The organism is Pseudocoprococcus catus (assembly GCF_019734885.1).
Lineage (GTDB): Bacteria > Bacillota > Clostridia > Lachnospirales > Lachnospiraceae > Coprococcus_A > Coprococcus_A catus.
Map to the genome: position 1 here is coordinate 1 of NZ_JAAXCM010000048.1, position 57,671 is coordinate 57,671.

Consider the following 57,671-nt stretch of genomic DNA (forward strand, 5'->3'; position numbering starts at 1 on the left):
CTGAGTCCTGTACAATACAGGATTCAATCCCTTGTAGCTTAGCTCTCAAATTTGTCTAACTTTTTGGGGTCAGATCATTGTCTACATAGGCGGCGTTGTTCTCGTCATTTTGAATTTTTAGAATAAATACTTCTTGCCGACTGCCAGCAAACCGTTGATATATCTGCGTTTTCTGAAATCCTATAATTACACTCCGACCACTTGCTTGCATGGCAGGCTGCTTCTACACAGGCTGCAAGAAACTGATGAAGGCACACAAGTATTTTGCCTGCAGAGCATTAGGCTACATGGGCATGGCAATCTACTCCGGTCACAAGATGATCGCGCCGAAGAAAAAGAAAGAAACCACGACCCCGGAAGAATAACACACACCCTCGCCGCAACAAGGGAGGGCTTTTTTTGAACTCCAGGAGTTCATTTTATTTCCGTCACAAACTATACGCTTCTATCATGAGCCGAATTCCGACTTTCAGACCTTCCTCGAACGCTGTCTTCTCCCAGACACAGCACACACTCCCCTGCCGGTCCATGATCTTTTCCCAGAGAGGTATCTGACCACCGTAGTCCTCGACCAATCGATTCATGCCATCCAGCCCTCTCAGCCACCTCTCCAGTTCTTTCTTTTTTTCCTTGGCTGCTCTGCCAGCCACTGTGGTCTTCGGTGCCGCCGGGTTGTTCTCCGTGTAATGCTCGTAGATCAGATCCAGCAGGTTCTCCACCGGCGGATAATACTCCGGCTCCGTTTTCTTCATGTACTCCTCCAGCATTTCTTTCAATTTTTCTATAATGCTACCATCCTTCCCAACTGAGATTCACTTCCCCAGTTACGGCACATCTTACCGTAGACTTTTGCACATAGCAACCTAATTTTTGCGGTTTATCGGACGACCCATCTTCTCCTTTACCTTGTCCGGCACATTGATCAGTCCGAACCGATAGAACATTCCGTAGATGTAAGTCACGCCCCGGATATCACCCAGAGCTTTGGGTCTTTCTACTACTTCACCTTTTATATTTCCCAGTGCCAGTAGCACAGAACTCCATGCCAGGCTTTTACTCTTCTCACGTCTGTCGATCCACAGCTCCTTCGTGTACTCGCCGTTCCTGCCCTTTTTAATTTCGTAAGAGAATGGTAAGCCAGAGTAGGTTTTGAATTTCACACCAGCATAGGCCAGAACCACTCCCCAGAAGCTCTCTTCTGTTGGCTCATCCCTCCACCGCTTCATTGCTCTATATCTCCGCTGCCGCTCTGCTCCGACACTGATCTTTTCTTTCTCTGTACTTGGAAAGTACACACCTTTTTTATAAGGCAGGTACGAGATAACGGAGGCTTTGGAGAGTTTCAGGGTATTTGCAGTTGAGAGTATGGAGGTTTTGTAGTCCTGTGTTTCTCGGTATTCTTCAAAAGTGTTTTTTACTTTTTCCGCCACTTCTGATTCATACACACCAGCCGTGATGAGCAGCTTTCTTACTTTTATTGGGTTTAATCCCAGCTCATCACCGATGGCCTGCAAGGACATCTCAGAATCATAAAGTGCAACAGCACTTTCCATCTGCTCTTTCAGATTCTTCCCGGCATCGTACTCCGGTTTCAGCTTCTTCCGGCCACCACCGGGCTTTCTGGTTTTCTTCATTTTACTCATGCAGCTCCAGCGGCAGTCCATCCGGGTCGTGGAAGAAAGTCATCTTCTTGCCGGTGTAATCATCCACGCGGATTGGCTCGCATTCAATGCCTACCTCCGCCATTTCATTCACCGTCTGCTCCACGCTATCAACGCAGAACGCAAGATGGCGTAGACCACAGGCCTCTGGACGGTTTACACGCTTCGGAGGATTTTCCTCAGCAAAAATCTCCAGCTCCGTGTATTCATTGACACGCAGATCCAGCTTCCAGTCCTTACGCTCTGGGCGGTAGTTTTCCCTGATGATAGAGAAGCCTAGCTTGTTCACATAGAAATCCTTAGCTGCTTCGTAGTCAGATACAATGATTGCGATGTGATGTATTTTAGATAAGTTCATTTTGTGTCACTCTCCATTTTTTATTTATGTCCTTATTTTATTTTCGTTACAAACTATATAGCGACTTTCAAAATATACCGTGTGAACTCCTGGAGTTCAGTTTGTCCACACGGCATTTCCTTTTTTCTTGGGTTCTTGTTTATTTCAGTTTTTCAAGAATCTCATCAGCACTCATGCCACTGGCTAATAATCTCTTAACCACACTCTCGGCTTCAGCCTTCTTTGCTTCTTCAGCGGCCTTGGCATCGGCCTTTTCCTTCTTCACTTCCAGGGATGCCACTTCTTTTTCGGCCTTCTTCAGAGCAGTCTTCTTCTCTTTCAGGTCAGCTTTCATAGTGTCAATGTTTGCAGTGATGGATGCAATCTCAGCAGTCAGGGAAACGATAGATTCTTGCTTCTCTGCGATCTGGGATGCGTAGTCGGTATGGGTAGTTTTGGGACAGTTTTTGCTGCCTTTCGTTCTGGGCATAGGTGATAACCTCTTTCCTTTTATAGTTGTTTAAGTATAGCAGTGTATTTGGATTAATGGCAGTATGTCTTAAGTCTGTGCAATTAAAATGAATTTCTATGAGTAGCCGCTTGAACTTTTTTCTCTGCAAATTCTTCCTCAGCTTTCTTTATTCCTTCCATTGCATTTTCAAGAAATGCGCGTGCCTCCTTCATCTCTGATTTACTTTTTAGTTCACCATCAACAAAAGATTCCATATGGTTTCTTGCTTCCACAAACTGATTCTTAATATTACTATAGCTATCTCCACTTGGCAAGGAAATATAGCACTTGTTAAGTTCGCTACAAACATTAACACAGCGTTCTCTTATCGCTTTTTGGTTAACTCCTTGTTTATCTACTGTAATCAATAAACTACTAACTTCTTTAAGCTGATTTTCAGTGGCTTCTAAAATATGTTTTAGTTTTTCATACTCTTTATCATCAAGTACTTCTCGTATGGCTTGTTCAGATTTCTTTACTGAATTCTTTAATGCAAATAATTGCCAAATCGTAATTGCAAATCCAACAATCGTGACAATACTTGCTACGTTTCCAACAGTGCTCCACATAATTTTACTCATCTTTTAACTTCAAATAAGAATACTTGGGCATTTCTCCATATAAATTTTCAAAAACTTCTTCCCATCTATTCTCATCTCTGAATCCTTTTACAAGTTCCTCACACATGTGATAATCGCCTCTGTGGTCTGGAACAATTTCGTACATTGCCTGTTCAAACCCACCACGACCACACTTTTCGCCTCGCTCAATGCGTTCTCTGTAATCTTGCATAAGATCCATGATTCTTTTGTACTGTTCTCTGGTTAAACCATACTCAAAAATACTACGGCTCACATCATCGTTATCAAAAAGCAATTGCTGACGGAACTCAATAAAATCCAGACGTTCCATAATCTTATTATACTCTTTAGCATCCATGGCTCTTGCTCCTTCATTATCTTAATATAGTTCATCACATCTCAGCCGATCATAAGATCGTTGCCTGCTGCTCACCACGGAGAGGTGTGCGATGTTTCGAGCAGCGTAGGGAGCTACCGCTCCCAGTATATCACAATTTCATCCAGTTTTACAGACGTTTTCTTGCCTTCATCACTGCACAATACATCAATCCGCCAATCATTCCACCAAGTGTATTATAGAAGATATCTGATAGCTGGAACGTTCCCAAGCGAAGCAACAACTGCAACATCTCAATGCTTATCGAGAAGATGAACGCTATCTTCCCGCTTTGCCACAGTATTTTCTTCCAGCCGTTTCCTATCTTCTCTCCGAATGTCCACAGCACTACTGCTGAGAACGGCATCATCATGATTACGTTCTCGATGCACTCGGTTGTCAGCTTCTGTTCGCCGTTCACTGTTTCCCAGATGCCCCAGCCACCCATGACATCGGATAAAGGATTCATCCACAGCTGACGGTTTAACAGGGTTCGGAACAGAATAAGTGAAGTCACAAAGGCCAGGAAAAATAGTTTCCGAAAGAACACACTCTCCTTGAATTTCTTATACCATGTCATCATGGCAATCTTCCAACCTTTACCAGCGTGTATTGGCTCATACGCATATAAGTAGAAAAACATGGCTAGGAAGGAAAGAAGGAGCGAGAATCCAAACGGCTCATACAGAGCAGTCAGGATGTTCGTGAGGATCTTTCCGAGTAATTCAATCGTTTCCTTCATCATCGTTTACAGATCACTGAGCAGGTCAGCCTTGTACACACCATTCTCCAGCATCTTCTTGAAGCTATCCTTTACAGTTGCGACATCTTCATGGTAGGTCATACCATACCATGTATCGTTGGTTTTCAGAACCTTCACTGACATCTTTCCCTGCTCTAACAATTCACCGATGAAGATTGGGATCAGATACTCTGCTTTCAGAGGATTATCCGGTACCTCCTTCTCGAAGAACTCTTTGAAGCCCTCTTCCAACACATCCAGAAAATCAGGGGTCAATCCCCACATATTCATAGAAACCAGAGAATCAACATCAATCGCTTTTCCGTCTGCCTCTGCTCCAGTTGCGGTCTTTACGATGTTCTTAGTTTCTACAACTTCAGTCAGGTTTCCATTCTCGTCCATCTTGCAGATACCGCGAGTCACACCGCCGTTATCAGACAGCGTGTTCTTCAGCACAAATCCCGTCATACAGGATTTCCCACCATTCACCAGATACTCATGGACAGCCTTGAAGCCTTCCTTGCCATAGTAATCGTCTGCATTGATCACAATGAACGGGGTATCAATCACATTTTTCGCTGCAAGCACGGCCTGACCGGTTCCCCACGGCTCTGTACGGCCTTCCGGCAGAGCTCCCGGGATGTCGTTGATATCCTGGAAAGCGTAGTCTACTGTTACGTTATGAGAAGAGCAAATGGAGGCAATGCGATCACCAATAACCTCTTTGAACTCCTTCTCGATATCCTTACGGATGATAAATATTACATGGTTGAAACCAGCTTCAATCGCATCATGGATTGAGTAGTCCATGATGATATGTCCAGCATCATCCACTGGCTCCAACTGCTTAATTCCTGTTCCGAAGCGGCTACCGATACCAGCAGCCATGATAAGTAACGTTGTTTTCATAACTCTCTCCTTACTGCGTTCTCTCACTTTACCTGGACACCCCTTAACACATACCGCACTTATGATTATTTGTTCCGATCTGCTATATTCTTAGATTCAAACTCAAATACCCACTGAAAAATCATACTATACTTTCTTTAGATAACTTTTAGGACATGTTCGTTCGAGCTATTTACATTTCATAGTTGTTCGGTTGTGCGCAATTTTCCCTAGTTGCACATTTTATCGGAAGGTAACATTTTTCTTAAAAAAATCATTCTTCATTTTTACTGCTTCATTACTCAAGAAAATAATGCCAATAAGATTCGGAATAATCATTAAACCATTAAACGTGTCTGCCAAATCCCATGCGAACCCCAGTGTACTTTGAGAGCCAATTAAAATGACAATAACCCAAAAAATCTTAATCACGGGTTTTACCTTTTTTCCGAAGATATACTCACCTGCTCTTTCAGCATAAGTGTAATAGCTAACCAAACAGGAAAAGCCAAAAAGAACAACTGATGCCAAGCAAATAAATCCACCAATACCGCCAGGAAGCAACTGATCAAATGCCCGCATTGTAAGTACTGCACCATCAAGACCGCTCTTCCACAGACCAGAAAGAACAATTGCTATACCTGTCACACTACAAATAAAAACCGTATCCAGAAATACTTCAACTGGCCCCCATACTGCTTGCTCAATCGGATCATTTACCTTTGCTCCACAATGCACCATTGCAGCCGTACCAAGTCCTGCTTCATTAGAATATATTCCTCTTGCAATACCATAGCGCATACAAACAAAAACAGAGCCTACAATACCACCCGTTGCTGCCTTCGGATTAAATGCTGCAGTAAATATTTCAGTAATAGCACCAGGAACCTGAGTAATATGAACCAGAATAATCAGTAATCCAGCAAGAATATATGCGCCACCCATAAATGGTGCCACTACCTCACAAACATGTCCAATACGGCCAATTCCCCCAAAAACAATAATTCCTACCACGACCGCCAAAACAATCCCTGTCGCTAGTGTTGGAACACTATAACGTTCATTTAAAGTTAAGGCAATCGTATTAGTGTCAACAATGCCCGAAATCACAAATGCAAATGGGATAACTAAGATTGAAAACAGCATTCCAAGCCATTTCTGATGCAGCCCCTCTGACAAATAGTACATTGCACCACCACTGACCGTTCCATCTTCATGAACTTTACGATACTTAACACCCAATGCAATCTCAGCAAATTTAGTGGCCATTCCAACAAATGCAGCCAGAATCATCCAGATAAGCGCGCCAGGTCCCCCCATAACAATTGCTGTTGCAGCGCCTGCAATATTACCAGAACCCACGATTGCAGAAACAGACGTCATTGCTGCTTGAAAACTAGTAAGTTCTCCCGGGACAGTAGGTCCTTCATCCTTTTTCTGAAACGCTTTCACAATAGTCTGCTTAACTAACCATACTGGGTGTCTAAACTGAATAAAACCAAACCTGATTGTATAATAGATACCCGTTCCTAGAATCAAAAGCATAATGGGAACACCCCACACGATGCCGTTGACAACCTCATTTATTTTAACAATTGTTTCCACAGTGCGCTCCTCCACTTCTTTTTTAATCACTTTGCAGTACTCAACCAGGTTTAATCCGCTTTGCCATTTTGAAATCAGGCGATCACGGTTTAAACGAATCAGAATCAGCACAATCTGTAAAAGGAAATCACCAAAGTAGATATTTTTTACCATACATAAATCAATTCTTATGAGTTAAAATTGCTTTAACAATTCTCTTACTACTTCATCTCAGGTTAAGAGACTTGACACACTTCTAACAAAAGGTGCCATTCTGATTTTCAGTAAAATCCAACTCTTTTGAGAAACGTCTCAATAAGAATCTGTTAAAGTGTGACTTCATACAGATTTTTTCAAAAGTCTCTGAATTCCAAAGTTCTTCTACGATATCCTTCTTCTGGCAACGAAACTTAAGTCCACCTTCAGTTGACCTCAATGACACCTGACCACAATATTCCCCAGGCTCATTATTAACATCTTTGCCAAGCTATTTCATTAGCAAAATCATTCAAAAGAAATTATTCTACTTTACTTGCCCAATCCAAGTTTTATCACTCAATCATTGTAACAAGTTTATCTACACTCAGTCGGTGCGAAACTGGCACTCTGTATTCATCCTTCAGAATTCCAATTCCAAGCATCAAAACAATTTGTTCATCACTCGGAATATTAAATTCTTTTTGCAGTTTCTTCCATTTTTTGCACAGCAAAATCGGCCTCTGAATAATACAAGCCCCTATTCCTTCCGTTTGTAATGTAATAGAAAGATAACCTGCAAAAATACTCGCACTTATTGCGTATTGAAACTGTTCATCATCTCTGTATTCACTGACTTTTCCGGTAATAATTATAAATTTATCTACCTTTTCAGCAAATCCACCAACACCTGCCACCCAATCGTTAAGAGCGTTCTTTTTTTCTCCCGATATCACATAAGTGCGAACGCCTTGTCGATTACAAGCGGTAGGACATCTGTAAGCCAATTCTATTGCTTTTTTTAGTGCCTCTAATGACACTTCACCGGCTTTAAAGTCTCTAATACTATGTCTATCATGAATAGCTTTCTCAATTGTTATATGTTTTGAAGTATCTTTTTTTACCAAAAGCGTACCACCATATTTTATACCATCATCATGGTCATGTTGTTGCTTTAAGTTTTCATATCTACGTTGGATTTCAAGAATACGATTATCACTGCTATCACTCTTATGAAATTCCAGATACTCCTTCACAGCATCTAATGCCATATATACCACTTCTTCTTCGTAAAAATCACATTTAACATAAGAATCAAGCAATTCAAACATGTCCATTATCTTCTTGTAGCCAAAAAATTTTCTTGGTTTTTCCAGCGACAATCCTTTTTCGATAGAATGAACATTTCTAATTATTTCTCCCATCATTTTTCCCGGTAATGCATTTTCTTTCTTTTCCTCAGAGAAATAGAAATTAATATGCCTTATGGCATTTCTATAAATATTCAATTTAGTAAATATGTCCATCATTTTACTCCTTTAAGGCTTTATTTAAAAACTCTTTCGATTCATTTCTATAATCATCCAAGATTTTTTCAACTTCAAAATAACGAATTTCCTCGTTAATCTTCTCATACATATTGGTATCTGTATTTCTTTGTTCCAGTTTGAATTTTTTTAGCAATTCAAGTATTTTCTTTTTCCCGGTAGCAGCTACAATAAATTGCTTACGAAATATTATAGAAAAAATCGTTCCATGAAAGGTGTTTGTTATTACATAATTCGCCTTTGAATAATAAGAAACAAACAGAAAAGGATCAAACTCTAATTTTGTATCGGCACCACGTAAACTTTCGCCAAAAGAGACTATCTTTAAATTTTTACTCCTTGCGATTTCTTGTATTTGTCGCATAACTGAATTGGGAATTATTCCAAACCAATACACTAAAAGAAACTGTTGATGCACCTTTTGCGTAATAAAATTCTCATAAAAAAATTTATCCATTAGAAGAGTTGGATCACAAACTACATCAATTTCATTTTTTGTATATTTCTTCAGTGTTTCATATGAATAATCATCTCTAACACTGATTCCGCTAAATGTATCCAAACAATTTAAAAATTCTTTTTCTTCTTCAAATACATTTTCCATTGTATTTGCAATCGATGGAGCATATGAAATTTTTTTCACACCTTTAGGTGCCGTGTTTCCCCAGTAAATATTTCTCTTTCGATAGAAATAAGAATCGCTTAATTCCCATATAGTATCACTTCCGTAAATGACATAGTCCACATCCGATTCAATATCTTCTCGTACTGGAAAGTTTTGAATTGCCTTTTCAAATGATCTGTAAGTTCTTATATATCTCCTGACTCGACCAATTCTCCCTTTAACTATTGCTTTAACGCTAAATTCTATTGTTTTCCTTATATCATGTGATGTTCCGATACAGCTTCGCTTTAAATAAGTCACATTATGACCCATCATTTCAATATATTTTCCCAATGCATAGGCTTGCCAAAAACTCCCGCAGTTTTCGCTATTATATACGGTCACTATACAAACATTCAATTATTTCATCTCCTTTTTAAAGCATTTTTAACTTTTTGACTCAACAAAGAAATTTCACTTCTATAAAACAGAAATGAAGACGCACCAATAACAAACATTGTAATCATCCCAACTACAACCGCATAAATCAACCAACTCAAATAGCTAGTTACATTCCATACGGGCATACATTTAATTATAAAAATAACTATAACTGCTTCAATAATATTAATTAAAACATTCTTACCCGCAATCCATATTTTACGCCGCAAAATATGGGTTGATGAATATATTGCATATTGAGTCGTTCTATAAACTAGCGCGCAAAATGTTCCAATAGTAACACCAATCAACCCCCATTTTATAACAAGAATAACCGAAATAACAATATTTAAAACGCACTCAACAATTGCACCATTTCTCGTTTGCTTAAAATGGCCAGCAGCCTCAACTAACATTTGATACGGTAGTCTCACGCAAAACAGATATTGATTTAAACACATCAATACACCGAACCAAATTCTACTATACGATATGTCGTCTATTCCTTTTGTATATACCATTACAAAAGGTTCTATCAAAAGTGCTCCGCAAAGAAAAACAAAGCCTGCTGACGAAAACACTATAAATTCCATTAATTTAACATTTGTTCTAAGTAGATCTTCCTCTTTTTTTGCAATCATATTACCGAAAGCAGCATCAATTCCGTTTGTCAATGTCTCTTCTATTCTTCTTAAACCATTTGCAACCATATAATAAACAGTATAAACAGAAACTTCTCTAATGTTTGCGAACATCGTCAGAACTATGACATCGGTATTATTATTTACAAATGCAGCAACCTGCTGAGCAAAAGCATCCCATCTCTGTGAAATTGCTGTATTATTAACAGCTACATTTTTATTTATATTGTATTTTTTTCTCACATAAAGATTAAGAATGATTGGATTAATAATGAAAACAATCGCACTACCCAGCTTAACAACGTGAATTGTAGCCCCGCTTAAAATCAAAATGGCCGCAACAATAGTATTTAGTATTGTTGTCGCGATTGTTAAGATTGAATATATGTATTGTCGTTGATCTGCTTGAATTAACATTTGATATGTTATTCCAAAATAGTTTTGAGCAACTGTACTAATTCCTAAAATAATTACAAGTGAAAAAGAAAACCAATAGTCAAACTCATCCAAAACCATTAAAGGATAAACTATAGCAAACGCCAGCAATAGAATACTGAAAATTGCGGATACTTTTTTCATGAATTGTTGAGTTGCATTAACAATTCCACTAATTTGATTATTATCTCCGTCAGCAAGTGGTTTATACAATGCTGCTCTCGTCACACCTCCAACTCCAGCACGTAGTAAAATCACGCAGTTCAAGAATTGGGTAATAGATGACGTTATTCCATTATAACTAGAGCCAAATTGACTCAATATTAATCGTGGCAAAACAAAGCCACATATAATTGTAACTAATTGACTTAGCAATGATGATATTGAATTAATTAGTGCTTTTTTACTTCTCACATTGGATACCTCACTTTTTTCAATTACACTTGACGCTCTTTAAACAGAGATTTTTATCCAACTTCCCACCAATTCATTCCACTCATCTGGTTCAAAATCATCAAATCCAGACGCATCAAAAAAAGTAATCTCACCAAAATAAAGCTGCCCTTCAACATAATACCAATCTACTCGGACTTGATGTAATCCTGCTGCTAAAATTCTAGACATCTCCAACATCTCTTGTAAACAAGCCGGTCTTTCGACCTGTATATCTGACAAAGGTACTCCTTGTGTTATTGCAAGGTGCTCCCATTCTGTAGTATAAAAATCCTGCGTATGACTTGCGAAACGCCCACTGTGAACTTGGATCAATTTTGGTTCGCCTTCAAAGCACATTACTTTATAATCTTTTAATTCAAATCCTGATTCATCAACCATATACTTTTCTGCCAAAATACGCGGTTTCACATTTTTATACGGCCATTCACGTCCTTGAAGATAGTAATTATTTTGCAACGATTTGTTAATCTTGGTTTTTGCGGCTTTCATATCTAATTTATTTTTGTCTTTACATATAACAAGTCCACCGCTGTCATGTGTGCACTTCAAAACGAACTTATCCGGAAGCTCTCCAAAGTCAATATCTTCAAATTTGTCCCACACCCCTAATGTTGGAATAACATACGCAGACCCAATTTTACTCGTCACAAAGTTCTTTACTTCATACTTATCAACCATTACAGAATATTCTGGCTTTCTATCATGCAGTTTCAACCATTGTAACTTCTCGTTAAAGCGTTTTGGATTTTTTAAATTTAATTTCTTCCCCATCTTCTGCCAATATATTAGCTTCAGATACAACTCATCACTTAAAAAATCAAAACCACCTCTATGATTAATAAAAGATATTGCTTTTCTAAAAACATCCATTTAAGTATTACCTCTCTTCTTATCCAAAAAATCAAATCTTATGAGTAAAACAATTATGAATAATAAATACATTGAAAGATGTGTATCCCATGGAAATCTACTATAGTCCGAAATGACAATGGATACAAAAATCGCATAAATGCACCCCTCAATATAACCACTTGATTTAGTCTGCCATCCCCAGTAGAAAATTCTCACTATTGGGATATACCATAACAGCAGTCCGACAATTCCAAAATCTGCAGCCAACTCTGAATAATTGCAATGAGAATAAACCGGCTTCATATACACACCCATAATTGTAGGATGGTCTCGTAAAAAGCAAACAAATCCATCCACACCATATCCAATCCATGGTTTTTGTTTGAACATGATAAAAGCTATTGCTTTATAGAAATCTCTTCCCATTGCACTAGTATCAGATGAATCTTTACCAAGTACTGTATTAATTGCGTTTTCAATTCTAAGCCAAATCATATCATACAGATACGGAATTGATTGTACCAAAACTACAACTACTATCATACCAAGGACTGCAAGTGCAATCTTTTTTATCGCCACTTTTGCATCTTTCTCTAGCAGTATACAAATTGCATAAATCACTATAATCTGCAGAATGGATGTGCGAGATCCTGTGCAGACAGTTAAAAACAAGAAATATACACACAATAAATTTCCATATTTCATGTTCCAGTATTTTTTTAAATATGCACATAAGACGGATAGTGGGGCCGCCACAGCGCCTATCTGATTTCTGTGTTGCCCAATTGCAACACCAAAAGAAGTTGTTCCAATCGTTCCACCCGAAAGAATAGTCGTAAAAAGTGCCATTACGCCCATTACACTACAAGCAATAATAAAGCTCTGCATTATCGAGATTACTCGCTCTTTAGAATTTGCATATATAAAAATCACAAATCCCATAATGCATATTCTAAACACTGTAATCAGCGTTTTCGAACCACTATATACGCTATATGCCCAACCTCTTGACAAAAACATTAATACGGTAAAAGCTCCGTACCACCCTATATAAAAAGGAAGATTACTAATTTCACTTTTTCTTACATAGCCACGTTTCAACAGAGGCATCAAGACATATGCTATTAACATTACTTGGGCAATCAACTGAACATATGTGTTTGTATACAGGCAAAACATTAGAGTAAAATATAGGGTAAACACTGTATTTGGTGTTATAATCTTATCGCCATCTACATATAGCCTCATTATTTTTTTCCTCCAAAGCTATTTTCGATTAGCAAATGCCATTTCTCAATTATTCTATTCATTTCCAGCTCATCTCTAATCGTCATAGATTTTTTGGAAAACGCACATCTCAAATCTTCATCTTTAGCTAATCTAGTCCAAGCTTCCACTATCTCCTTTTTACCTCCAATAGGAACCAAAAAACCATTCTCTGCATTTGTAATGTATTCTGCTGCTCCTCCCGGAGGACAATCAGTACATACAGTTGGTATTCCTATAGCTAATGCTTCAAGCATTGAATTTGAAAGTCCCTCATAATCGCTTGTCAGAGTAAAAATCATTGCGTTAGACATAATTTCATGAATATCAGTACTATGCCCCGGAAAGTCAACGAACTCCATTAGCTGTAACGATTTTACCATACCTAGAAGTCTATTAAGTTCGGGACCCTTACCATATATTTTTAATTTGAATTCCGGATGCGTTTTATGGAATTCAGAAAATGCCTCTAGCATCAATGGGATATTTTTTTGTTCTGTCAACCTACAGGCAGTAATTATTTCTCTTTTACAATTAGTACCATTCCAGTATGGCAAATCACTCGTTAATGGGTTGCCTATAACAACCCCCTTTTTTTGAATTTTCTCTTCAAAACTATTTTTTGCATCCCTCGTCTGAAAAACTATTGCATTCGCACGTCTATACAAAAACAAACACATTTTTCCTTTTATACGTTGTTTTAAAACTTTTGCAGGGTCTATTCTCAAGGAATAAATAATTGGTGCTACGTTACTTAAATTACAGTATAACAGTTCGTTAATCACAAATGAGATAATTACATCTGCCCCAAATTCTTTTATAACCTTCTTAATTCTCTTATTTCGTTTTTCCAAACGTTCAATCCCATTCTTAGCAGAAACATCAATATATGTATACTGAACATGATCATTTAGGACATATTCTTTATCCGATGAATAAGCCGCTACAAATAATACTGTATAGTATTTTGACAATCCATTTGCTAATATTGAAGCAACTCTTTCAGCGCCGCCATCGCCTAGCCCTTGAGCAACAATCGCTACTTTTTTCATATTATACCTTTTACACGCTTTCCCTCTATAAATATCGCAATTTTCATATTTATCTAGACACAAAGTTATCATTTTTCCATCTGCTGTGCGATATCAGCGTCCACGATTTCCTCGCCAGTCTTATGCTTCAGCTGCTCCTTAGAAGCTTCACTCAAACCGTTATTGATCACGCAGTTCATGTCGCAGGTGCTACACTTATCCAGATCCTCTTTGGTAACTTTGCCATCACGATAATCACGGCAAATCTTCAGTTCGTACATGCTGTACGGATGCTTGGTAAACAGTGCCTTGAACTTGTGTACCAGAACCCAGGTAGCAGGCTTCCAAATGTACTTATGCATCGCCGGAGAAACACTACCGATCATCCAGCAATCACGGTCGCAGCAACGAACCTTTGCACGAACCTTCTCTGCTTCCGGACTATTCCACAGCTCGTCCCAAGTCTGGTTGTTCAGGTTGCCCATAACCTCTTTATCCTTGGTACCATTGCAAGGCATAACATCGCCATACGGATCGATGAAGAAGGTATCAAAACTCATGTCGCAAGGCAGCAGACGCTTCTGACCGTAGATATAATTGATCAGACCGTGGTTAAAGTAAGCACGGAACCACTTCTTCGGGCTGCTGCTGCGGAGCAGTTCGTTGACCAGATTCTCAAAGTTCTTAGCAACCATCGGACGATCATGGATAATGTTCTTTGCCTCAACAAAGTAGAAGCTGTTATGCAGAGAGGCGGTAGCAAACTCCATACCCATCTCATTGGAAATCTTGTACAGAGGAACCAGGTCAGAAGCGTTCTTGTCCTGAACAGTCATGCCGAAGCCGACGTCCTTCATACCCATTTCACGCAGCTTCTTCAGTGTGCCGTAACCACGCTGGTAGCCATTCTGCAGACCACGGATCTCGTTATTGGTCTGCTCCAGACCTTCGATAGAGATACGAATACCGATCTGCGGGAACTCCTTGCACAGGTCTACGATACGATCGGTAAAGAAACCGTTCGTGGAAATAACGATACGGTCGGACTTCTTGTACAGTTCACGCACGATATCCTTCAGGTCGGTGCGAATAAACGGCTCGCCGCCAGTGATGTTTGTGAAGTACATTTTCGGCAGCTTCTTAATGGTTTCGATGCTGATTTCCTCTTCCGGCTTGGAAGGCGCTTTATAGCGATTGCACATAGAGCAACGCGCATTGCAACGATAAGTGACGATGACCGTACCATTTAACTTCTTTTCTTCAGACATGATTAACTCTCCTAACTCTCTCTTTTAAGAATGTTTCGATTTTATTTAAGAACCACTTTGCACATACTGAGAACACGATTGAATCACAGATGACTGAGACTATCGTAAAAATGTATAGAATCAAACCATTATCAAACAGATGAGCAAAGAGCATTATTTCAAGTGCACAGTAAAATTAACACGCAAAACAAGTAAAGTTCGAACCTGATATCTTTAGTGTTTTTTCTGTATAGATTTCAAATCAAAATACTCTCCTAATTTGTAATCCCACTCATCTGGTTCAAATTTTGTAAATCCACCAAAATGATAAAATGTTAGTTCTCCAAAAAATACTTTATTCTCCTCTTCATAAAGATCTACTCTTACATGCGGAAATGGTTTTGAAAGTTTTCTTGCTATTTCAAGCATTTCATTGAAGTATTGGGGTTTGTTTAGAGTCATATTATGTTCATGTGCATTAGTAATGGGGAGCCTATTCCATTTCTTATCGAAAAAATCGAACTTAAGATGCTCTGTTCCTCTTTCACTTGCTACAAATAAGAATTCCGGTTCACCATTAAAACAGAAAAATTTATAGTCTTTTATCTGATTTTCATCTGAACTTTTTATTAATCTCTCTCCAATAATTCTGAAAGGCACATCATAATAAGCCCATTCTTTTGTCTTTGTTGCAAAACTACGCTTACTATATTTTGTCAGTGTTCTTTTAGCTTCCTCCCAATTAAAATGTGACTTGTTTTTACAAATAACAATATCTCCACTTCCATTTGTAGGTTTCAACACAAACTGATTAGGCAAAGCATTATAGTCGATTTCTTCTATACTGTTCCATACTCCAAAACATTCGTTTAAATACGCATCGCCTATAGATTCTCTTACATATTGACGAACTTCATATTTATCCACACATTTACGCATAAGTGGATCTCTATAATATAATTTATACCAATTAATTTTTTCTGTAAGTGCCTTTGGATCATCCAGGTTCAATTTACGTCCAAACGCCAATCTGTATGTGATTTTTATATATTCTTTTTCTGAAAGCCAGTCCAACAATCCTTTTCGTTCAAGGCCGTAAACTATTTTTTCAGGATGGTTAACTACTTTTTTTAAAACACTATCCATTTCATTTTCTCCTTACAGAATCAAAAATACGCATCAAGGTATTATAATGAGTCTGCGGTGCAAACCGATCTTCTAATCTAGCCCGGCTTGCAGCTCCCATTTTCTCTACCACAGCATTGTCGTCCAGCAAGGCAACCTTTTCGCACAGTTCCCGAGCATCGGCAGGCTTAAACAGATAACCATTAACGCCATCCAAAACAAGTTCTGGTAAGCTTCCGATATTGCTCGCAATAACCGGTTTTGAATACTGAAAAGACTCCAATGCAGTATTTGGAAGGTTATCATACCAAATAGACGGAATCAGTGTGAATCGTGCGCCCTTGATGATCTCTTCCAATTCCTCTCCGGCTTTGAAGCCCAAGAACTCAACATTCTTAATGTTCTTTTCTTTGATATATGCCTTTAATCTTTTCGCCTCGTCTGTTGTATCATCGCCCATTATTTTTACATGGCGATTTGGCATCATCTCATATGCTTTGACAACAGTATCAACACCTTTTTCCTCTGTCACACGTCCAAAATACAAACCATATGTTCCAACCTGTGGCTTGCCGACTTCTGATTTACTTGCCGTAAATGTCGGAATACAGGTGATTTTATTTTCATCAAAACCATTCTCAATCAGTTTCTTCTTTAAAAACTCAGACGGTGTAATAAATGCATCCACACCTTTATATACATTCATCGCCTTATGTACTTTCATAGAAAAAACTCGAACGACCGATGCAAACAGCGACCCCTTTACACATCTTTTCTTTATGCAGGTCCTATACCCCTTCGTAAGGCACTCTTCGCATGGTTTCTTGTTGTACATGAAATCAAATCTCGGACACAGTAAAAAGTAGTCTGACAGTCGTAGCACTACCGGAACACCCATCTTCTTTGCACCGCAAATCACGCTCGGTGAAAGCTTGTTTACAAAGTGGATGATATATACCAAATCCGGCTTTACATCTTTGATTTCTTTCTTAATAGCTTTCTCAACCTCAGTGGAATAGATACTGCGAGTCAGCATTTGCCAGATGACCTTTGGGGTCTTTTTACATTCTTCAAAATAAGTTGCGTCACGGCTTCCAATCGGCTCTACAAAATATTTGGAATACTCTGTTTCAACATTTTTGTTAGAATGGATGGAGAACGGAATCACTTCATGACCATTATCCTCCAACATCTTTTTAATGTTGAACATATATTTTTCCGGTCCACCCGAAATAAAATATCTATAATTAACCAGTAAAATTTTCATATCCTTAATCCCTCTGGAAGATATCTCTTGTATAAACCTTATCCTTCACATCGTCCAAGCTCTTATCGTAGCGGTTTGCAATGATTGCCTGACTCTTTTTCTTAAACTCGTCCAAATCATTAACCACCACTGATCCGAAGAACTTCTCGCCATCTTTCAGCGTCGGCTCATAGATGATCACAGTTGCACCCTTGGCCTTGATACGCTTCATGACACCTTGGATAGAACTCTGGCGGAAGTTGTCACTGTTACTCTTCATAGTTAAGCGATATACACCAATCACGGTTTCTTTTTCTTTGCTCTCATCCCAACTGTCATTCGCTTCATAAGCACCAGCAATCTCCAGAACACGGTCGGCGATGAAGTCTTTACGAGTTCTATTGCTCTCAACAATAGCCTCAATCAGGTTTTCCGGTACATCAGCGTAGTTCGCCAGCAGCTGCTTGGTGTCTTTCGGCAGGCAGTATCCACCGTAGCCAAAGGACGGGTTATTGTAATGAGTGCCGATACGCGGATCCAGGCAAACACCGTTGATGATCTGCTGAGTGTTCAACCCCTTCATCTCGGCATAAGTATCCAATTCGTTGAAGTAGCTGACACGCAATGCCAGATAGGTGTTGGCGAACAGTTTAACAGCCTCTGCCTCGGTAAAGCCCATGAACAGAGTGTCAATGTTCTCCTTAATTGCACCTTCATGCAGGAGTTCTGCAAAAGTGTGTGCTGCCTTCACCAGACGAGCATTATCCACATCAGTACCTACAATGATACGGGAAGGATAAAGATTATCGTACAGAGCCTTGCTCTCACGCAGAAACTCCGGGCTGAAAATGATGTTGTCGCAGTGGAATTTCTCACGAACACTTGCAGTGTAACCAACAGGAATCGTACTCTTGATAACCATAATGGCTTCCGGATTGTACTCAATGACCAGCTTGATGACGGCTTCTACCGCACTGGTGTCAAAGAAATTCTTCTTGCTATCGTAATTTGTAGGAGCAGCGATCACTACAAAATCAGCGTCACTATACGCTTCCTTAACATCCAGAGTTGCTGTCAGATCCAACTCTTTTTCCGCCAGATACTTTTCGATATATTCATCCTGAATAGGAGATTTCTTGTTGTTAATCAGTTCCACTTTCTCAGGAACAATGTCCACAGCAGTCACTTTATGATGCTGAGACAGCAGCGTCGCAATGGAAAGGCCTACATAACCCGTACCAGCCACAGCAATCTTCAAATCCTTAAATTCTCTCATGATATTTATCTCCTTTATTTGTAATCAGCAAAGTGCCAATATAAAACTTTCCTTATTTATAAAACTCAGCGTACCACTCAGCGAACTTTCTTAATCCAGTCCGCAGACTTGTGCTCGGCTTGTACCCGAAGTCGCGCTCCAGTGCACTCGTATCTGCATAGGTCACAGGCACATCACCCGGCTGCATCGGGACCAGCTCTTTATGAGCCTCGAAATCGTAATCTTCCGGCAGCACCTTTGCACGAACAAGCTCCTCGCTCAGAATCTGCACAAAGTCCAGCAGGTTCTCCGGATTCTGATTGCCGATGTTGTAAACTGCATACGGCGGAATCGGAAGACCATCTTCACCATTCTTCTTGTCTGGTGCTTTCTTCATCACACGAACAACGCCCTCAACGATGTCATCCACATAAGTAAAATCACGCTTGCAGTTGCCATAGTTGAAGATTTTGATGGTTTCGCCCTTCACCAGCTTGTTGGTGAATCCGAAGTAAGCCATGTCCGGGCGACCTGCAGGGCCATATACCGTAAAGAATCTCAGGCCAGTGGAAGGAATGTTGTAGAGCTTGGAGTATGCGTGTGCCATCAACTCATTAGATTTCTTGGTTGCTGCATAAAGGGAAACAGGATTATCCACCTTATCATCTGTGCTGTACGGAACCTTTTTATTAGAGCCGTAGACGGAGGAGGAAGAAGCATAAACCAAATGCTCCAGGCTCTCACAATGACGGCAGGCTTCGAGGATATTAAAGAAGCCGACCAAGTTAGATTCCACATAAGCATCCGGGTTGGTGATGGAGTAGCGCACACCAGCCTGTGCTGCAAGGTTGACGACCACAGACGGCTTGTACTTCTCAAACAGCTCGGTGATCAGTGCCTTATCAGCGATGTTGCCTTTTACAAAAGTGAATGTAGGATACTTGGCCAGCTCATTCAAGCGGAATTCTTTCAGTGCCACATCATAGTAGGCATTCATATTGTCGATGCCAATAACCGTAGCAGAAGGAGCCTCCTGGTAGATTCTCTTCACAAGGTTGGAGCCTATAAAACCCGCCGCGCCTGTGACTAAAATTGTTTTTTTATCTAAATTTACTGTGCTCATATTTTTACTCCTCAATTTCTTATTTTCACAAATTTATTCGGATACAGGAAGAACTCTAACCGCTTCGTTTTCTTCATAATCCAAGCTGCAATGATTGGACCTATAAAGCTAATTCCTAGCCCCAACACCACATGAATTACAGAACTTCCGATCCCCAACTTCAGTAAGACTGATCTTATTGGTGCCGCAAACAATGTATGCATTAGAAAAATCGGCATTGTATATTTTGCAAAAAAATCCATGCCTCTGCCAAATCTTCTTTCACCCCCCGCCACCATCAGGATGACGGCTACACAAGCCAACAATCCCATTACGAAAGGAATCACGCCACCACTAATTCCTGCCTTATACACCACCACACTCAAAATCATAAACAACAATCCGCATATCGTTCCTTGTACTTTTCTGCCCTTCAACTGCACATTAAATGCACAAATACTCATACCGAGCACAAACCAAATTTCGTTTGAGAGAACTGTTGATACTGCGTAAACGCCGTACCCCCCCCCAGTCAAAAATAGGCCTTTTGCAGTTAATGCAACTACTAATCCAGCTGCGGCTACTTTTACACTGTTAAAAGTCGGCGTAACAAGAAAAATGAAGAACAATGCATACAGATACCAGTACGGTGCTGTTGGGTGAAGGAACAATGTATCTCCTAGACCACCGATTTGGTCGTTGACACTGCTTGAGAACACTTTTTTCAGTACCCATGTTGCAGTCGTAAAAGTCGCATATGGTACGCCGAGTGCTAACATTTTTTTTGCTACATTTCTGCGCCACCTTCCCAAACTGTTTACCTGGCTGTACTTCTGATAAAGGTATCCGCTACAAATGAAGAATAACGGCACGTGGAAGTAGTAAATCGTTGTGTTAAACCATTTGTACAAATCGTTTTCAGGCATAATACTTGCCTTCGTCATGCTTTGGAAGAAATGACCTAGCACAACCAATATACAGGCAATGACTTTTATATCATCGACCCACTTTTCTCTTGTTTTTACCGCAATCTGTTTATTCATGTATTTTCCCTTTTATGTTCTATTTCACTACCTCTGTTCAGATGAAGCACTTCCAATGTGTTGTTCATAAACCAGAGTGCTCCATACAAACGCAGGTAGTGATACTGAAAGTTCTTATGATAAATTCATCTGCTGTTGCTGAACCTAGGTAGCGAGATAAAAACCGCTCTCGCAGCTCTACTCATCTCTTGAAAAGTGCCGTAAATACGCCATTTTTAAGGCGTTTTCACTATGTACATCTCACTACCTGCGTTCGGTTAGAGGAGATTATTTATTATCAATACTCTCATCTATTATTTTCTCCTGTACAGTTTCATCGTTTCCTTTACAACTTCATCCCAGTCGTATTTCTCGCAAATAAAGTCAGCTGCCTGCTTCTTCATTTCCATAACCATTTCAGGATGGCCACAGGCATCTTGCAATTTTTCTTGCAAGTCCTCTACATTCGACTTTTGGAAAATCAATGCCTTATCTTCCACAACCTCAGCGCACTCTGGAATATCAGAAACCAAACAGCAATTGCCATAACTCATAGCTTCTAGCAGGCTCAAGGGCATTCCCTCCAGATCAGAAGGCAATGTATATATGTAAGCATTGCTGTACAGTTCATCCAACAGCTGGCCCTGTACAAATCCTGTAAAGATAATTCTGTCATCACCTTCGGCCAGATTCTTTAGTTCAGCCGTGAAATCATCTGTATCACTGGAGCCGCCCGCGATGACCAGCTTTTTATCCGTCTTGACATTCTTGAAGGCCTCAACCAGATATCGAATGCCCTTTTCTGGCACCAAACGACCGAGGAACAATATGTAGGAATCCTTTGTTAGACCAAATTTTTCTGTTATCAATTTTGCTTCTTTAATCTCTGGTCGATTCACACCGTTGGGAATAAAGTGAGTCTCCCTACCATAGGTATCTTTAAAGTAGTCCTGAACACCTTTGCTTAGTACGATAATTTCATCCGCATACTTTACGGCATTCTTTTCACCATGTCGAATGAATTTTGAACCGAACCCTGATTTCCATTTCTCACGCTGCCAGTCTATGCCGTGAATGGTAACCACAACTCTTTTCCCCAGAATCTTAGGTAGCCACGAGAAAAAAGCCGGACCTTCTGCATGGATATGAACCACATCATATTTTCCAAAAGCACTGTACAAAGCCGCAAAGAAAGAGGAACTCACCGCTGCAAGACCTTTTCTTTCAATGGTTGGAACAAATTTCTGTCGGATTCCATCATATTCAATTTTATTGTCATACTCTGCACCACTCACGTGATGACCAGATCTGTTGTAACAGGTAACCTGACATCCATCTCGTGCCATTCTGGTGCACAGTTCTTTTACAACAATCTCTATCCCGCCCTCACGGGACAGTCTTTTTTGTCCGAACATGGACACTGTAAATCTATCTTTCATAATGTTCTCCAACCAATATTGTCCCCTCTGCTCCTTTATATCTATGTACACATCTGCTCATCACAGATAGTATTTCTCTCTAATTCCTCATGTGTTCATCACACAGTCGGCTAAGTGTTTTCTTATGCTGTCACACCCTCTCGGCGCAACAATCATATTTTCTCCATCACACAGATCCGTCTTTCCTCAGCACCACCAACACTGTCTTAAACAGTATCTTGATGTCCAGTCCGATGTTCCATTTTTCGATGTATTCCTTGTCCAGTCTCACCACTTCTTCGAAGTCGGTGATGTCGCTTCGGCCGCTGACCTGCCACATGCCGGTGATACCCGGTTTGATGGCCAGTCGTGCCCGGTGATGTAGCTCATACAGATTGGTTTCTGAGATGAGCGGCGGGCGTGTGCCTACGATGGACATATCGCCTTTCAATACGTTGAAGAACTGCGGGAATTCATCGATGCTTGTTCTTCGGATGAAGTCGCCGATGCCTGTTTTGTGGGTGCCGTCCGGCAGGATTTTGTTGCCTATGACACGGGGATCAAAGTCCATCTTGAACATCTTGCCGTCACCCAGTTTGTTGTCTTTCATCAGCTCGGCTTTGCGGGCTTCCGCATCCACATACATGCTTCGGAACTTGTACATCTTGAATTTCTTTCCGTTTTTGCCCACACGCTCCTGGGCAAAGAAGATCGGACCCGGTGAGGCGATGTAAATGGCCGGTGCCACAAAGATAAACAGAATTCCTGTAATCAGGCAGCCCACCAGGCCTCCGGCGATGTCCATAAGACGTTTCAGCATCAGTTCTTTGGATGAAGCACAGTTGATGCTTGTTGTCAGAACGGTGTATGGGCCGATTTTTTCTACGAATTGTTTCTGCCCCGACACGTTCTGGACTTTTGCCAGTTTCAGATGGACGGTAACACCTGTCTCTGTAAATTGTTCAATGAGTTCCTTTGGATAAGGCACTGAACCGGATGTCACGATGAGGACTTCATCAATCCACGCCTTGCAGACAAACTCCGCTGCCTTCTCCATATTGGCCACGACGATGACATCGTCAATCCATTGGCCGGTCATATCTTTGTCGATCACAACCATGCCTGCGATCTTGTATCTGGCATAATTGTTTTCTTTCATGTTCTCTACCACAATTTTCGCCACGTCCTCTGTCACAACAAGAAGCAGTGAGCGCACACCGCCCTCTTCCATCTGTTTTCTAAGGCTTTTTTTCCACAATTCCCTCACCACATAAGTGAGCAGGATATAAATGACAAACGTCTGGATAAAGGCCAGTCTTGAATACATCTGCCCCTGCTGCAGAAGAAACAAATACAAAACTGAAATGCCGCCAAGTACCACTCCATGCTGCAGTGTCACAACAAAATTTTTGTAATATCCTCTTTTCAGGACATTTTTCAATGTACCCATGAAAATCATCAGGACAAGGTCAGTGCCCCCAATAAAAACTGCCATGTTTCTGTAAATCATGGTTTTATATGGATTGAAGCCATAGCCGCTGACGGCATAAGCCAGAACAAATGCAATCTGCAGACAGATCAAATCCAAAATGATAAAATCTATATGCTTGATCCATTGGTTAGAATCTTTTCTATACATAAATACTAAGCTCCCTCATTGTTTCTCCCTTTGATCTTTTCTATTTCCAGTCCATGCCGATCAGATCCATCTGTCTGATCCGTGTATCATCGAGTACCATTCCGCTGGACTCCGGATGCTTGCGCTTTGCCCGGATATTGGCGATCCACCGTCCAAGCTTAACCCCGTCAACCGCATAGGCAGCCGGTACATTCAGATTGCCATGTTCTTCATAATAGGCCCTTGCCAGATCATATTTCATGTTCCACTGCTGTTCAGGTTTCGACTCATCCTGAAGGCCAATTGATCTGAGCTGCTTCCGCTGCTCGTCACTCAGTGCTGACTGCCGATCCCTCACCAGCAGCTGATGTCTGAGGTTGGACAGCCATCTTCCCAGAGGAATGCCATCTTCTGTTGTGTACTTTACCGGCACATCAAGATTTCCATTTGCCCGGTAATAGGTTTCTGCTGCTTCAAAGTACCGTTCCCAGTTCTCTTTGCTCTTGTCCCAGATCATACCAAGTGCTTCCAGCTGGGACTGCTGTTCTTCGGTCAAAGTCTGCTCCAGACCGTATTTTTTTACCTTGATGCGCAGATTGCTGACCCATTTGCCCAGAGCCCAGCCACCTTCTGTAACATACCGTGCTTTGATATCAAGATTTCCATATTTGTCATGGTATTTCTGCAGTTCCCTGACCGCCTCGTCCCACTTGTAATCGCTGACCGTCCATATCATGCCAATTTTCTCAAGCAAATGAATTCTCTCAGGGTTCAGGCTCCCGGCCTTCCTGCCTCCATGGACTTTGCGCTGGGTCTGGATCCAGCTTCCCAATGTCAGTCCGGATGGCGTCACATAACCTTTCGGCACTTTCAAATGGCCTGTTGCCTCATACCACTGTCTGGCAGCAGCATAGTAGACTTCCCATGCGGAATTCAGATTGTCCTGCAGTCTGAGGAAAAGTTTCCGGCTATCCTTTGTCTCGTCTATAATCCTGAATCTGTCTTCAAAACGACTGTTTTTCCCATAGATGGATGGAAATAACACACGGGCTTCCTGCATTTCATTCTGCAGACAGTCCACACAATATAAGCTGTCAAAATTGTTGACCAGATCAAAAATCACCGGTGTCTCCCCCGACCCTGCGGACAGTGCACGGCCAATCTGCTGCATGTAAATGATGGGTGACACCGTTGGCCTGAGAAGGATCACACCATCCACATCATCCACATGAATGCCCTCATTGAGCATATCAATGCAATACAGAAGCTTCAGATGACTGCTGTCATCTGCTTTGAATGCCGCAAACTCTTTGCTTGTTGCTGCATTATTGTAAAAAGCAGTATATATATGCGGATTTTGATCCACTTTGTGAAACCACTCACCGGCCTGATCCTTCATCTCATCCATATGTTCCTTGCTGGAACAAAAAAGAATGTATTTGCCGTTTTTCTTTGACATATGCTTTGAAAAAACATCATCCAGACCATCCGCCTGCTCCAGTGCCCGGCGCAGCTGTTCCAGAAGTTTTTGATTTTCTTCGATCAGTCCCTTATTGGAAAGATTCTTAATCCGCTTCTTCAGCTGCTCCAGTTCTTTCTTATAAGAATACATAGCGATGACATACTTTGGTTCCGGCAGAATTCCTCTAATAATGGCTTCGCCAAGGGTCATCTCCGATGCGATATTTCCCTCGAAAATCTCCACCGCCATGTTGCGCTGATTATCCAGATAACGAATATTTGTCGCAGACAACCCCAGTCTTTTTGCCTCCGGATAGGTATCCAGCAGTTTTTTTACACTGCGGCCCCATTCAGCAGCCCCGCAGCGATGAAACTCATCTAAGATGATATAGTCCGGATGAAGTGTCTCAATGCAATCCTCATTCTTCATAAGCCTGCTGTAGGACATATACGCAATATTCGAAAATGCAAGTCCGGTATTCTCCAACTGAGTCTGATAAATGTATTCACTTGGTGACAACCAAAGGAAATGGCTTTCGGAATGCCGCTCTGCGAGCTTAAAGGCGATCATCGACTTGCCGCTGCCGGTGGGATGAATGACCGCCGCCATTCCCTTCTCATCCAGCATCCGCTCCGCCGCCTGATAGGCATCTTCGTTGTGTCGGTAAAGATGTATGCTCATCCAACCGCCTCCATATACTATTAGGTAAAAAGGAAATATTTTCGCAGATTAAAATAATCTGCGAAAGATCTATTGAAAACATGTTTTTTATAAGGATTTTTTTAAGAAATGACCCTTTATCTGACCCCTTATGGGACTTTATCCAGAAATGCTTACAAGAAATGTAATCCAAAAGTGTTTCATTTTATTTCCATATCATGAGGAATATTTCTCTTAAAGTGAAATTAACTTTTGTTAATTTCACAATCGAATTTGACCCCATATTTGACCCCTTAAATAATAAAATTTTATAAATATGCTAATTTTTTGCACAGAAATCGCAACATTATACACAAAACTTTCTACTTATATTGACAAAATATGCCCTTACGACTATTATAAAAGTAGTGTGTTTTCACAAAAGTATCACAAAATGGACAAAAAGGGAGACTGGATCTTTCGCAGATTATTTTAATCTGCGAAAGTTCCAGCCTCCCTTTTGTGAAAAATACCGGTTAATGACCCGATCCAGCGACAAAGCTTCAGGGCATCCGTTGTTAACGGATACCCTGAAGCTTTGTCATGTGCCTAAATTGAATTTTTATAAAATATTTTCCTTCACAAAATCTACAACTTCTAAATTCTTTTGAATAATATTTTCATCTTTTTCCATGTCCGCAATAGACATCCAATAGTAATGCCGATTATTAAGAACAAAATCTTCCTTTAGAGCCAATTCTGGCATTTTCTCAAACGAAACTTCATATAACCTATGCTGATAGACCCTATCCTCATTATGGCTTACAGAATACTTTTCCTGAACCCTTGAAACCACATAATGACAATTAATTGTTCTGGCATCTATATTAAAATCTTCAGCAATGCGGCTTATAATATTCTGCTCATTATTTCTATCTGTTGTTTTACAATTTAAAAACAACTTGCAATCCCATTCCTCATCGTAATACAGCAGGAATTTACTTGCTTTTTGATTTTTATTCCTTTTAATCACTATCAATGAATGCTTATGCTGAATCATATCTAAATCCTCAATGTCTTTCATTAATTTTGTATGATTATAACTGTCACTGTGCATTTCAATCAAGTCTTTTGCAATTTTCAGCGTATATAACACACTTATAAAACAAAATAAATATTTTAATGTGATGCTTGAAGCAAAAAATATATCATTATAACTCGCTGTAAACGCTGATAATAAAAATGATATTCCGGCAATAACTGTATCAACTGCAACTCTATTACCAATATAATCTCTCTTTTGTTCCAATAATAACGCTAAATCCTTTTTGTTGATTAACAGCCTCATAATAATCATACCTTTCCAAATTATATCATGCCCATATTTTATTGACCAGTATAAACATTATAATCTATTAATACATTATTCCCAATATATATTTCAATCACGAAGACATATCTCTCCTCCATTTTTCGTCAAAGTATCCTTTTATTGAATATCTCATGTCAAAAACCGAGCTGTCATGCCCTTCCGCTGGTGTCCTAAAATCTGCAAAATACAAATCAACAAAATCAAACAGAATACGGCTGTTCAGGTGCCGCAGAATTTGGTACAATAAATCTATACTGAACAGTTACCAGAATTTTATATGAAGCTTCATATAAGTTTATTACTGAATGGATTCGAGGGATATGATGATTTATTTTATCGTGAATAATACAGCCAGAACCGGCAAAAGCCGAGCCATCTGGCTGGAAATGAAAGAACTATTAGAAAATCGAAGCATAGAGTATAAAGCTTATCAGACCAAATATGCCGGTCATGCCACCGAACTAGCCCGGAAGATTTCTTCTCTACCCGAAGACAGGATTTATCTGATCACCGTAGGCGGTGACGGTACTTTGAATGAAGTGATCAACGGCATCTCTGATTTTTCACGCATTGTGTTAGGAATTCTTCCTATCGGTTCCGGCAATGATTTTGCCAGAGGTATGGGCATTTCCAGGGATACTCTGTGCAATCTGGAACAAATACTGGATTTGATTGAATCAGACTCAGAAGGTACGGCCATCGATCTTGGTGAGGTATCCTGTGAAGCATTGGATACACCGAAATATTTTGCCATCAGCTCCGGTGCCGGACTGGACGCCATTGTCTGCAAAAAGGCGCTGCATTCCAGACTTAAGAAGTTTCTGAATCATCTGCATCTCGGCAAGCTGACCTATCTTTTGCTGACGGTTGAGTCTTTGTTCTCCATGACCACCTGCGATGCTGATATTGTTTTTGATCACGGCGAAACGATGCATGTCAGCCATATGATTTTTGCTGCCGGTATGAATCTTCGGGCAGAAGGCGGCGGTGTTCCCATGGCACCGGATGCTGTCCCTGATGACGGCATGCTCTGCCTTGGCATGGCCCACGATGTCCCCAAATGGCTGACATTCTTCCTGCTTCCATTTCTCGTTGCCGGCAAACAGAAGTACATCAAAGCTTTTGAATGTATCCCATTCAAAGAGTGTACCCTGCATCTTTCCGGCTCTATGACCATTCACGCAGACGGTGAGTACTGCGGCGAGAACACAACCATTACATACAAATGCCTCCCGGGAAAACTGCATTTTCTGAAAGTATCGTAACTGTCAAGCTTTACAGCTGCGTATGCTTTTCCAAAATCCACAGTGTCCCGAGAGGCACTTTTTATTTTCTAACTTTTTATAGTCTCTCCATCGGCAATCTATCATCTCTGACCTTGCAGATGAAGCAGCATGGAATTCTTCTATTATATTAATCCCTGGATCAGAATGATCAGAATCAGGATTGGAAGCAGTGTCATGAAGTACCACTTCAGCTTGCCGGACATCTTCATGCCTTTTCCGCGGTTGGTCTCTGCAAGATAATTGTCAAATCCCCATCCGCGTCTTGTAACGCAGAATAACAGATAAACCAGTGAACCGCCCGGCAGCAGAATATTGCTGACAAGGAAATCTTCTGTATCCAGAACATCTCTTCCGCCGATCAGATGCAGGCTGCTCCAGATATTATAGCCGAATACACATGGCAGACTGGCGATCAGGATAAGGATACCGTTGCAAAGAACTGCCTTTTTGCGGCTCCATCCAAAGTTATCAATGCAGCCCGCGATCAGGTTCTCAAATACAGCAATAACCGTTGAAAAGCTGGCAAATGTCATAAACAGGAAGAACAATGTTCCCCAGAGTCGGCCGCCTGCCATATTCACAAAGACATTCGGCAATGTCACGAAGATCAGCGACGGACCTGCATCCGGCTGAATCCCGAATGAGAAACATGCCGGGAAAATGATCAGACCTGACATCAGTGCAACAAAGGTATCCAGACCACAGATTCTCACTGATTCTCCGGTGAGCGTTCTGCCGCCCGGCATATAACTGCCGAAAATCTCCATGGCACCGATACCAAGACTCAGGGTGAAGAAGGCCTGATTCATGGCTGCTGTGATCACTTTGCCGATTCCTACATCCGATGCGCGCTTAAAATCCGGCATAAGATAAAAACGCAGGCCTTCGCCGGAACCCGGAAGCACCAGACTATGAACAGCCAGTATAACGATCAAAACAAGGAGTGCCGACATCATAATCTTGGAAATTCTCTCAAGGCCATTCTGCAGGCCAAAACTGCAGACAATAAATCCGGCAATAACTGTAATTGCCATGAATACCGCCATTTCAACAGGATCTGCCAGCAAATTGGAGAATACACTGCCTACAGCATCCGCATCCATTCCGCTTTTGAAACTGCCGGTTATGAATTTGACAAAGTAGCTCAGCATCCAGCCGGATACGGTTGTATAATACATCATCAGCAGCGCACAGCCGATCATACAGAACCAGCCGTGAATGTGCCATTTCTGGCCATCCTTCTCCAGTGCTTTATAAGCCTGAACTGCGCTCTTCTTGCCTGCACGTCCCACTGCCAGCTCCATTGTCAGAACCGGCACGCCCATGCAAAGCAGGAATATCAGATAAAACAAGACAAAGACACCGCCGCCGTTTTGTCCTGCCACATATGGAAAACGCCACACATTGCCAATACCGATAGCACAGCCTGCGCTTACCAGAATAAATCCCAATCGGGACTGAAAATTTTCTCTATTCATACTTCTATTTCCCCTAAGTAAATACTTGATCTCAATCATTCGGTGTCCTTCTCTAAGCCCTGAAATGATCATCCTCTATTGATGGAGCTTTTCTGCCAGTGCCTTTCCGGTTGGCGTTGCTGCCAGTCCTCCTCTGGCCGTCTCCCGCAGATCCGGATGCATCTGATTGCCCACTGCCTTCATGGCGTCCACCACTTCATCAAATGGGATCAGACTTGTGATGCCTGCTAGTGCCATATCGCAGGATACCACTGCATTGGCCGCACCGATGGCATTGCGCTTGACGCATGGACATTCCACCAGCCCTCCCACCGGATCGCAGACAAGGCCCATGACATTCTTGAGTGCCATGGCTGCCGCATGGAAAACCATCTCCGGTGTACCGCCGCAAAGCTCTGTCAATGCACCTGCTGCCATAGCTGCCGCAGAGCCTGTCTCTGCCTGACATCCACCGGAAGCTCCGGCAATACTGGCATTGGAGGCAATCAGGCATCCGATCGCCCCAGCTGTCAGAAGCCCCCGACAAAGCATTTCCTCATCAAAATTTCGTTTCCGGCCGCAGACAAGCAGCACTGCCGGCAAAATACCGCTGGCTCCGGCTGTAGGCGCTGCAACGATCTTACCCATGGAAGCGTTCACTTCAACCACAGCGATGGCTGCTGCCACAATTTCAGCCATTTCCCGGCCCATATTGCTGCTTGCTGCAAAGTGATTTAATTTGACCGCGTCGCCGCCGGTAAAAACACCATGATGCAGATTCTCAGGATCAAGGCCTTTTGTGATGGATGTCTGCATGACCTGCAGATTACTGCGCAGATCCGCCATAATGTCATCCCTGCTTCGTTCGCTGCGCTCCATCTCCCGCCGCAGCATAACTTCACTGACTGACAGTCCTTCTTTTGCGCAGATCTCACACAGCTGCGCACTTCGGATAAATGAATATCTCATAACTTACATACCTCCACAATATCCTGATTCTCACTGCGGATCTGTTCTACCAGACAATCCTCGACTTCTCCGTCAGTTTCGATCACCATGCAGGCATTCTGCCATCTTGAGTTTCGAAATACCTTCATAAAAGCGATATTGATCTCATGCTCCGCCAGTACACCGGTGACGCTGCTGATGACGCCGGGTCTGTCCTGATGAAAAATAAGCAATGTCGGATAATCACAGCCAAAGGAAACATCCATTCCGTTAATCGACTGAATCTCAATATTGCCGCCGCCGATGGAGGCTCCGGTCATATGAATGGTTCTGCCGTCTTCGTTTTCAAAAACAATTCCTGCTGTATTGGGATGCTTCATTTCTTCATCAGAAAATTCTACCCGGATATCTCTGCCCCATTCTTTGGCCAGCTGCGGTGCGATCCTTAATCTGTCATCATCCGGTGCAAAGCCCAGAAGTCCTGCTACAACTGCTTTATCTGTACCATGCCCTTTGCCTGTTTCCGCAAAAGAACCATATAAAGTCACAACGGCCTTTTTTACGCAGCCCCCTGCCATACGGCTGGCCACATAACCAATTCTCGCGGCCCCGGCTGTGTGGGAACTGGATGGACCGATCATCTGCGGTCCGATCAGATCAAATAATCCATATTCTTTCATGTTTGCTCCATTTCATTTTCTGTCACGTTACTCTGTCATAGTAAGAGCTGCCTCTGAATCGTAATATGATTATTCATCAGGGCAGCTCTTGCCTTATCTCTAGTCTCTCTTATTCCGTCATGTTGATACAATGCAGCTGTTCAACAATGCTGTTCAACAATTATAGTGACCAAAACATCGACTGCTGCATCCCGATACAAATTAATCTTCAATCTGAGCCAGTGCCTGCGCAAGGTCTGCGATGAGGTCTTCTTTATCCTCAAGACCGCATGAAATACGCACAAGGCCTGCCGGTACACCTGCTGCCGCTAACTGCTCATCACTCATCTGACGATGCGTGGATGTTGCAGGATTCAGGCAGCATGTTCTGGCATCAGCCACATGTGTCTCAATAGCTGCCAGTTTCAGATGCTTCATAAATGTCTCCGCTGCTTTACGGCCGCCCTTTAACTCAAAGGAAACAACACCACAGCCGCCCTTTGGCATATACTTCATAGCACGTTCGTGGTATTTATCACTCTCAAGACCCGGATAATTCACATAAGCCACCTGCGGCTGCTTCTCAAGGAATTCGGCCACAGCCTGACCATTCTCCACATGACGCGGCATACGCACATGCAGGGATTCCAAACCGAGATTCAGGATAAATGCATGTTGCGGAGACTGGATGCATCCAAGATCTCTCATAAGCTGTGCTGTACACTTTGTGATAAAAGCGCCCTCTTTGCCGAACTTCTCAGCATAGGTGATGCCATGATAAGAATCATCCGGTGTACAAAGTCCCGGGAACTTCTCAGCATTGGCCATCCAGTCAAAATTACCGCTGTCAACGATGGCACCGCCCACAGCTGCACCGTGGCCGTCCATGTACTTCGTCGTGGAATGTGTCACAATATCTGCACCCCATTCAATCGGACGGCAGTTGACCGGTGTCGGAAATGTATTGTCCACGATCAGCGGCACATGATGGGCATGGGCTGCCTTCGCAAACTTCTCGATATCAAGAACAGTCAGTGCCGGGTTGGCGATGGTCTCGCCGAAAACAGCCTTTGTGTTCTCTTTGAATGCCGCATTCAGCTCTTCTTCTGTGCAATCCGGAGAAACAAATGTTGCTTCAATGCCCATCTTCGCCATTGTCACAGAAATCAGATTGAATGTACCGCCGTAAATGGATGAAGATGATACGATATGATCACCCGCCTGACAGATATTAAACAGGGCAAAGAAGTTGGCTGCCTGTCCTGAAGATGTCAGCATTGCTGCTGTACCGCCTTCCATGTCTGCAATCTTGGCTGCAACATAATCATTGGTCGGATTCTGAAGCCTTGTGTAAAAATAACCGGATGCTTCCAGGTCAAATAACTTACCCATGTCTTCACTTGTATCGTACTTGAAAGTGGTGGACTGTACAATCGGGATCTGTCTCGGTTCACCGTTGCCAGGTCTGTAGCCTGACTGGACACATTTTGTATTCATTTTGTAATCACTCATACTTATACCTACCTTTTTCTAACAAAACATCCCTTTTATTGTATCACTTCCAATTGCAGACTACAATGAAAACCATTATAAATCATAAAGTTTGGTATATTTTTCTGTCAAATAATCCGTATAAAATGTCGGATCAAAATCACCGCAGGCATTCTTCACGATTTCACCCGGAGTCAGCAGGCTTCCATACTGATGGACCTTCTCTTTCAGCCATGCAGATACCCCTGTCAGTTTGCCCGCACGCACTTCCTCCCACACAGGGAAATCCTTTTCCATATTGCAAAGCATCTGCGCACCATAGGCACTGCCGAGGGCATAGGATGGAAAATACCCGAAAGAACCGCCGGACCAATGGGAATCCTGCAGACATCCTCTCCTGTCATCCGGCACATCCACACCAAGATATTCTTTATAAAGACGATTCCAAACCTCAGGAATATCCTTCACTTCAAGACTGCCGTCAATAAGCTGCTTCTCAATCTCGTAACGCACCATCACATGCAAAGAATAGGTAAGCTCATCAGCCTCTGTCCGGATCAATGATGGCTGTACTTTATTCACCGCACAGTACATCTGCTCTGCTGTCACATGCTTTAACTGTTCTGGGAAAAATTCCTGCATTTTCGGGAAAATCGCTTTCACAAAAGGCAGTGACCGTCCGATAATATTCTCATAGAATCTGGACTGACTCTCATGAACCCCCATGGATACGCCGCCGGTCAGACAGGTGTATTGCAGATCATCACGGATACCCAGCTCATATTTGGCATGACCACCCTCATGAATCACGGAATACATGGAATCCACCACATTATCCTCTTTGTAATTGGTTGTGATACGCACATCTTTATTATTAAATTCCAGTGTAAACGGATGCTCTGTCTCGCCGATGGTACAGTGACCTCTGTCCAGTTCCATCACTTCCATCAGATAGTCAGAAAACTTCCGCTGAACTTCCACTGGATAATGCAGATGCAGAAAACTGTCATCAATCTGCGTTTTCTCACCGATGGCATGAATAAGGGGTACCAGACGCTCCCGGACTGTCTCAAAGAATGTATCCAGAAAGGCCATATCCGCACCACGCTCATATTCATCCAGCAGTGCATCATACGGCTTTTTGCTGCTGTCATAATAACCCGCAAACTTTCGGTTATAGGCAACCAGTTTCTCCAGTACCGGAGCAAAAAGTGCAAAATCACTGGTCTCCTTTGCTCTGTGCCACACATCACTGGCCTCATTGGTCAGCATGGCGTAATCCATATATTCATCCGCCGGAATTCTGGACAAACGGTCATAGCTTCTCTTTAATTCTTCCACCTGTCTCTGCTCCACAAAAGACAGATTCTCCTTCTGATCCGCCAGAAATTCCAGTAATTCCCCTGTTTCCGGTGCTGTCATCAGCTTCTGGCTCTCTCCTGCCAGAATACCAAGGGCCACACCTCTGCCCTCCGATGTATCCTTCGGTGCCACTGTCACACTATCCAGATACAAAGACGATGATGCTGTCTGGTAAGCATATAACTTCTTCTGAAGCAGACCAAGCTGCTCTAAAGCATTCTTTAACTCCATTATTAACTCCTTTTTTAATATTTTTGAGTCATTCAGTTTCTTCGTTTCAATCACGAAAACATCCAACTGCACAGCTTTTATATTATTACAAATCTTGTTTCTCGTGAACGCTTTCATAAGCAGGTGCTTCCGGCACGGCCAGTACTTAGGCAGTGTCTTTTACTGCCTTATGTACTGCTGCCAGTGACGGGCAGTGAAAACGGCCTGCTTTGAATCGTTCACGAGAAACAAATATTGTCTAAAATATGCAGTTGGATGTTTACATTTATTTCGTAAACTTCGAGTGGCTCAGGAAATTCTCACTCTTGATGGTTTTCAGCATGGACTCCGCATTCAGATCAAAGGCTTTCTGCGGCCATCCGCCCTTCTTCTCCGGTCTCCAGAACACCGCTTCCATTGCTTTTAACTGCTCTTCCGGTGTCTCATTGTCTCTGATAATCTCCAGAATCCTGCTCTTCGCAGCAGTCAGACCATCCTCAAACCACTGCCACAATTCCGGTGTTGTCTCTCCCACTTCTCCGTAATGGGTCAGCCACAACTTCTTTGCCCCGCTGTTTCTGCAGCTGTCAATACTCTTCATCGCTTCCTCGCAACTGACAAGGAACTGCGGCATATAATCTTCCTCTGTATTGATGCTGCCGATGGTTTCGGAAGCCAGCAGATCATGACCGTCAATCAGATAGGACAGACAATCCTTTGTATGCCCTACTGTCTTGATTGACTGCACACAGACATCTCCCACATTAATCGTCTCGCCGCCGATCAGCATCTGATCCAGCTGAATCCCACGGGTAGAATAATCATCCGGCAGTACCGCATCATTTAACTGTGCTGCACTGGCTGACAGTTCATGAATCAATCGTTTCGCTGATAGCTTTGAAAGGACGTGTCCTGCATAGGCTGCACCAAATACCATGGCATCCGGCCAATACTTCTTGATCACCGGCAGGGCTCCCACATGGTCATAATGGGAATGGGTCAGAAAAACTGCATCAATCGGTCTGTCCCCGATAATTTCTTTAATCTTCTCAACCGTTTTCTCACCGTACCATGCCATGCCCGGATCAAACAGCGCCGTATTCTTCTCTCCCACTGCCAAATGGCAGGAACCCAATATCTCATCATTTAAATAGTAAAACTGACTCATTTCTATTATCCCCTTTTTATTTTTTATCTCAATCATTGATTGTTGACTGAACGAATATCTTTTCTGCTAATTCTTTAAAACGATTTTTTGCCCTTTCATATGTCAATGAATCAGAAATCAACTTGAGAGTTGTTTCCTTGTAGTCATTTTTATAAAAATCTTCATCACATATTTTATGAATTAATTCCAAAACATTAACATCCAATGGAGCTGCCGGTGCAATGCTCGTTCCCATTCCGATTCGATGATTACGGACTTCTCCCACAAGTTTAAGAAAATTATCATCTATTGCAATGCACTCAGATAATTTATATATATCATACAGGTGTCTTGAATTTCTATGTGTTTTTCCCTGCAAGTAATAATCACATACCGCAAATACTTTATCAATAAGTGTACGACTTATTGATTGCACTCTCATTGGAAATGGCTTCAAACCATAATCTACAACAAATTCTTTTTCCTCCTTTCCAAGTGCCGTAAATATGTAATTGTACAGTTCTTTTTCTTCTGTAGGGAATGCGTAAGACATTAACGATGTTTCCAACTTAACATATGGCGGAACAGCATTAATTATCCTATTTCCGACAACTGATTCATAATAGAAATCATAGTGATTAAGGTTCTTATCGCTTTCTACATACTTAAAATTACGAATTTCTAATCTTAATTTATCCGCAATTGGTCTTAAAATATTATATTTTAATTTTTTACGTCTCGCTTCTCCCAAATGTTCTGTAAATGTAATATCTATATCTTCTGAGAAACGATCAATTACATGAAATGCTTTTGAAAGAGATGTCCCGCCTTTAAAAACAACTGGGTACTCGATACGAGACAACATTTTCAGTATCATCGTAACATAATAATCTTTTTCAACGATATCCTCACTAACATTCAATTTTTGAGAAGTTAACAAAATTGCATCTCTGAATAATTCTCGATTTTCTTTATGCAAGTACATGATCCAATTCCAATTCATAATAAAATTTAAATGTTGACAATGGGTACTTTCTAATATAACAATCTACATCTTTTCTTTTTATTCCATGAATCGATATATACTCAGCAAACTTTTCTTTAGCATCTGCATATGAATAATCCAGGTATTCATCCAGGTTTTTCAACAGTTCCAACATCTGCAGTACATATACATTTTCCTTTGTAATCGGTACTACTGGCTTTCTCACATAGAATCGCCTGTTTCCTATCTTGACCTCACGGTTTGAAGAATGCGTATTATTACTTACTATTTCAACGACTCTTGGAACCTGAGTAGTTATTCCTATCTGGTTAGCAAAAGAATTACCGCCGTAAAATCCGTCAATATTATTACCCTTAGATATGAACCGATATCTGGCCACCATATCCGCATTTGGTCCGACTGTAGATTTAAGCATAGTCATCTTAGGAATATAATACACGCCCGTATCATATTTCATCAGCAGTCCTTTTGCACAAAGTACTCTTAATTGCTGATTCAAAGCAGATTTTGTTATATCCTCTCTTTCCAAATCCGAAAAGAAAATAGGCTCTGCTTCTTTATAATGACTTTTGATATATTCATACAGCATTCTTCTTCCTCCTATTTCTTAATGCTTTAGATTTTTATTTTCTATTTTATTTAGTTTTATTATATTCCTTACCACATATGATGTCAATTATATTCTTTCCATTAACATTATTTTGATTCTTTATTGAATCATTATACTCCTCAGCTATTGTATATAAAATGAGAAGCCTCATTTTATAAGGCTTCCCAACATCATTTTTCTTGCATTTCTACAAATCCTAGCGGATCGCCCTCTGACTTCAGGAAATGCAGCAACATATACGCACACATCATGGCGACATTCTCTTCTTTTAAAATGCGACAAACTTCTTTTTTATCTGCCAGCACAACCTGAATGTCCTCTGAGCTTTCTTCAAACCGGTTATCCGGCACGCCGGAAGCATAGCCATAGACCATTCCGCAGGCTTCATCCGTCATACCGACTGTTGTAAATCTCGGCTTTGTATACATATCATCCGCCGGAATCACCTGCAAATGAAGTCCTGTTTCCTCATGAAATTCTCTCACGGCCGCATCCGTCATCGCCTCCCCGGGCTCCACAAGTCCCGCCGGAAATTCATATACATAATCTCCCAGTGGATAACGATACTGTTTCACCAGCACCACCTGGTCTTTTTGTTCACCATACACACTGTAAATACTCACACCATCCGGGTCATTTCTGTGAGTCACCGCTTTCAAATCATCCGCTGACTTCGCACGGGAAGCCACATAATACTCCGATGCTTCGCCATTGCGGTGGCGTACATCCATACAAAACAAATTCAGAAAACGATGCTGCGTTTCCTGAAAAATTTTTGTTATTCTTTTTTGATTATTTTTTTCTATTTTCATAAATACTCAGCCTTTATAACCACCAGTCATTTTACCTGTTTGCTGCTTGCAAGATGCCATCATCAATATTTTTAACTCTATATTTTCAATTCATCTATAAATTATATGATACCATACATGTGCGTTTTTAACAATTTAAATAAACCATTCATTTCAGACAAACAAATTTCTCTCTGTATGCTGAAATGAATGGTTTATTTTAGTTTATTCTAATTCAAACGCTCCCGTATACAACTGATAATATTTACCTTTCTCGGCGATCAGTTTTTCGTGGTTGCCTCGCTCGATGATACGACCATGTTCAAGTACCATGATCACATCGGAGTTCTTGACTGTTGACAGACGATGGGCGATGACGAAAACGGTACGGCCGTGCATCAGGGCATCCATACCCTTCTGAACGATGGCTTCTGTTCTTGTATCAATGGAGGATGTTGCCTCATCCAGAATCATAACCGGCGGATCCGCAACGGCTGCTCTCGCAATAGAGATCAGCTGACGCTGGCCCTGGGAAAGTCCACTTCCGTCGCCTTCAAGGACTGTCTGATAGCCATCCGGCAGCATTCGGATAAAGCCGTCTGCGTTGGCCAGCTTTGCCGCCGCAATACATTCTTCATCTGTGGCATCCAGCTTGCCGTATCGGATATTGTCCATGACTGTACCTGTAAACAGGTTGACATCCTGAAGCACCACACCCATGGAACGGCGCAGATCGTCTTTCTTGATCTTGGTAATGTTGATGCCGTCGTAGCGGATTTTGCCGTCCGCAATATCATAGAAACGGTTGATCAGGTTCGTGATAGTTGTCTTGCCGGCACCTGTTGCACCGACGAAAGCCACCTTCTGACCCGGTTCTGCATAGAGGTTAATATCATGAAGCACCAGCTTATTTTCTTCATAACCAAAGTCCACATGTTCCATGACGACATCACCTTTTAATTCCTCATACGTCAATGTACCGTCGCTGTGGGGATGCTTCCAAGCCCAGAGACCTGTTCGTTCTTTGCATTCTATAAGCTCACCATTTTCACGCTTCGCATTGACAAGGGTTACATAACCATGGTCTTCTTCTGATTCTTCATCCAGCAATTCAAAAATACGTGTTGCACCGGCCAGGGCCATGATTACCGCGTTTAACTGCTGGGAAACCTGTGCGATTGGATTAATAAAACTCTTTGACATGGTCAGGAAGGACGCAATTGTACCAAGTGTCATCACGCCGGCACCTGTCAGACTGATATTTGTCACACCGGCAATGGCAAGACTGCCGCCGACAAGCGCCAGCAATACATAAAGAATATTGCCCATATTGCCCATAATCGGCATCAGAATATTGGCATAAGTATTGGCCGTTGTCATGCTGTCACAAAGCTCCTGATTTTTCTTATCAAAAACGGCCTTGGCTTCTTCTTCATGACAGAATACCTTGACCACCTTCTGGCCGTTGATTATTTCCTCGATATAGCCATTGACATCACCGATATTCTGCTGCTGTTTAATAAAGTAGACACTGCTCTTTCCGGCAATGGATTTGACCACTTTTAAAATCAGGAAAAGGAACACAATGATAAATAATGTCATCCACAAGCTCAGATACAGCATGGAAATAAACACGGCAACAATTGTGACACAGGAAGACAACAGCTGCGGCAAGCTCTGAGAAAGCATCTGACGCAGGGCATCTGTATCGTTCGTATAATGACTCATCACATCACCATGTGTATGCGTATCAAAATACTTGATTGGCAGTGTCTGCATATGTGCAAACATATCATCTCGGATCTTCTTTAAAATACCCTGGGAAATGACAGCCATGGTTCTGTTATAGATAAAGCTGGCCAGAATACCGATCACATAAATGCATGCCATCTGTATAATGGCTCGGAATAACGCATCAAATACAGGATTGGCTTCAAGAAGAAGCGGGGAAATGTAATCATCTATCAATCTCTGAATAAACAGGGAAGACATGACATTGGCGATTGCACTGAGCAAAATGCAGATAACAACCAAAATGACACGCGTTTTATAAACACTCAGATAGCCCAGAAGCCGCTTTAATGTATTCGGGTTCACCTGTGGTCTTGACGGTTTCTTATTCATTGTCATCTCCTCCTTTCTTCTGTGATTCATATACTTCGCGATAAATATCAGAGGACTGCATCAATTCTTCGTGACGGCCGATGGCTTTGATCTCGCCCTCATCCAGAACAATGATCTGATCTGCTTCTTCAACAGATGATACACGCTGCGCAATAATAATCTTTGTTGTGTCTGGAATTTCTTCCGCAAATGCTTTACGAATCGCTGCATCCGTTTTCGTATCAACTGCACTTGTAGAGTCATCAAGAATCAGGATCTTCGGCTTCTTCAAAAGTGCTCTTGCAATACAAAGTCGCTGTTTCTGACCACCGGATACATTCGTACCACCCTGTTCAATATACGTATCATAGCCATCCGGAAAAGTCTGCACAAATTCATCTGCACAGGCCAGACGGCAGACACGCTGGATTTCCTCATCTGTGGCATTTTCATCACCCCAACGAAGATTTTCCTTGATCGTACCCGAGAAAAGGACATTCTTCTGCAGAACCATGGCCACTTCATTACGAAGACTTTCGATATCATAATCACGAACATCCACATCACCCACAAGGACGCGGCCCTCTGTGACATCATAAAGTCTCGGAATCAGCTGAACAAGACTGGATTTTGATGATCCCGTACCACCGATCACACCAATCGTCTGACCGGAGCGTATATTCAGATTCACATGATTAAGTACCGGCTTATCTGCCTTTCTGTTATAGGAAAAAACAACATCTTCAAACTGAATATCACCGTTCTTTACTTCATGAACCGGATTCTCCGGATTCTTCAATGTGCTTTCCTCAGAAAGCACTTCGCAGACACGCTCTGCGGATGAACGAGCCATAATGATCATAACAAAGACCATAGACAGCATCATCAAACTCATCAGAATCTGCATTGTGTAAGTAAAAAGGCTCATGAATTCACCGGTAGAAAGTCCAAGTGCTTCATCACCGCCGCAGGCCACAATCGCTCTGGCACCCAGCCAGCAGATCAACAGCATACAGGTATAAACAGCCAGCTGCATCAACGGCATATTAAAGGCCAGAATCTGTTCTGCTTTGACAAAATTCTTGTAAATATTATCGGAAACCTGATCAAACTTTCCAACCTCATGATCTTCACGGGTAAAGGATTTCACAACACGAATACCATACAGATTCTCCTGAACAATCGCATTCAGTCGGTCATAGGTCTTAAACACCCTCTCAAAAATCGGATGCACTTTCATGATAATCCCATAAAGGCCAATACCAAGAATCGGCACAGTGATCACATAAATTAATGACAGCTGTGCATCAATTTTGAAAGCCGCAAACAGCGCACAGACAAGCATGATCGGGCTTCTGACTGCAATTCGGATAATCATCTGGAAGGCCATCTGAATATTGGTAATATCTGTCGTCATACGTGTGACAAGACCGGCAGTCGAAAACTTATCAATATTGGCAAAGGAAAACTCCTGTACCTTATAATAGATATCCTGACGCAGGTTCTTTGCAAAACCGGACGAAGCCTGTGCTGCAAATTTTCCTGAAATGGCACCGCAGAACAATGAAATCATCGCCACTGCAAGCAAAATCAATCCATACTTCCATATAACGCCCATATCTCCCTGATCGATACCTTCATCGATCAGTTTTGCCATGATCAGTGGAATCATAATCTCAAAAAAGACTTCCAACGCCACTGTCACAGGAGACATGATCGTCTGTTTCTTGTATTGCCGGATACTTCCGGCCAGCGTTTTAATCATACAAATAATCCTCCTATCTCTATCTAGCTAGCCGCATCTGTCAAATAAGGACGGCTTATTCTTCTAACATGTTATCTGCAACTCTCTTTAATAAATGCATAAGTGTATGAAACTCTTCATCCGACAGCCCGTTCCTGATCCTGTTTTCAAGCTCTATTCTCTCCACCGCTGCATTGGCGTTGATCTCTCGTCCTTCCTCAGTCAGAACAAGCCGCTTCAATCTGGCATCACTGGAAACACTTTCCCTTCGGAGCAGTCCTTTGCTCTCCATGCCCTTTAACACTTTTGAAACCGTTGACCTGGTCACACAAAATTTTTCTTCTATATCTTTCTGATAAATCTCTTCATTCTCATGGTCTGCCAGGTATCCGAGAATCCAGCCATTGGATCCTGTAATCTTATGAACCTTACTCATATAGATATTACTATCGGCCTTTCTGCGGATCATCGTCGCTGTACGAAGAATCAACAGACCTAACTCTTCCCTGCAGGGCAGGTCCTTTCTGCACATTACATAGCTCCTTTCTGAATATCTTTGTTCTGTATGCATTTTGTTTTCAAAAAACTGTTGCATATCAAACTGTTTTACGTTCAACATTATACAGCGATTGTTTTTTTATGTCAATACCCCTGTGAAATGAATGCAAAAAAAAGGAAGAGATGTCTCCCTTCCTTATCTTTAATTCAACAGTATCCTGTCATTATCAAATTCTTCTTTTTTCTTCTCTGAATACATATCCAGCAGATCAGAAACTGTCATATGCTCCCTTTCCTCTTCCTTGATATCGAAGATAATCGCACCAGAATCCAGCATAATGGTTCGGCTGCCTGTTGTCAGTGCCTGCCCCATATTGTGGGTGATCATCAGAGTCGTCAGATTGCGCTCACGGACGATATCATTGGTTATGGCCATCACCTTCTCAGCCGTGGCCGGATCCAGAGCCGCCGTATGTTCATCCAGAAGCAGCAGCTTCGGTGTCACGATTGTACTCATCAGAAGTGTTACAACCTGTCTCTGTCCACCTGACAGAAGTCCGATCTTCGTAGCCATACGGTCTTCCAGTCCCATGTCAAAACGTTTCAGTGCTTCACGAAACATCTCCCGATCCTTCTTTGTAATGGCAAATCGGAAAAGGCCTTTTGTATTCTTGGAATAAGCCAATGCCAGATTCTCCTCGATGGTCAGGTTCGGTGCAGTCCCCTTCATCGGATCCTGAAACAGGCGTCCGATGGAAGCTGAACGCTGATGCTCCGGCAAGTAAGAAATATTCTTCCCATCCAGAATCACACTGCCCTCATCCAGAAGAAAATTACCGCAGATGGCATTGAATAATGTGGATTTACCGGCACCATTGGAACCGAGGATTGTCACAAATTCTCCTTGTTTCAGGGACAGATTCAGATGATCCAGTGCCTTATGTTCATTTGGTGTGCCTTTTGCAAAGGTCTTTGATGCATTGATGACTTTCAGCATATTTATCTTCCTCCTTTGCTTTCTCTCATGCCGTTTCTCTTTAACCTGTCATTGGCCATTTTCACTTTGATGGCCGGAACAGCCAGGGCGATTGTAACAATGATAGCTGAAATCAGTTTCAGCATATAGGCCGGGAACATATCGGACTTGGTTGCCAGGGCAATAATATAACGGTATACAATAGAACCCACAATGGCTGAAATAAACCCGATCATCAGACTTCTGTGACCGAAGAAAGCTTCACCAATAATAACGGAAGCCAGACCGACAACAAGGATACCGACGCCGGAGTTGATATCCGCAAAACTCTGATACTGAGCAATCAGACCACCGCAAAAAGCGATGCATGCATTGCTGATGGACAGTGCGACCATCTTCACCGCATCCACATTAATGGAAGATGCACGGACCATATCGGCATTATCACCGGTGGCACGAATGGAAAGTCCAAGGGATGTCTTAAAAAATACTGTTAACAACACCGTAACGATCACAACTGCCACAACGGCAACAAATAACTTCGCCACATCCTTAGACATAAATGGAAAAACTTTCAGGCACAATGTAAAAATCGTATCGTTGTTGAGCAGTGTCACGTTGGAGGCACCACCCATGACAAACAAGTTGATTGAATAAAGTCCGCTCATTGTCAGGATACCTGCCAGAACAGGATGAATATCCAGTTTCGTCTGAAGGAATCCTGTCACGCTGCCGGCCAGCGCACCTGCGGCTAACGCACCCACAAGTCCCAGCAGCGGATGGCCTGCAGCTGTCAATATCGAAGATGCTGCCAGACCGAAAGTAAAACTGCCTTCCGTTGTCAGATCGGGAATATTCAATATTCTAAAACTGATATAGATGCCAAGCACCATGATACTGTAAAGAAAACCAAGCTGCAAAGAGCCAATCAATAAAGTCATACTTTTCTACGTCCTTTTCATATTTTATCTTTTTTTGACTTTACCCCCTGCTATTGCAGAGGGTAAAATGCATTTCTTCTATATATAATATATCATTCAGGATAACTTTGCAATCCTACTGTGCATCATCTACGAAAGTAGCTGTGTTCTTCACATCATCCGATAACGCAATGCCCAGTGCTTCAAGCGTCTGATTGTTGATGACTGTTGCTGATGCAGGAACAACGACTGCAGGAATATCTGCAACTGCTGTGCCGTCAAGAATCTGTACTGCCATATCTGCACTCATGGCACCGATGCCCTTATCGCTGATAGCAACTGTTGCAAATGCACCAGATTCAACGGTTGTTGCTGAACTGCAGTATACTGGAATCTTGGCATCTCTTGCCACTTCTGATACAAGTGTCATGCCGGCCTGAATGACAGAATCATTCGGAACAAACATGGCATCAACGCTGCCTACTAATGACTGAGCGGCCTGCTGAACTTCTGAAGAGTTCGTCACGGTTGCTTCCTTGTAAGAAAGGCCATTGGCATCACAGTATTCCTTGGCTGCTTCAATTGTATCCACAGAATTTACTTCGCTTGTGCAGTACAGGAAACCAAATGTCTTGCAGTCCGGTGTCAGCTGATTGCTCAGTGCGAAAATATCAGAAACAGGGATTGCATTGGATGTACCTGTTGCATTCTTGTCCGGATGATCCATATCTGTGATAACGCCTGCTGCTACAGGAGCAGAAACAGCGATAAATACAACCGGTGTATCTGTTTCAAGATTGACCATTGCCTGTGTAGCAGGTGTAGCAATTGTACAAACCAGATCATAGCTTCCGTCTGCCATAGACTGGGCGATTGTCTGAAGGTTTGTTGCATCGCCCTGTGCACACTTGTAATCCACTGTCAGTTTATCTTCTGTATAGCCTTTTGCCTGAAGTTCTTCAATAAAGCCTTCACGCATGTCGTTAAATGCGCCATTCTCAATCAACTGGATGATACCTACTGTATAACTGCCATCGGCCTTCGCGCCTTCGGAATCAAGCGCCTCTGATGCTTCAGATGCTGCCTCGGAAACGGCTGCTTCTGTCGTCGCCGCCTTCGTCTCCTGTGTGGAAGAAGAACCACAACCTGCCAGTGTCATTGCTGTCATCGCCAAAATACATACTGCTGATAATAACTTTTTCATGAAAATTACCTCTCTTTCAATCTTTCCTTAAAATACAGGCTTTTCTATGAGGAGTTTGCTTCACAGTCAGAACACACAGATTGTTTTATCTGCAAATCATTTGCAGTTGGCGCCTCGGGAAAAGTTCCCATAAAACAAAAAAATCCGCCCTATGCAAAGGACAGATATATCTGCGGTACCACCTTTATTGATTATAAAATCCACTCATCATGAAAATGCCAACACATTCTCTACCGTTAACGCCGGTCTACGTCCTCAGATACTCCGCATCATATTCAATGCCTTTCCCCTGGCCCTCAACGGTCCATTTGCTCACCAGCGTCTCCACAGGTTCTCAGCTCCTCCTGCTCTCTGTACGGTGCTTATGTGAACGTTATCTCCGTCTCAAAAGTTTGATTTAATTTTAGCATATAATTTCAGAATGTCAACCCTATTTTTGATAAATTATCACTTTAAACGGATAAACTTTTGTGTAAAGTCAGCATCTACCTTGCGGCTATCACTCCTACGCCAATTTATACGCCTTTTAGGCAAAGTGACAGGCTACCTGATGTCCCGTCCGAATCGGTTTTAAAACCGGAGCCTCCTGTCTGCAGATATCTTTTGCCTGACTGCATCGATTGCAGAAAACGCAGCCTTTGATCTCTCCTGTCGGGCTCTGTGCTTCTCCTTCAAGAACATAAATATCCTTATCCGGGTCATCATAAATTGAAAAGACAGACCCTAACAGTGCTTTTGTATATGGGTGACGGGCATGCATTCGGAAGGCTGCTCCGTTCATGATTTCGACAATTCGTCCAAGGTACATGACAACAACCTGCTGGCTGAAATTCTCCACAAGGGCAAGGTCGTGACTGATAAACAAAATCGCATAGTTTGTTTCATCCTGATGCTCCTTCAAGAGTGCCATGATTTCCTGCTGAATAGACACATCCAGAGCACTGGTGGCCTCATCACAGATCAAAACCTCCGGATGCAGTGCAATGGCTCTTGCAATGGCAATTTGCTGCAGCTCGCCTCCGGACAGCTGATGGGGATATTTGTCAAAATATTCCTCACCGAGATAAACACGTTTCAAGGAATAATATGCCATCTCTCTGGCTTCTTTTTTACTCTTCTTTTCGAAATGGATCCAGGGCTCCATCAAAAAAGTACCGATCTTCATTCGCGGACTGAATACATTGGCCGGATCCTGAAAAATCATCTGGACATTTCTGCGGTACTCACGGAGTTTTTCCCCCCGCAGTGCAATATTCCGGCCATTCTGCATCCCGCCAATAGGCTCATTTTTATAATAGATCATCCCATCTGTCACCGGTTCAAGCAGCGTTACCATCCTGGCCAGCGTACTTTTACCGCAGCCTGATTCACCCACAATGGCTGTGCAGATGCCTTTATGCAAAGACAAACTCACATTATCAACCGCACGAAGGGTTTTATGATAGCGCAAATCAAATGTCTTACTTACATTTTCCAAACGTATAATTTCCCGATTATTCTCCATCTGTCTCTCCCTGCAATTTCGGTACAACTGTCAGCAATTTCTTCGTGTAATCATTCTCTGGATGATAAATCACCTGTTCTCTCGTTCCGAATTCCTTTAACTCCCCGTTTTGCATCACCGCAATGTAGTCTGCCATCTTGGATGCAACCCCCATATTATGGGTAACGATAACAATAGCTGTTCCCATCTTATCACGCAGATCCATCATCTGCTTGACTACCTGAGCCTGAACCGTTACATCCAATGCACTGGTAGGCTCATCCGCCAGCAGCAATTTCGGGTTCATGCTCATCGCCATGGCAATGGCCACACGCTGTTTCATACCGCCGGACAGCTGAAAAGGATAGGCATTCATCACATGCTTTGTATCCGGCAGTTTCAAGGTTGCCAGCATTTTCTTGGCGATTTCATAGCCCTGCTTTTTTGTCATGGACTGATGACACCGCAGCGTCTCAACATACTGATCGCAGACCTTTCGCCTCGGATTCAGATAATCACCGGCATTCTGAAAAATCATGGCCATGCCCTCCCCACGGACATGACGCAGCTCTTCTGCCGTCATCGCCGCCATATCTTTTTCACCAAAAAGGATCTGTCCCGATGCCAGCTCTCCGCCTGCGGGCAGCAATCCGATGGCAGCACGGATGAGCGTTGACTTGCCGCTTCCGGATTCCCCGACGATGGCAACAATTTTTCCCTCAGGCACAGCAAAACTGACATGTTTTACTGCTTCTTTTGTATTCTGATAAATAATACTGACATCCCTCAGTTCCAAAACGTTCATCCCGTGCTCCTCCTTTTAAGGATTAAAATTCATTCGTATTTTGTAACTGTTCAGAGCCAAGCAAAATTTCAAAAACAGGTATAAAATGCTTGCATTTTTAAGTCTGTTTTTGAAATTTTATTTGGCGGATACGCCACACCGACGAAATGCGTAGCATTTTGGAGGTTAGCTCTGAACAGATACCCTATTTTTACTCTACGGTAATATCTTTTGTGATAAAGTAATAATCCGCCACCGGCTGATTGGCATTTTTCACCTTTGCCGCTGAAACCATATTCAGATAGGAATTGGTCAGAAACAGATTGGCTGCATCATCATTGAGCACCTGTGATGCCTCAGCGGCCAGTGCATAACGGTCTTCTGTCTTAAATGTCTCAGACATCTTTCTGACAATTTCATCAATCTTGTCATCCTGGAAACCGGTCAGATTCTTTTTGCCGGATGTGCCAAGTCCTGTATACATTGTCTCAAGCCAGATCTGCGGATCGCCTGTCGGTGCAGAATTATCATTGGCTGTATACAGATCAAAATTGCCCTGTGTCTGGTAATCAGAAAGATTTTCGACAGAAAGAATTTCCATATGGATACCGACATTTTTCAGATCAGACTGAACAGCGGTTGCAAGAATAGCTGAATCTGCGGAGCCATGATCAGAAGCCTGAAGATAATTCAGCACTAATTCAGAACCATCCGGCATTTCACGGTAACCATCGTTGTTCACATCCTTATAACCGGCATTGTCAAGAATCTCTGCTGCTTTTGCCTCATCATATGTATAGGCTGTGATCGTGTCATTGCCAAACGGTGTGGAATCTGAGTAGGCGCTGTGTGCGGCACTTCCCCCGATCAAATCGGCATAGGCATCCCTGTTCACCGCATAAGAAACCGCTTTGCGCAGTTCAAGATCATGCAGCGGACTCGTCTCTGCCTGATTCATATACGCCACATTGACACGCGGACTGATGATGGATGAGACATTGTAGGCTTCATTGTCTGTAAACAGAGTCACACTTGTATTGTCAATTGTATTTGTCAGATCAATTTCCCCTGACTGGATAGCCATCGCTCTGGCATCGGCGTCCGCAATCTGTGTCACTGTAATGCTATCAAGACCGGCTGTGCCATCCCAATAGGTTGGATTCGCCGCAAGCGTGACTGTCTGTTCAGGTGTAAAACCGCTGACCACATAAGGGCCTGTGCAGACAGGCGCTGTCTGAATCGTTTCTTCACTTTCAGTTGTATCGATAATATCAAATACCGGCTCAACGAGATTGTTTAGAAGGGCAGCATTGGCTTCTGTCGTTTTAATCGTCAGATCCTGTCCATTGGCCTCCATACTGTCAACCTTCAGATATTCTGCCGCACGGTCATTCATGGAAATTGCCCGCTCAATCGACGCTTTTACCGCTTCTGCATCCACGGCCTTGCCGTTACTGAACATCACGCCTTCACGAATATGAAACTTCCATGTCGTTTCATCTACATTCTCCCATGAATCTGCCAGGCAGGCCTCCACCTTCAGTTCATCATTCAGCTTCACAAGCGATTCGCCCACACCAAGACGACTCAGAACCCAGCCATTATAGTTGTTTGCCGGATCCAGATCTGAGGCAATCCAGAAAAATGCCACATTAATATGCTTGCCATCCTCTGCCTCTTGTGTTCCCTTTGTCTGTCCTTCAGCACTTTCCGTTGTCTGATTTGCGGCTGAATCCGCTGTCTTCGCTGACTGGCTGCCGCCACATCCTGATAAGATACCGCAGGCCATCGTAAATGCCATTGCAATCGCAGCAATTTTACTTAATTTTCCCTTTTTCATATATAAATTCTCCCTTCAACATATCTTTATTACTCTATAGCCGTTCATTTTGCTTTCTATAATTAAAACCCACGCATCACTCTTCGAAGGCTATCTGTGCCTTTTTCCTATGATGAATAATGAAGGGCCTCAATTTTCCTTCGGATCCAGTATGTCTCTTAAACTATCTCCTAAAAGATTAAATACAATCACTGTTATAAAAATCGCCAATCCAGCAAACAGCATGATCCATGGTGCTGTCTGCAAATATGATTTGCCCTCGTAGAGCATATAGCCCCATTCCGGTGTCGGCGGCTGTGAAGCCAGACCGAGGAACGACAGACCGGCCAGAGCCAGCATCATGCCGCCCACATCCAAGGTCGCCATAATGACCACTTGGGGAACGATATTCGGCAGTACATATCGGAACAGAATCCCTGCTGTTCCGACACCGCCGAACCTTGCTTCGGTAATGTAATCCTTGGTACGAATGACGGAAGCCAGTCCTCTGGCCATTCTTGCGTACTTCGTCCACCAGACAAAAGACAGGGCAATCACTGTATTCAAAAGTCCCGGTCCCATCATTCCCACAATAGCAATGGCAAAAACCGTGTCCGGAAATGCCAGCAGAATATCCGTCAGACGCATGATCACTGTATCCAGAAGTCCGCCGAAGAATCCCGATACAATGCCGATCACCGTTCCCAACACGGATACAATTGCAATCATGATAAAGGTTAATATAAAGGAATTGCCCGCACCGTACAAAATTCTTGACAGCACATCTCTGCCCACATTGTCTGTACCAAACAGATGGCTGCCGCCCGGCGCGGATAATTTAGCCGCATAATCAGTTGCCAGCGGATCATAAGGTGCAAAATATTTGCCGAAAAAAGCAATAAAAAGGACAACTGCAACTGCTGCAAGGCAGCAATAAAACCGGAGCCATTTGCCTTTCTCTGTCTTTGCCGGTCTGAACCAGGATTTTCGTGGCTGCGACTTTCTCTCTCTCAGGCGGATTTTCGTGGCTTCACTCATTTAATCCACCCTCTTTCTCAGTCGAATCTGAGGGTCCAGACATCTGTAAGAGATATCGACGATCAGATTCACTGTCACATAGATAATCGCCATCCAGATGACATATCCCTGGATCAGCGGATAATCTCTGACACGGATAGCTTCCACAACCATGTTGCCGATACCCTGCCAGGAAAAAATCGTTTCAATAATCGCCGCACCGCCCAGCAGATGTCCCACTGACAAGCCAAGCAGTGTAATGATCGGAAGGATGGCATTCGGCAGCACATGCCCCCAGATAATCCTGTGCTCCGGTATGCCTCTGGCTCTTGCACCGATCACATAGTTGGCATTCAATTCCTCCAGAAGTGCCGCACGAATCTGTCTGGCATAACTGGAGATCATCGGAATTGTCAGGGTAGCAACCGGAAGGATCATTCCCCCAATCGAATCCGTGCTGACAACCTTAAACCACCCCAGCCGAACTGCAAATATATACATCAGCAAAAGCGCCAGCCAGAAATTCGGCATCGAGACACCGAAGAATGACAGGAAACGTATGATATAATCTGCCGTTTTATTCTTCTTAACCGCAGAAAGAACACCTAACGGAAAAGAAATCAGAATCACAACAACAAGAGAAACCCCCGCCAGCTTCAAGGTCATCGGCAATTTCCTGGTCATCTGCGTCAATACAGATTCACCGAACTTGGAGGATTCCCCCAGGTCGCCGTGCAGGACATTGCCAAGCCACCGTCCGTACTGGATAAGCACCGGATCATTCAGCCCCATCTCTTCCCTGGTCTTTTCAAGCAGCTCTGATGACGGCATCATGCCCATGGAAACATATTTCATCTCCGCCGCATCACTGGGTGCTGCCTGAGTGATCATAAAGGTTAGAAAGGTTACTCCCAGAAGGACAACCACAAGCTGTACCAGTCTTTTTAATATGTATTTGACCATTCCATGTCACCTACTTAACAGCGTAAATCATAAAATGATCGATGACCTGATGATCTTTGCCATGCTCGTCCTCAAATCTGCTTCTGTCCACTTCTGTTTCCAGACCTTTAACCCCCATCTCAAGCAGCAGATTGATGTCCCACTGAGGACGTTTTTCTCTGCTGAGAGGCAAATCTCTTGCCACATTGTTGATAATATTTACATCCACATTCTCGATATATTTATGTTCATCGCCATGATGGATCTGTCGGATCTCATATTCCTGACGATATTCCTCATCATAATAATGCAAATAATAATTGCCGTCGTAATTCAGAATACAGCCGCCCTTTTTCAGTACACGCAGCCATTCCCTGTATGCCTTTTCCGGATGCTCCAGATTCCATGTGAGATTTCTCGTAACGATCATATCAAAGGTTTCATCTTCAAAAGGCAGCTTCTGGGCATCTCCCTGAACAAACTCCGCTGTTACACCGGCAGAAGCCGCGTTCTGCTTTGCCTGATTAAGCATTCCGTCAGAATAATCAAATGCGGTCATCTGACAGCCCCTCTGACCAAGCATCATTGTAAAAAAACCCGGTCCGCATCCAAGATCCAGCACTTTGGGATTGTCCGCCTTTGGAAGATATTTGTCCAACAGCGTCTTCCAGTAAGTCCCCTCTTTCTGTGCATCCTCCATCTCTTCCATAACAGACTTGGAATAACCATCCGCACGGGTATTCCAATAAGATCTGATTGTCTCAAGCTGTTCCATATGTCTTCTCTCCATTCTGTTTTCCGGCAAAAAGTAAAAAGAAAAGCATTCCCGTTTCAAATAATGAAAACAAGGAATGCTTCGTACATTCTATCTATAGTTATCCCATCCGGATAACCTTCTGCCATTTCATTTCGTCTCATCTGTAAAAAAATCATCTGCCCGCTTCGTACCGGCAATTTCAATAAAAATATCATATCACGCAGCAGTACTTTTGTCAATTAACGTGCTTATACGTTTTTAACATAGAGTCATTAAACATAAAAAGCAAAGACAAACCAGGGATCGTGATAATCCACCAGGCTTTCGTCATCAATGCTTTATCAGACAATGACAACAGACTTCCCCAGGAAATCTGTTCACAATTTATTTACTCATGCGGTTGTCGTGTTTCCTCCACCGTATATTCCTCAATTTCTGTCTTTGTCACCTGTTTGATATGTTTCTTTTTCAGACGCAGATATACGAATTCCCGAAAAATAGTATAAAACACGGACAACAGCGGAATAAAAACAAGCATACCTACAATTCCCATAAGGTTTCCACCGATCGTAACTGCTGCAAGAACCCAGATTGACGGAAGCCCTACCGATTCACCCACAACATGAGGATAGATCAGATTTCCCTCAATCTGCTGCAGCACCAGAAATACTATAATGAATAAAATCGCCTGTTCCGGACTTACCATAAAAATTAAAAAGCTTCCCACTGCACATCCGATGAAAGCCCCGAAAATTGGGATCAATGCGGTAAATGCAATCAAAATCCCGATCAAAAGTGCATATGGCAGCCTCAAAATACTCAATATAACAACAAACATACAGCCGAGAATCACGGCTTCCAGACACTGACCCGCAAGAAAATTTGCAAATGTCCGATAAGTCAGAGAACAGACTTTAAGAAAAGCATCTGCTTTTTTCCTTGGAAGAAAAGCGAAAATTACTTTTCGGATCTGCACGTGCAGCTTCTCCTTCTGAAAAAGAACATAACAGGCAAATGAAAATGCAATAAAAAAGGTTGCCAATCCACTGACTATGGAACCCAATGCTGACATTGTGGTATTCATCATATTTCCTGCACCGTTTCCAAGAAAGCTTATCCCCCACTTGATTGCCTGATCCGGATTAAACTGTACCTGATCTACCAGCTTCATGACTTCCTGGTTATTATGAGAAAATTCCCGGATCCAGCTTTGCATCTGCGGAATAAAATCAGCGATGCTCACCATCAGAGTTCCCAATGTCCGCGTAAGCTGCGGGATCACGCCAAACATTACCAGTATGATCACGCCAACCGCAAATGCAATCGTAAGGAGCAGGCTTATCGGTCTTGCCAGTTTTACGACTATCTTATTTTCTTTTTTTACTCTTCCAAAAATTTTCTTTTCCAAAAAGCTCATTGGCACGTTGGTCACAAATGCGATTGCTCCGCCAAGTACAAAGGGAAATAGGATTCCCCATATTGCTTTCAGCACATCGAGCACCACATCAAATTTCCACAGGGCGACCACAAGAAGTGCTGTAAACACAATAAGCTCCCGGATTTTTTTTATAGTAATTTTACTTAAATCCACTATTGTTCTCCTCTTTTTTTAATTTGTTGAATCATTACATAAAATACTGTAATCCAAAAGACGTCTTTGTGCCAGATCTGCCACATCAATTGCAGTTGCTGTGCTCCTTTGCCAGATACTGCTTGTCAATTCGTTAAAAGCGTGCTATAGTATTTTTATAGTTAGCTATGACTAATCAGTATTATTCTGAGCAATTACACATACAACTATCTATATATTTCATACTCAGAGATTGGAGGTCTGATATATGAATCTGAATATATTTTATGGTATTTTAATTCCTTTTCTCGGCACATCCCTCGGTGCCGCCTGCGTATTCTTCATGAAGAATACCTTAAGTGACAAAATCCAACGGGCATTAACCGGTTTTGCCGCTGGTGTTATGGTGGCTGCATCCGTATGGAGCCTGATCATTCCTGCCATTGAACAATCCGCATCCATGGGAAAGCTGTCTTTTCTTCCCGCGGCCATCGGTTTCTGGATCGGCATCCTGTTTCTGCTGCTCTTAGATCACATCATTCCCCATCTGCATCAGAACAGCGATCAGGCTGAGGGACCGAAAAGCAAACTTCAGCGCACAACCATGATGGTTCTGGCTGTGACGCTGCACAATATCCCGGAGGGTATGGCCGTGGGTGTCGTCTACGCCGGTTATCTCGTAGACAGCACAACCATCACCGCCGCCGGTGCACTGGCATTATCCCTTGGCATCGCTATCCAGAATTTTCCGGAAGGCGCCATCATATCCATGCCCCTTCGCGCCGAAGGTATGAAGAAAAGCAAAGCCTTTGTGGGCGGTGTCCTCTCCGGTATCGTGGAACCTGTCGGCGGCATTTTGACAATTCTGGCTGCCCATTATATTATTCCGGCCCTGCCTTATCTGCTGAGTTTCGCCGCCGGCGCTATGCTCTATGTTGTCGTCGAAGAGCTGATCCCTGAGATGTCCCAGGGACGCCACTCTGATGTGGGCACCCTGTGTTTTGCTGTCGGATTCAGTCTGATGATGATCCTGGACGTGTCTCTCGGATAAAAATTTTTCGTTAACAGAAAATTTCAAATACAAGAATCATCAACGGCATACTGATGATTGAAAAAAGTGTGGTCAGCACATAAAACAGGCTGGCCTCTGCACTGTTCTTATCATAAAGCTGTGCCATGGAAGTAACTGTTGCACAGGCCGGTGTGACACATGCAAGAAAGACAATCAGTAGCAGATTCTTTCCGTCCGCGATCCAATCCGTCAAATCCAGCACTTTGAACACAATAAGTACGACAAGAGGATAGATAAACAATCTGAGCAAAACAGCCAGATAATTTCTTTTTTCCATGAATATTTTTTTGAATGGAATTTCAGAAATTGCCATACCTGCTAATAGCATACCGATTGGCCCGATCATTTCTGCCAGCATATCAATCGTTCCGCCAATCACATCCGGCAATTCAATCTTTGTGATAAACAGAAATGCACCAATGCAAATTGCTACAATGTTAGCATTCCAAAATATTTTCTTTAAGGAAAGTCTTTCTTCACTGCACATTCTATGCCTGCCATGTGTCCAGATCAGAATCATCTGAACAGCCAGAAAACTGCAGGAATAAATAACATACTCTGTACCAAGAAGCGCCTTGACCAGCGGAACAACCAAAATACCGCCATTCGTATAAACCGTCGTCAGTTCTTCAACCATATCAAGATGTAGCGGCCTTTTTAAAATTGCTGTGAGGATTAAAAAGACAATATGGGCGATCACTGCTGCCACAACCGTAAAAATCAATCCTTTCAGTACCTCCGGTGTGTATTCAATCTGAAATGAATTGATAATCATACATGGAAGCACCAGATACACAAGCAGGACGGAAATACTCTTACTGTCGGAAACCTTCAGCAGACCGATCCTGACCATGATGAAACCAATTATAAGGATAATAAATAATTTTACAATTTGTTCTGTTAAAATGAGACTTACAGTCATAAAATCCACTCTCCTATTCTATACTATTCTATAATAAAAAGCAAGTCAGCATACGCCGCTTGCTTTTTCATAGACCTCTCTCTTTTTCTGAAGCAGATTATAGTCCCGTAAATTTTATTTGTCAATACATCTCGCAAAAATTTCACTTATTATTTTTAGAACAATTTATCCATCTGTCGAACATTTCCTTCATTCCGCTGTCTTTATACTCAAATCTCTGCATCACCGTTCTCAGATGACCATTGTATAAAAATTGATATAGTTCTTCAACTTTTCATCAGGATTCATCCTTACGCCTGCAGTAAGTCGTCCATCACTTCTTCCACTGTTTCTATCTTCTCAGCCCGCCAGGCTTCAGCGCCGCAGAATAATAGTGCTTCATCGACTTCACCCTTTGCCGCATGGAGCAGAGACTCCGTAATGCAATACGGAATTTCCGAAGGCTTGCAGCCCTTCATGCAGAGCAGGCATTTCTTCGGTGATATCCTTTCACCGGCCATCACCCGCTCCATAAAAGGATTCATAATGGCCCTGCCAGGCATCCCCACAGGACTTTTCACAATCTGAATATCTTCTTTATTTGCCCGGATATAAGCTTCTTTATAACGAATATCTGCATCACATTCTTCTGTCGTTACAAAACGCGTTGCAACCTGAATGCCATCCACTCCAAGGCTAAAAGCATGCTTTGCCGCTGCTCTGTCATAAATGCCGCCGGCCAGTACGACCGGAATTGAACAGCCGTATTTCTCACCATATTTTCTGACAACAGCCATGATCTTTTTCACTTCATCATCATAACTTTTTTCGGCATATTCTTTATCATCATATTCAGCATATTCTGCCAACTGTTCACGACTAAAACCGAGATGCCCACCGGCTTTCGGTCCCTCGATCACCACAAGATCCGCTGTACGATGATATTTTCTGTCCCAGTATTTCAGGATGACCGCCGCCGAACGTTCTGTTGATACAATCGGTGCAATCTTGGTCTGACTTTCTGCTGCCAGTCCCGGCAGATCAAGGGGCAGTCCCGCACCTGAGATGATCAGATCCGCACCGGCTTCCACTGCCGCCCGGACATGGCCTTCATAATCTCTCAATGCAGTCATGATATTAAAACCGATGATCCCATCCGGTGCAATTTCCCTTGCTTTGGTCAGTTCTTTGCCGATGGCCCTTCGGCAGGCTTCCGCCGGATATTCTTCAAAATCCGGCTCCCGAAAACCAATCTGGGCTGTCGAGATCACACCGATGCCTCCGGCTTTCGCCACTGCCCCGGCCAGCCCTGACAGACTGATGCCGATGCCCATGCCGCCCTGAATGATGGGCTTTTTGGCTGTCAGATCACCGATTTTTAACTCTGGATATGTCATCATAATGCTCTGAACCTCCGATATCTCATCTCTGCAATTTCATCACCCGTCATTGCCAGCTGTTTTCTGAAAAATAATTTCA

53 protein-coding genes (1 of these 53 running past the window's edge) are annotated in these 57,671 nt (G+C 42.5%); 3 read left to right on the top strand and 50 right to left on the bottom strand.

The window, feature by feature from the left end:
- Nucleotides 1-209: 209 nt before the first annotated feature.
- Nucleotides 210-365: a DUF6219 family protein gene (locus HED67_RS13470; protein ID WP_221718615.1), complete on the top strand. Its 156-nt coding sequence runs from the start codon at nt 210-212 to the stop codon at nt 363-365.
- 63 nt (nt 366-428) lie between these two features.
- On the opposite strand, the gene HED67_RS13475 is transcribed toward HED67_RS13470, so the two are convergent.
- From HED67_RS13475 to HED67_RS13595, 25 genes are all read right to left on the bottom strand, one after another.
- Nucleotides 429-752 (bottom strand): hypothetical protein, encoded by a 324-nt coding sequence (locus HED67_RS13475; RefSeq protein ID WP_221718616.1) that lies wholly within the window; start codon nt 750-752, stop codon nt 429-431.
- Nucleotides 753-863: 111 nt separating this feature from the next.
- Complete coding sequence (locus HED67_RS17125) at nt 864-1,634, bottom strand: hypothetical protein (protein WP_246612238.1); 771 nt, start codon at nt 1,632-1,634, stop codon at nt 864-866.
- A 1-nt stretch (nt 1,635) separates the two neighbouring features.
- Entirely contained in the window at nt 1,636-2,019 is a 384-nt protein-coding gene (gloA2, locus tag HED67_RS13485; RefSeq protein WP_221718617.1) for an SMU1112c/YaeR family gloxylase I-like metalloprotein, read from the bottom strand.
- A 139-nt stretch (nt 2,020-2,158) separates the two neighbouring features.
- Nucleotides 2,159-2,488, bottom strand: a complete 330-nt coding sequence (locus tag HED67_RS13490) for a hypothetical protein (protein WP_221718618.1) — start codon at nt 2,486-2,488, stop codon at nt 2,159-2,161.
- An 83-nt stretch (nt 2,489-2,571) separates the two neighbouring features.
- Complete coding sequence (locus HED67_RS13495; protein ID WP_221718619.1) at nt 2,572-3,090, bottom strand: hypothetical protein; 519 nt, start codon at nt 3,088-3,090, stop codon at nt 2,572-2,574.
- Entirely contained in the window at nt 3,083-3,448 is a 366-nt protein-coding gene (locus HED67_RS13500; RefSeq protein ID WP_221718620.1) for a DUF1878 domain-containing protein, read from the bottom strand. Before HED67_RS13500 ends, HED67_RS13495 begins: the two co-directional genes overlap by 8 nt.
- Nucleotides 3,449-3,596: 148 nt before the next feature.
- Nucleotides 3,597-4,049, bottom strand: a complete 453-nt coding sequence (locus tag HED67_RS13505; protein WP_246612239.1) for a VanZ family protein — start codon at nt 4,047-4,049, stop codon at nt 3,597-3,599.
- Between the two features lie 165 nt (nt 4,050-4,214).
- Entirely contained in the window at nt 4,215-5,117 is a 903-nt protein-coding gene (locus HED67_RS13510) for a sugar phosphate nucleotidyltransferase (protein ID WP_221718621.1), read from the bottom strand.
- Nucleotides 5,118-5,339: 222 nt separating this feature from the next.
- A complete protein-coding gene (locus HED67_RS13515) occupies nt 5,340-6,854 on the bottom strand; it encodes an alanine/glycine:cation symporter family protein (protein ID WP_246612240.1) in 1,515 nt (504 codons plus the stop codon).
- 377 nt (nt 6,855-7,231) lie between these two features.
- Nucleotides 7,232-8,182, bottom strand: a complete 951-nt coding sequence (locus HED67_RS13520) for a nitroreductase family protein (protein ID WP_221718622.1) — start codon at nt 8,180-8,182, stop codon at nt 7,232-7,234.
- Nucleotides 8,183-8,186: 4 nt separating this feature from the next.
- Nucleotides 8,187-9,227 carry a polysaccharide pyruvyl transferase family protein gene (locus HED67_RS13525; RefSeq protein ID WP_186854980.1) on the bottom strand — a complete coding sequence of 347 codons (1,041 nt, stop codon included), beginning with the start codon at nt 9,225-9,227 and terminating at the stop codon, nt 8,187-8,189.
- Between the two features lie 5 nt (nt 9,228-9,232).
- On the bottom strand, nt 9,233-10,738 hold the full coding sequence (locus HED67_RS13530) for a lipopolysaccharide biosynthesis protein (RefSeq protein ID WP_221718623.1): 1,506 nt from the start codon (nt 10,736-10,738) through the stop codon (nt 9,233-9,235).
- A gap of 39 nt (nt 10,739-10,777) precedes the next feature.
- Nucleotides 10,778-11,650: an ATP-grasp fold amidoligase family protein gene (locus HED67_RS13535; RefSeq protein ID WP_246612241.1), complete on the bottom strand. Its 873-nt coding sequence runs from the start codon at nt 11,648-11,650 to the stop codon at nt 10,778-10,780.
- The gene (locus tag HED67_RS13540) at nt 11,651-12,880 is read right to left on the bottom strand and encodes an O-antigen ligase family protein (protein ID WP_221718624.1); all 1,230 of its coding nucleotides are present in this window, start codon (nt 12,878-12,880) and stop codon (nt 11,651-11,653) included.
- Nucleotides 12,880-13,950 carry a glycosyltransferase gene (locus HED67_RS13545; RefSeq protein WP_221718625.1) on the bottom strand — a complete coding sequence of 357 codons (1,071 nt, stop codon included), beginning with the start codon at nt 13,948-13,950 and terminating at the stop codon, nt 12,880-12,882. Before HED67_RS13545 ends, HED67_RS13540 begins: the two co-directional genes overlap by 1 nt.
- Nucleotides 13,951-14,018: 68 nt before the next feature.
- Nucleotides 14,019-15,197 carry a radical SAM protein gene (locus HED67_RS13550; protein WP_221718626.1) on the bottom strand — a complete coding sequence of 393 codons (1,179 nt, stop codon included), beginning with the start codon at nt 15,195-15,197 and terminating at the stop codon, nt 14,019-14,021.
- 213 nt (nt 15,198-15,410) lie between these two features.
- A complete protein-coding gene (locus tag HED67_RS13555; RefSeq protein ID WP_221718627.1) occupies nt 15,411-16,322 on the bottom strand; it encodes an ATP-grasp fold amidoligase family protein in 912 nt (303 codons plus the stop codon).
- A gap of 1 nt (nt 16,323) precedes the next feature.
- Nucleotides 16,324-17,511 carry a glycosyltransferase gene (locus HED67_RS13560; RefSeq protein ID WP_221718628.1) on the bottom strand — a complete coding sequence of 396 codons (1,188 nt, stop codon included), beginning with the start codon at nt 17,509-17,511 and terminating at the stop codon, nt 16,324-16,326.
- Nucleotides 17,512-17,572: 61 nt separating this feature from the next.
- On the bottom strand, nt 17,573-18,823 hold the full coding sequence (locus HED67_RS13565) for a nucleotide sugar dehydrogenase (protein ID WP_276517325.1): 1,251 nt from the start codon (nt 18,821-18,823) through the stop codon (nt 17,573-17,575).
- Nucleotides 18,824-18,875: 52 nt separating this feature from the next.
- Nucleotides 18,876-19,925 carry an NAD-dependent epimerase/dehydratase family protein gene (locus HED67_RS13570; protein ID WP_221718629.1) on the bottom strand — a complete coding sequence of 350 codons (1,050 nt, stop codon included), beginning with the start codon at nt 19,923-19,925 and terminating at the stop codon, nt 18,876-18,878.
- 11 nt (nt 19,926-19,936) lie between these two features.
- Complete coding sequence (locus HED67_RS13575; protein ID WP_221718630.1) at nt 19,937-20,947, bottom strand: acyltransferase family protein; 1,011 nt, start codon at nt 20,945-20,947, stop codon at nt 19,937-19,939.
- A 293-nt stretch (nt 20,948-21,240) separates the two neighbouring features.
- Nucleotides 21,241-22,365, bottom strand: coding sequence for a glycosyltransferase family 4 protein (locus HED67_RS13580; protein WP_221718631.1), 1,125 nt, complete (start codon nt 22,363-22,365; stop codon nt 21,241-21,243).
- A gap of 166 nt (nt 22,366-22,531) precedes the next feature.
- A complete protein-coding gene (locus tag HED67_RS13585; RefSeq protein WP_221718632.1) occupies nt 22,532-23,983 on the bottom strand; it encodes a sugar transferase in 1,452 nt (483 codons plus the stop codon).
- Nucleotides 23,984-24,023: 40 nt separating this feature from the next.
- Nucleotides 24,024-26,105, bottom strand: coding sequence for a Helicase associated domain protein (locus HED67_RS13590; RefSeq protein ID WP_221718633.1), 2,082 nt, complete (start codon nt 26,103-26,105; stop codon nt 24,024-24,026).
- Between the two features lie 580 nt (nt 26,106-26,685).
- A complete protein-coding gene (locus tag HED67_RS13595) occupies nt 26,686-27,411 on the bottom strand; it encodes a hypothetical protein (RefSeq protein WP_221718634.1) in 726 nt (241 codons plus the stop codon).
- Between the two features lie 344 nt (nt 27,412-27,755).
- Here HED67_RS13595 and HED67_RS13600 point away from each other — a divergent pair, with 344 nt between their 5' ends.
- Entirely contained in the window at nt 27,756-28,700 is a 945-nt protein-coding gene (locus tag HED67_RS13600; protein WP_330656593.1) for a diacylglycerol/lipid kinase family protein, read from the top strand.
- A 143-nt stretch (nt 28,701-28,843) separates the two neighbouring features.
- Here HED67_RS13600 and HED67_RS13605 read toward each other — a convergent pair whose 3' ends face one another.
- The 22 genes from HED67_RS13605 to HED67_RS13710 form a co-directional block, all read right to left on the bottom strand.
- Nucleotides 28,844-30,199 (bottom strand): sodium-dependent transporter, encoded by a 1,356-nt coding sequence (locus HED67_RS13605; RefSeq protein ID WP_221718635.1) that lies wholly within the window; start codon nt 30,197-30,199, stop codon nt 28,844-28,846.
- 75 nt (nt 30,200-30,274) lie between these two features.
- Complete coding sequence (gene sdaAA / locus HED67_RS13610; RefSeq protein ID WP_221718636.1) at nt 30,275-31,147, bottom strand: L-serine ammonia-lyase, iron-sulfur-dependent, subunit alpha; 873 nt, start codon at nt 31,145-31,147, stop codon at nt 30,275-30,277.
- Entirely contained in the window at nt 31,144-31,806 is a 663-nt protein-coding gene (sdaAB, locus tag HED67_RS13615; RefSeq protein ID WP_221718637.1) for an L-serine ammonia-lyase, iron-sulfur-dependent subunit beta, read from the bottom strand. Before sdaAB ends, sdaAA begins: the two co-directional genes overlap by 4 nt.
- A gap of 201 nt (nt 31,807-32,007) precedes the next feature.
- Entirely contained in the window at nt 32,008-33,297 is a 1,290-nt protein-coding gene (locus HED67_RS13620; RefSeq protein WP_178441663.1) for an O-acetylhomoserine aminocarboxypropyltransferase/cysteine synthase family protein, read from the bottom strand.
- A gap of 75 nt (nt 33,298-33,372) precedes the next feature.
- A complete protein-coding gene (locus HED67_RS13625; RefSeq protein ID WP_221718638.1) occupies nt 33,373-34,869 on the bottom strand; it encodes a carboxypeptidase M32 in 1,497 nt (498 codons plus the stop codon).
- Nucleotides 34,870-35,134: 265 nt separating this feature from the next.
- Entirely contained in the window at nt 35,135-36,016 is an 882-nt protein-coding gene (locus tag HED67_RS13630) for an MBL fold metallo-hydrolase (RefSeq protein ID WP_221718639.1), read from the bottom strand.
- Between the two features lie 28 nt (nt 36,017-36,044).
- Complete coding sequence (locus HED67_RS13635) at nt 36,045-36,980, bottom strand: nucleotidyl transferase AbiEii/AbiGii toxin family protein (RefSeq protein ID WP_221718640.1); 936 nt, start codon at nt 36,978-36,980, stop codon at nt 36,045-36,047.
- Nucleotides 36,967-37,590, bottom strand: a complete 624-nt coding sequence (locus HED67_RS13640; RefSeq protein WP_221718641.1) for a DUF6088 family protein — start codon at nt 37,588-37,590, stop codon at nt 36,967-36,969. Before HED67_RS13640 ends, HED67_RS13635 begins: the two co-directional genes overlap by 14 nt.
- A 191-nt stretch (nt 37,591-37,781) precedes the next feature.
- Entirely contained in the window at nt 37,782-38,423 is a 642-nt protein-coding gene (locus tag HED67_RS13645; protein WP_221718642.1) for an NUDIX hydrolase, read from the bottom strand.
- Nucleotides 38,424-38,627: 204 nt separating this feature from the next.
- On the bottom strand, nt 38,628-40,526 hold the full coding sequence (locus HED67_RS13650; RefSeq protein ID WP_221718643.1) for an ABC transporter ATP-binding protein: 1,899 nt from the start codon (nt 40,524-40,526) through the stop codon (nt 38,628-38,630).
- Nucleotides 40,519-42,270 carry an ABC transporter ATP-binding protein gene (locus HED67_RS13655; protein WP_221718644.1) on the bottom strand — a complete coding sequence of 584 codons (1,752 nt, stop codon included), beginning with the start codon at nt 42,268-42,270 and terminating at the stop codon, nt 40,519-40,521. Before HED67_RS13655 ends, HED67_RS13650 begins: the two co-directional genes overlap by 8 nt.
- Nucleotides 42,271-42,325: 55 nt before the next feature.
- Entirely contained in the window at nt 42,326-42,781 is a 456-nt protein-coding gene (locus HED67_RS13660) for a MarR family winged helix-turn-helix transcriptional regulator (protein WP_246612242.1), read from the bottom strand.
- Between the two features lie 168 nt (nt 42,782-42,949).
- On the bottom strand, nt 42,950-43,744 hold the full coding sequence (locus tag HED67_RS13665) for an ABC transporter ATP-binding protein (protein ID WP_221718645.1): 795 nt from the start codon (nt 43,742-43,744) through the stop codon (nt 42,950-42,952).
- A 2-nt stretch (nt 43,745-43,746) separates the two neighbouring features.
- A complete protein-coding gene (locus HED67_RS13670) occupies nt 43,747-44,664 on the bottom strand; it encodes an ABC transporter permease (protein ID WP_221718646.1) in 918 nt (305 codons plus the stop codon).
- A 115-nt stretch (nt 44,665-44,779) separates the two neighbouring features.
- Nucleotides 44,780-45,847, bottom strand: a complete 1,068-nt coding sequence (locus HED67_RS13675) for an ABC transporter substrate-binding protein (RefSeq protein WP_221718647.1) — start codon at nt 45,845-45,847, stop codon at nt 44,780-44,782.
- A 526-nt stretch (nt 45,848-46,373) separates the two neighbouring features.
- Nucleotides 46,374-47,351, bottom strand: coding sequence for an ABC transporter ATP-binding protein (locus HED67_RS13680; RefSeq protein ID WP_221718648.1), 978 nt, complete (start codon nt 47,349-47,351; stop codon nt 46,374-46,376).
- Nucleotides 47,341-48,135, bottom strand: a complete 795-nt coding sequence (locus HED67_RS13685) for an ABC transporter ATP-binding protein (RefSeq protein WP_178439812.1) — start codon at nt 48,133-48,135, stop codon at nt 47,341-47,343. Before HED67_RS13685 ends, HED67_RS13680 begins: the two co-directional genes overlap by 11 nt.
- A gap of 190 nt (nt 48,136-48,325) precedes the next feature.
- On the bottom strand, nt 48,326-49,954 hold the full coding sequence (locus HED67_RS13690) for an ABC transporter substrate-binding protein (RefSeq protein ID WP_221718649.1): 1,629 nt from the start codon (nt 49,952-49,954) through the stop codon (nt 48,326-48,328).
- Between the two features lie 129 nt (nt 49,955-50,083).
- Entirely contained in the window at nt 50,084-50,971 is an 888-nt protein-coding gene (gene nikC / locus HED67_RS13695) for a nickel transporter permease (RefSeq protein ID WP_178439806.1), read from the bottom strand.
- Nucleotides 50,972-51,913: a nickel ABC transporter permease gene (gene nikB, locus HED67_RS13700; RefSeq protein WP_221718650.1), complete on the bottom strand. Its 942-nt coding sequence runs from the start codon at nt 51,911-51,913 to the stop codon at nt 50,972-50,974.
- Between the two features lie 10 nt (nt 51,914-51,923).
- The gene (locus tag HED67_RS13705; protein ID WP_221718651.1) at nt 51,924-52,682 is read right to left on the bottom strand and encodes a class I SAM-dependent methyltransferase; all 759 of its coding nucleotides are present in this window, start codon (nt 52,680-52,682) and stop codon (nt 51,924-51,926) included.
- 355 nt (nt 52,683-53,037) lie between these two features.
- Entirely contained in the window at nt 53,038-54,240 is a 1,203-nt protein-coding gene (locus HED67_RS13710) for an AI-2E family transporter (protein ID WP_221718652.1), read from the bottom strand.
- A gap of 247 nt (nt 54,241-54,487) precedes the next feature.
- Between HED67_RS13710 and HED67_RS13715 the strand changes: the two genes are divergently transcribed.
- On the top strand, nt 54,488-55,270 hold the full coding sequence (locus HED67_RS13715; RefSeq protein WP_221718653.1) for a ZIP family metal transporter: 783 nt from the start codon (nt 54,488-54,490) through the stop codon (nt 55,268-55,270).
- 10 nt (nt 55,271-55,280) lie between these two features.
- Here HED67_RS13715 and HED67_RS13720 read toward each other — a convergent pair whose 3' ends face one another.
- The 3 genes from HED67_RS13720 to accD all read right to left on the bottom strand — a co-directional run.
- Nucleotides 55,281-56,213 carry an AEC family transporter gene (locus HED67_RS13720; protein WP_221718654.1) on the bottom strand — a complete coding sequence of 311 codons (933 nt, stop codon included), beginning with the start codon at nt 56,211-56,213 and terminating at the stop codon, nt 55,281-55,283.
- Between the two features lie 290 nt (nt 56,214-56,503).
- On the bottom strand, nt 56,504-57,592 hold the full coding sequence (locus HED67_RS13725; protein ID WP_221718655.1) for an NAD(P)H-dependent flavin oxidoreductase: 1,089 nt from the start codon (nt 57,590-57,592) through the stop codon (nt 56,504-56,506).
- On the bottom strand, nt 57,589-57,671 hold the 3' end of the coding sequence (gene accD / locus HED67_RS13730) for an acetyl-CoA carboxylase, carboxyltransferase subunit beta (protein WP_221718656.1). It continues 1,684 nt past the right edge of the window; 83 of the gene's 1,767 nt are visible here — the last part of the coding sequence; the start codon falls outside the window, past its right edge — the gene reads right to left on this strand; it ends in the stop codon at nt 57,589-57,591. Before accD ends, HED67_RS13725 begins: the two co-directional genes overlap by 4 nt.

Excerpts from the sequence above, each read along its gene's own strand:
- HED67_RS13495 (WP_221718619.1), bottom strand. The coding sequence starts at position 3,090 with ATGAGTAAAATTATGTGGAGCACTGTTGGAAACGTAGCAAGTATTGTC.
- HED67_RS13505 (WP_246612239.1), bottom strand. The coding sequence starts at position 4,049 with ATGATGACATGGTATAAGAAATTCAAGGAGAGTGTGTTCTTTCGGAAA.
- nikB (WP_221718650.1), bottom strand. The coding sequence starts at position 51,913 with ATGGTCAAATACATATTAAAAAGACTGGTACAGCTTGTGGTTGTCCTT.
- HED67_RS13565 (WP_276517325.1), bottom strand. The coding sequence starts at position 18,823 with ATGAGAGAATTTAAGGATTTGAAGATTGCTGTGGCTGGTACGGGTTAT.
- HED67_RS13545 (WP_221718625.1), bottom strand. The coding sequence starts at position 13,950 with ATGAAAAAAGTAGCGATTGTTGCTCAAGGGCTAGGCGATGGCGGCGCT.
- HED67_RS13690 (WP_221718649.1), bottom strand. The coding sequence starts at position 49,954 with ATGAAAAAGGGAAAATTAAGTAAAATTGCTGCGATTGCAATGGCATTT.
- sdaAA (WP_221718636.1), bottom strand. The coding sequence starts at position 31,147 with ATGAGATATTCATTTATCCGAAGTGCGCAGCTGTGTGAGATCTGCGCA.
- HED67_RS13540 (WP_221718624.1), bottom strand. The coding sequence starts at position 12,880 with ATGAGGCTATATGTAGATGGCGATAAGATTATAACACCAAATACAGTG.
- HED67_RS13585 (WP_221718632.1), bottom strand. The coding sequence starts at position 23,983 with ATGTATAGAAAAGATTCTAACCAATGGATCAAGCATATAGATTTTATC.
- HED67_RS13580 (WP_221718631.1), bottom strand. The coding sequence starts at position 22,365 with ATGAAAGATAGATTTACAGTGTCCATGTTCGGACAAAAAAGACTGTCC.
- HED67_RS13500 (WP_221718620.1), bottom strand. The coding sequence starts at position 3,448 with ATGGATGCTAAAGAGTATAATAAGATTATGGAACGTCTGGATTTTATT.
- HED67_RS13675 (WP_221718647.1), bottom strand. The coding sequence starts at position 45,847 with ATGAAAAAGTTATTATCAGCAGTATGTATTTTGGCGATGACAGCAATG.
- HED67_RS13630 (WP_221718639.1), bottom strand. The coding sequence starts at position 36,016 with ATGAGTCAGTTTTACTATTTAAATGATGAGATATTGGGTTCCTGCCAT.
- HED67_RS13715 (WP_221718653.1), top strand. The coding sequence starts at position 54,488 with ATGAATCTGAATATATTTTATGGTATTTTAATTCCTTTTCTCGGCACA.
- HED67_RS13575 (WP_221718630.1), bottom strand. The coding sequence starts at position 20,947 with ATGAATAAACAGATTGCGGTAAAAACAAGAGAAAAGTGGGTCGATGAT.
- HED67_RS17125 (WP_246612238.1), bottom strand. The coding sequence starts at position 1,634 with ATGAAGAAAACCAGAAAGCCCGGTGGTGGCCGGAAGAAGCTGAAACCG.
- HED67_RS13620 (WP_178441663.1), bottom strand. The coding sequence starts at position 33,297 with ATGAGTGATTACAAAATGAATACAAAATGTGTCCAGTCAGGCTACAGA.
- HED67_RS13705 (WP_221718651.1), bottom strand. The coding sequence starts at position 52,682 with ATGGAGAGAAGACATATGGAACAGCTTGAGACAATCAGATCTTATTGG.
- HED67_RS13490 (WP_221718618.1), bottom strand. The coding sequence starts at position 2,488 with ATGCCCAGAACGAAAGGCAGCAAAAACTGTCCCAAAACTACCCATACC.
- HED67_RS13650 (WP_221718643.1), bottom strand. The coding sequence starts at position 40,526 with ATGAATAAGAAACCGTCAAGACCACAGGTGAACCCGAATACATTAAAG.
- nikC (WP_178439806.1), bottom strand. The coding sequence starts at position 50,971 with ATGAGTGAAGCCACGAAAATCCGCCTGAGAGAGAGAAAGTCGCAGCCA.
- HED67_RS13595 (WP_221718634.1), bottom strand. The coding sequence starts at position 27,411 with ATGAGGCTGTTAATCAACAAAAAGGATTTAGCGTTATTATTGGAACAA.
- HED67_RS13680 (WP_221718648.1), bottom strand. The coding sequence starts at position 47,351 with ATGGAGAATAATCGGGAAATTATACGTTTGGAAAATGTAAGTAAGACA.
- HED67_RS13635 (WP_221718640.1), bottom strand. The coding sequence starts at position 36,980 with ATGTACTTGCATAAAGAAAATCGAGAATTATTCAGAGATGCAATTTTG.
- HED67_RS13570 (WP_221718629.1), bottom strand. The coding sequence starts at position 19,925 with ATGAGCACAGTAAATTTAGATAAAAAAACAATTTTAGTCACAGGCGCG.
- HED67_RS13590 (WP_221718633.1), bottom strand. The coding sequence starts at position 26,105 with ATGAGCATACATCTTTACCGACACAACGAAGATGCCTATCAGGCGGCG.
- HED67_RS13475 (WP_221718616.1), bottom strand. The coding sequence starts at position 752 with ATGAAGAAAACGGAGCCGGAGTATTATCCGCCGGTGGAGAACCTGCTG.
- HED67_RS13720 (WP_221718654.1), bottom strand. The coding sequence starts at position 56,213 with ATGACTGTAAGTCTCATTTTAACAGAACAAATTGTAAAATTATTTATT.
- HED67_RS13605 (WP_221718635.1), bottom strand. The coding sequence starts at position 30,199 with ATGAATAGAGAAAATTTTCAGTCCCGATTGGGATTTATTCTGGTAAGC.
- HED67_RS13660 (WP_246612242.1), bottom strand. The coding sequence starts at position 42,781 with ATGTGCAGAAAGGACCTGCCCTGCAGGGAAGAGTTAGGTCTGTTGATT.
- HED67_RS13685 (WP_178439812.1), bottom strand. The coding sequence starts at position 48,135 with ATGAACGTTTTGGAACTGAGGGATGTCAGTATTATTTATCAGAATACA.
- gloA2 (WP_221718617.1), bottom strand. The coding sequence starts at position 2,019 with ATGAACTTATCTAAAATACATCACATCGCAATCATTGTATCTGACTAC.
- sdaAB (WP_221718637.1), bottom strand. The coding sequence starts at position 31,806 with ATGAAAGAATATGGATTATTTGATCTGATCGGACCGCAGATGATCGGT.
- HED67_RS13520 (WP_221718622.1), bottom strand. The coding sequence starts at position 8,182 with ATGGACATATTTACTAAATTGAATATTTATAGAAATGCCATAAGGCAT.
- HED67_RS13515 (WP_246612240.1), bottom strand. The coding sequence starts at position 6,854 with ATGGTAAAAAATATCTACTTTGGTGATTTCCTTTTACAGATTGTGCTG.
- HED67_RS13510 (WP_221718621.1), bottom strand. The coding sequence starts at position 5,117 with ATGAAAACAACGTTACTTATCATGGCTGCTGGTATCGGTAGCCGCTTC.
- HED67_RS13655 (WP_221718644.1), bottom strand. The coding sequence starts at position 42,270 with ATGATTAAAACGCTGGCCGGAAGTATCCGGCAATACAAGAAACAGACG.
- HED67_RS13560 (WP_221718628.1), bottom strand. The coding sequence starts at position 17,511 with ATGTTCAACATTAAAAAGATGTTGGAGGATAATGGTCATGAAGTGATT.
- HED67_RS13625 (WP_221718638.1), bottom strand. The coding sequence starts at position 34,869 with ATGGAGTTAAAGAATGCTTTAGAGCAGCTTGGTCTGCTTCAGAAGAAG.
- HED67_RS13555 (WP_221718627.1), bottom strand. The coding sequence starts at position 16,322 with ATGGATAGTGTTTTAAAAAAAGTAGTTAACCATCCTGAAAAAATAGTT.
- HED67_RS13470 (WP_221718615.1), top strand. The coding sequence starts at position 210 with ATGGCAGGCTGCTTCTACACAGGCTGCAAGAAACTGATGAAGGCACAC.
- HED67_RS13725 (WP_221718655.1), bottom strand. The coding sequence starts at position 57,592 with ATGATGACATATCCAGAGTTAAAAATCGGTGATCTGACAGCCAAAAAG.
- HED67_RS13600 (WP_330656593.1), top strand. The coding sequence starts at position 27,756 with ATGATGATTTATTTTATCGTGAATAATACAGCCAGAACCGGCAAAAGC.
- HED67_RS13535 (WP_246612241.1), bottom strand. The coding sequence starts at position 11,650 with ATGGATGTTTTTAGAAAAGCAATATCTTTTATTAATCATAGAGGTGGT.
- HED67_RS13665 (WP_221718645.1), bottom strand. The coding sequence starts at position 43,744 with ATGCTGAAAGTCATCAATGCATCAAAGACCTTTGCAAAAGGCACACCA.
- HED67_RS13550 (WP_221718626.1), bottom strand. The coding sequence starts at position 15,197 with ATGTCTGAAGAAAAGAAGTTAAATGGTACGGTCATCGTCACTTATCGT.
- HED67_RS13670 (WP_221718646.1), bottom strand. The coding sequence starts at position 44,664 with ATGACTTTATTGATTGGCTCTTTGCAGCTTGGTTTTCTTTACAGTATC.
- HED67_RS13640 (WP_221718641.1), bottom strand. The coding sequence starts at position 37,590 with ATGCTGTATGAATATATCAAAAGTCATTATAAAGAAGCAGAGCCTATT.
- HED67_RS13645 (WP_221718642.1), bottom strand. The coding sequence starts at position 38,423 with ATGAAAATAGAAAAAAATAATCAAAAAAGAATAACAAAAATTTTTCAG.